This window comes from Calidithermus chliarophilus DSM 9957, from assembly GCF_000430045.1.
Taxonomy (GTDB): domain Bacteria; phylum Deinococcota; class Deinococci; order Deinococcales; family Thermaceae; genus Calidithermus; species Calidithermus chliarophilus.
Genome location: NZ_KE387023.1, coordinates 2,465,276 through 2,505,972 on the forward strand (window position 1 = coordinate 2,465,276; position 40,697 = coordinate 2,505,972).

Annotated in this window: 40 protein-coding genes; 17 read left to right on the forward strand and 23 right to left on the reverse strand. The window is 68.6% G+C overall.

Going from position 1 to position 40,697, the window contains the following annotated elements; all coding sequences use genetic code 11:
• Window positions 1–392: 392 nt before the first annotated feature.
• The 6 genes from MEICH_RS0111960 to MEICH_RS0111985 form a co-directional block, all read right to left on the reverse strand.
• The gene (locus MEICH_RS0111960; protein ID WP_157202756.1) at window positions 393–887 is read right to left on the reverse strand and encodes a hypothetical protein; all 495 of its coding nucleotides are present in this window, start codon (window positions 885–887) and stop codon (window positions 393–395) included.
• A gap of 35 nt (window positions 888–922) precedes the next feature.
• Window positions 923–1,588, reverse strand: coding sequence for an HD domain-containing protein (locus tag MEICH_RS0111965; protein ID WP_027892810.1), 666 nt, complete (start codon window positions 1,586–1,588; stop codon window positions 923–925).
• Between the two features lie 170 nt (window positions 1,589–1,758).
• Window positions 1,759–4,422: a valine--tRNA ligase gene (locus MEICH_RS0111970; protein ID WP_027892811.1), complete on the reverse strand. Its 2,664-nt coding sequence runs from the start codon at window positions 4,420–4,422 to the stop codon at window positions 1,759–1,761.
• The gene (locus MEICH_RS28740; RefSeq protein WP_051304122.1) at window positions 4,419–5,267 is read right to left on the reverse strand and encodes an NUDIX domain-containing protein; all 849 of its coding nucleotides are present in this window, start codon (window positions 5,265–5,267) and stop codon (window positions 4,419–4,421) included. Before MEICH_RS28740 ends, MEICH_RS0111970 begins: the two co-directional genes overlap by 4 nt.
• Window positions 5,268–5,924: 657 nt before the next feature.
• Window positions 5,925–8,942 carry an ATP-binding protein gene (locus MEICH_RS0111980; protein WP_027892813.1) on the reverse strand — a complete coding sequence of 1,006 codons (3,018 nt, stop codon included), beginning with the start codon at window positions 8,940–8,942 and terminating at the stop codon, window positions 5,925–5,927.
• A gap of 283 nt (window positions 8,943–9,225) precedes the next feature.
• On the reverse strand, window positions 9,226–9,642 hold the full coding sequence (locus MEICH_RS0111985; protein ID WP_027892814.1) for an ester cyclase: 417 nt from the start codon (window positions 9,640–9,642) through the stop codon (window positions 9,226–9,228).
• A 341-nt stretch (window positions 9,643–9,983) separates the two neighbouring features.
• Here MEICH_RS0111985 and MEICH_RS0111990 point away from each other — a divergent pair, with 341 nt between their 5' ends.
• The 7 genes from MEICH_RS0111990 (at window position 9,984) to MEICH_RS28050 (ending at window position 15,799) form a co-directional block, all read left to right on the forward strand.
• A complete protein-coding gene (locus tag MEICH_RS0111990; protein ID WP_027892815.1) occupies window positions 9,984–11,033 on the forward strand; it encodes an Mrp/NBP35 family ATP-binding protein in 1,050 nt (349 codons plus the stop codon).
• 36 nt (window positions 11,034–11,069) lie between these two features.
• Entirely contained in the window at window positions 11,070–11,669 is a 600-nt protein-coding gene (locus MEICH_RS0111995) for a helix-turn-helix transcriptional regulator (protein WP_027892816.1), read from the forward strand.
• A 71-nt stretch (window positions 11,670–11,740) separates the two neighbouring features.
• Entirely contained in the window at window positions 11,741–12,673 is a 933-nt protein-coding gene (locus tag MEICH_RS27185; RefSeq protein ID WP_169730663.1) for an META domain-containing protein, read from the forward strand.
• A gap of 261 nt (window positions 12,674–12,934) precedes the next feature.
• On the forward strand, window positions 12,935–13,708 hold the full coding sequence (hisF, locus tag MEICH_RS0112005; protein ID WP_027892817.1) for an imidazole glycerol phosphate synthase subunit HisF: 774 nt from the start codon (window positions 12,935–12,937) through the stop codon (window positions 13,706–13,708).
• A complete protein-coding gene (gene hisIE, locus MEICH_RS0112010) occupies window positions 13,705–14,367 on the forward strand; it encodes a bifunctional phosphoribosyl-AMP cyclohydrolase/phosphoribosyl-ATP diphosphatase HisIE (protein WP_027892818.1) in 663 nt (220 codons plus the stop codon). Before hisF ends, hisIE begins: the two co-directional genes overlap by 4 nt.
• A 125-nt stretch (window positions 14,368–14,492) precedes the next feature.
• Window positions 14,493–15,461: a class II fructose-bisphosphatase gene (gene glpX / locus MEICH_RS0112015; protein ID WP_027892819.1), complete on the forward strand. Its 969-nt coding sequence runs from the start codon at window positions 14,493–14,495 to the stop codon at window positions 15,459–15,461.
• A 92-nt stretch (window positions 15,462–15,553) separates the two neighbouring features.
• Window positions 15,554–15,799 carry a CPCC family cysteine-rich protein gene (locus MEICH_RS28050; protein ID WP_084542285.1) on the forward strand — a complete coding sequence of 82 codons (246 nt, stop codon included), beginning with the start codon at window positions 15,554–15,556 and terminating at the stop codon, window positions 15,797–15,799.
• Between the two features lie 82 nt (window positions 15,800–15,881).
• On the opposite strand, the gene MEICH_RS0112020 is transcribed toward MEICH_RS28050, so the two are convergent.
• The 3 genes from MEICH_RS0112020 to MEICH_RS0112030 form a co-directional block, all read right to left on the reverse strand.
• Window positions 15,882–16,322 carry a hypothetical protein gene (locus MEICH_RS0112020; RefSeq protein WP_027892820.1) on the reverse strand — a complete coding sequence of 147 codons (441 nt, stop codon included), beginning with the start codon at window positions 16,320–16,322 and terminating at the stop codon, window positions 15,882–15,884.
• 61 nt (window positions 16,323–16,383) lie between these two features.
• Window positions 16,384–16,728 carry a DUF3234 domain-containing protein gene (locus MEICH_RS0112025; RefSeq protein WP_027892821.1) on the reverse strand — a complete coding sequence of 115 codons (345 nt, stop codon included), beginning with the start codon at window positions 16,726–16,728 and terminating at the stop codon, window positions 16,384–16,386.
• Window positions 16,729–16,734: 6 nt separating this feature from the next.
• Complete coding sequence (locus tag MEICH_RS0112030) at window positions 16,735–17,733, reverse strand: aspartate-semialdehyde dehydrogenase (protein ID WP_027892822.1); 999 nt, start codon at window positions 17,731–17,733, stop codon at window positions 16,735–16,737.
• 330 nt (window positions 17,734–18,063) lie between these two features.
• On the opposite strand from MEICH_RS0112030, the gene MEICH_RS27190 reads away from it, so the two are divergent.
• Together MEICH_RS27190 and MEICH_RS24860 are read left to right on the forward strand one after the other, a co-directional pair.
• A complete protein-coding gene (locus MEICH_RS27190) occupies window positions 18,064–20,388 on the forward strand; it encodes a PA14 domain-containing protein (RefSeq protein WP_084542286.1) in 2,325 nt (774 codons plus the stop codon).
• A gap of 392 nt (window positions 20,389–20,780) precedes the next feature.
• Entirely contained in the window at window positions 20,781–22,544 is a 1,764-nt protein-coding gene (locus MEICH_RS24860) for a galactose oxidase early set domain-containing protein (RefSeq protein ID WP_084542287.1), read from the forward strand.
• A 61-nt stretch (window positions 22,545–22,605) separates the two neighbouring features.
• On the opposite strand, the gene MEICH_RS0112045 is transcribed toward MEICH_RS24860, so the two are convergent.
• The 4 genes from MEICH_RS0112045 to ruvA form a co-directional block, all read right to left on the reverse strand.
• Window positions 22,606–22,875, reverse strand: coding sequence for an NADH-quinone oxidoreductase subunit NuoE family protein (locus MEICH_RS0112045; protein WP_027892823.1), 270 nt, complete (start codon window positions 22,873–22,875; stop codon window positions 22,606–22,608).
• A 2-nt stretch (window positions 22,876–22,877) separates the two neighbouring features.
• A complete protein-coding gene (locus MEICH_RS0112050) occupies window positions 22,878–23,561 on the reverse strand; it encodes a hypothetical protein (RefSeq protein ID WP_027892824.1) in 684 nt (227 codons plus the stop codon).
• Between the two features lie 318 nt (window positions 23,562–23,879).
• On the reverse strand, window positions 23,880–25,403 hold the full coding sequence (locus MEICH_RS0112055; protein ID WP_027892825.1) for a glycine--tRNA ligase: 1,524 nt from the start codon (window positions 25,401–25,403) through the stop codon (window positions 23,880–23,882).
• 426 nt (window positions 25,404–25,829) lie between these two features.
• Window positions 25,830–26,411, reverse strand: coding sequence for a Holliday junction branch migration protein RuvA (gene ruvA, locus MEICH_RS0112060; RefSeq protein WP_027892826.1), 582 nt, complete (start codon window positions 26,409–26,411; stop codon window positions 25,830–25,832).
• A 75-nt stretch (window positions 26,412–26,486) separates the two neighbouring features.
• Here ruvA and MEICH_RS0112065 point away from each other — a divergent pair, with 75 nt between their 5' ends.
• Window positions 26,487–27,284, forward strand: a complete 798-nt coding sequence (locus tag MEICH_RS0112065; RefSeq protein WP_027892827.1) for a hypothetical protein — start codon at window positions 26,487–26,489, stop codon at window positions 27,282–27,284.
• On the opposite strand, the gene MEICH_RS0112070 is transcribed toward MEICH_RS0112065, so the two are convergent.
• The 3 genes from MEICH_RS0112070 to MEICH_RS0112080 are packed head-to-tail and all read right to left on the reverse strand — an operon-like array spanning window position 27,271 to window position 28,894.
• Window positions 27,271–28,041: an enoyl-CoA hydratase-related protein gene (locus tag MEICH_RS0112070; protein WP_084542288.1), complete on the reverse strand. Its 771-nt coding sequence runs from the start codon at window positions 28,039–28,041 to the stop codon at window positions 27,271–27,273. The two genes, MEICH_RS0112065 and MEICH_RS0112070, sit on opposite strands and share 14 nt — an antisense overlap.
• Before the next feature lie 19 nt (window positions 28,042–28,060).
• Window positions 28,061–28,543 carry a DinB family protein gene (locus MEICH_RS0112075; RefSeq protein ID WP_027892829.1) on the reverse strand — a complete coding sequence of 161 codons (483 nt, stop codon included), beginning with the start codon at window positions 28,541–28,543 and terminating at the stop codon, window positions 28,061–28,063.
• 18 nt (window positions 28,544–28,561) lie between these two features.
• Entirely contained in the window at window positions 28,562–28,894 is a 333-nt protein-coding gene (locus MEICH_RS0112080; protein WP_027892830.1) for a cupin domain-containing protein, read from the reverse strand.
• Window positions 28,895–29,098: 204 nt separating this feature from the next.
• Here MEICH_RS0112080 and MEICH_RS0112085 point away from each other — a divergent pair, with 204 nt between their 5' ends.
• Both MEICH_RS0112085 and MEICH_RS0112090 read left to right on the forward strand, forming a co-directional pair.
• Window positions 29,099–30,325 carry an aspartate kinase gene (locus MEICH_RS0112085; RefSeq protein WP_027892831.1) on the forward strand — a complete coding sequence of 409 codons (1,227 nt, stop codon included), beginning with the start codon at window positions 29,099–29,101 and terminating at the stop codon, window positions 30,323–30,325.
• A 70-nt stretch (window positions 30,326–30,395) separates the two neighbouring features.
• On the forward strand, window positions 30,396–30,875 hold the full coding sequence (locus MEICH_RS0112090) for a phosphoribosyltransferase (RefSeq protein WP_027892832.1): 480 nt from the start codon (window positions 30,396–30,398) through the stop codon (window positions 30,873–30,875).
• 220 nt (window positions 30,876–31,095) lie between these two features.
• Here the strand turns inward: MEICH_RS0112090 and MEICH_RS0112095 are convergent, their stop codons facing one another.
• Window positions 31,096–32,160, reverse strand: a complete 1,065-nt coding sequence (locus tag MEICH_RS0112095) for an alpha/beta hydrolase (RefSeq protein ID WP_027892833.1) — start codon at window positions 32,158–32,160, stop codon at window positions 31,096–31,098.
• Window positions 32,161–32,210: 50 nt separating this feature from the next.
• On the opposite strand from MEICH_RS0112095, the gene MEICH_RS0112100 reads away from it, so the two are divergent.
• A complete protein-coding gene (locus MEICH_RS0112100) occupies window positions 32,211–32,567 on the forward strand; it encodes a GNAT family N-acetyltransferase (protein ID WP_338025488.1) in 357 nt (118 codons plus the stop codon).
• A 61-nt stretch (window positions 32,568–32,628) separates the two neighbouring features.
• Complete coding sequence (locus tag MEICH_RS0112105; RefSeq protein ID WP_027892835.1) at window positions 32,629–33,990, forward strand: cation:proton antiporter domain-containing protein; 1,362 nt, start codon at window positions 32,629–32,631, stop codon at window positions 33,988–33,990.
• Window positions 33,991–34,042: 52 nt separating this feature from the next.
• Here the strand turns inward: MEICH_RS0112105 and MEICH_RS0112110 are convergent, their stop codons facing one another.
• From MEICH_RS0112110 to MEICH_RS0112120, 3 genes are all read right to left on the reverse strand, one after another.
• Window positions 34,043–34,312 (reverse strand): hypothetical protein, encoded by a 270-nt coding sequence (locus MEICH_RS0112110; protein WP_027892836.1) that lies wholly within the window; start codon window positions 34,310–34,312, stop codon window positions 34,043–34,045.
• A gap of 109 nt (window positions 34,313–34,421) precedes the next feature.
• Window positions 34,422–34,691, reverse strand: coding sequence for a hypothetical protein (locus MEICH_RS0112115; RefSeq protein ID WP_027892837.1), 270 nt, complete (start codon window positions 34,689–34,691; stop codon window positions 34,422–34,424).
• Window positions 34,681–34,944 (reverse strand): septum formation initiator family protein, encoded by a 264-nt coding sequence (locus MEICH_RS0112120; RefSeq protein ID WP_027892838.1) that lies wholly within the window; start codon window positions 34,942–34,944, stop codon window positions 34,681–34,683. The genes MEICH_RS0112115 and MEICH_RS0112120 overlap by 11 nt, the downstream gene beginning before the upstream one ends.
• 238 nt (window positions 34,945–35,182) lie before the next feature.
• Here MEICH_RS0112120 and MEICH_RS0112125 point away from each other — a divergent pair, with 238 nt between their 5' ends.
• A complete protein-coding gene (locus tag MEICH_RS0112125; RefSeq protein WP_027892839.1) occupies window positions 35,183–35,623 on the forward strand; it encodes a Fur family transcriptional regulator in 441 nt (146 codons plus the stop codon).
• Between the two features lie 412 nt (window positions 35,624–36,035).
• Here MEICH_RS0112125 and MEICH_RS0112130 read toward each other — a convergent pair whose 3' ends face one another.
• A complete protein-coding gene (locus MEICH_RS0112130) occupies window positions 36,036–37,502 on the reverse strand; it encodes a leucyl aminopeptidase (RefSeq protein ID WP_027892840.1) in 1,467 nt (488 codons plus the stop codon).
• A 231-nt stretch (window positions 37,503–37,733) separates the two neighbouring features.
• Here MEICH_RS0112130 and MEICH_RS0112135 point away from each other — a divergent pair, with 231 nt between their 5' ends.
• Together MEICH_RS0112135 and mnmA are read left to right on the forward strand one after the other, a co-directional pair.
• Window positions 37,734–38,573 carry a DUF1385 domain-containing protein gene (locus MEICH_RS0112135; RefSeq protein ID WP_245587677.1) on the forward strand — a complete coding sequence of 280 codons (840 nt, stop codon included), beginning with the start codon at window positions 37,734–37,736 and terminating at the stop codon, window positions 38,571–38,573.
• A gap of 246 nt (window positions 38,574–38,819) precedes the next feature.
• Complete coding sequence (gene mnmA, locus MEICH_RS0112140) at window positions 38,820–39,920, forward strand: tRNA 2-thiouridine(34) synthase MnmA (RefSeq protein WP_027892842.1); 1,101 nt, start codon at window positions 38,820–38,822, stop codon at window positions 39,918–39,920.
• 30 nt (window positions 39,921–39,950) lie between these two features.
• Here mnmA and MEICH_RS0112145 read toward each other — a convergent pair whose 3' ends face one another.
• A complete protein-coding gene (locus MEICH_RS0112145; RefSeq protein WP_027892843.1) occupies window positions 39,951–40,346 on the reverse strand; it encodes a hypothetical protein in 396 nt (131 codons plus the stop codon).
• Window positions 40,347–40,507: 161 nt separating this feature from the next.
• Window positions 40,508–40,697 (reverse strand): hypothetical protein (locus MEICH_RS29365; RefSeq protein ID WP_036218535.1); only part of this gene is annotated, 190 nt, incomplete at its 5' end.

Genomic DNA, 40,697 nt, shown 5'->3' on the forward strand with positions numbered 1-40,697 from the left:
CCCTGGCCTACCGCGCCTCCACCCTCCTCTACGCCATGAAGGACCAGCCCACGCCCCCGCCCGACCTGTTCAGCCCGTCTCGAGACGCAGCAGGAAAAAGGCCCTGATCGTGTTTCCCACAAACACCCCCCGCGACCGGGGGGTGTTTTACCCCACCTGGCCGGGCTGGCTGGGCGGGGTATTCGTGGGAACCGCTTTGTAAAGGGCCTCTCCGGATGCTCCCCGCGCGTCTTATACCGGATTCAAAAAGATAATCATCCGATCCGAAGAGCCCCGGAGGCTATCTTTTTGAATCCTAGAGCACACCCCTCCCTGACGGTCGGCGAAGCAAGCGTATCCCTTCGGTCGGGTTAGTTCGCCGCCATCCGGCGCCGAACTAACCGAATCTGGTATTACGGCTGGCCGTACGGGAAGATGGGGTCGCAGTTGGTGTCGGTGCTGGGGGCCATGGTGTTCATGGCCTTCACGAAGCCCTTGGTCTGGTCGAAGTTGTAGGCCCGCACCCACACCTGCTTCTCGGTGGGCGTGACCACGATGGCGGGCCGGTTCTGGCCGTTGAGCTCGATCTTGTTGTCCCCGTTGGTGTCGAGGGCGATGAAGCCCACGACCTTCGAGCCCTTGGAGAAGAGGTCGAAGGTCTCGAGCTCGCCCACCTTGTTGTTGGCGTCGGTGCTGGGGTCGCTCACGCCGGGCTCGCTCACCCAGACCTCGAGCTTAGAGATCAGGCCGCTGGCCTCGAACTGGAAGTCGAGGATGGTGTCGCGGTCGGTGCAGAAGGTGGCCTGGGTCTCGAGCTTGGTAATGGTCGGCGGTACGGCCCGCACTTCGACGATGCCGCAACCGCTAATGAGGGCCGCGAGGGCAGGAATAGCTAAGAGTCTTTTCATGGAATTCACCTTATCGGGCGCTCATGAACGCGCGGTTAGTACCGGCTAAGTTGCGCAGGCTGCAATTGTTCGAGCCAGCCGATCTCGTGGCGCAGGTTGGCGCGGGCCACCTCCTCGAGGCCGGCGAAAGCCGGGGTGACGTAGATCTGCGGCCTCGAGAGGAAGGCGTGGAGCACCCGCAAGCGCCCCTCCCGGTACACCTCGGGCGGCACCCAGGCGTACTCCTGGCGGATGGCCCGGCTGTAGCGCCGGTACACCGCCTCCTCGGCCCCCAGGATGCTCAGGTCGGCGTCGAGCAGCAACCGGGTGGTGGGGTCGTCGCTGCGGTGGTGCTTGGTGGCGAGCACCATGCCGCTCACCCGGCGGGCGAGTTCCCGGCCCATGGGCTCGAGCGCCCGCGCCGCCAGTGCGGCGCTCTCCTCCTCGTTGGTGTTGCGCGTGGTGTCGTACACAGCGTCGTGGAACCACACGGCGAGCTCGAGGGCGGCCTTTTCCCGCACGGGGTGGGGCTCGAGCGCCGCGAAGAGGGCCTCGAGGTGGAAGAGGTTGTGGTAGCTGCGGTGCGGCTCCCCGTAGCGCCGCAGGAGGTCGTCGAGCACGCCGAACTGGACCTCTTCCGGGGCCTGCAGGCTCCGCATGAGGGCGTTCCAGCGCTGGATCAGGCGTTTACGCCCGCCGGTGCCGAGGGTGAAGAGGGCCACGGGTGCATGGTACGGCAAGGTGGGGGAGGGGGGGTAGCCTATGGCCGGACGCTGATAATGCCGATAGCCGATAGCTGATAGCCGATAGCCAAACGCAAGACGCTAAACGCAAGACGCCCCTCCCTCCGGCCGGAGGGAGGGGAAGGGGTGGATGGGAAGGCTGACGGCTGTTAACCCAGCCGCTCCAAGTTGGCCCGGATGCGCTCGAGCTGGGCCTGGTTCTCGGCCAGGCGTTCGCGCTCGGCTTCGACCACCTCGGGCTTGGCCCGCTCCACGAAGCCGGGGTTGGCGAGCTTGGCCTGGGCCTGGGCCACCAGCTTTTCCAGCTCGGCCAGGCGCTTCTTCTGGCGCTCGAGGAAGCTGCTGAGGTCGCCCTCGGGCTGCAGGTAGACGGTGGTGGTGGGGGTGGCCTGGGCGATGGCCTTGGCGGGGGTGCCCAGCGTGGCGTCGGCCTTGCCCAGGAAGCGGAAGAGGGCCAGGTTCTCCATCACCAGCGCGGCGCCGGGGCCGTCGAGCTGCACCGCGATCTCCTGCTGGGGCGCGATGCCCAGCTCCGAGCGCAGGTTGCGCGTGGCGGTGATGGTCTCCTGCAACGCCTCGAAGGCGCGTTCGGCCCCCAAGTCGCGCTCGCCCGCGGTGGGCCAGTCCTGCAGGGCGAGCTGCTTGGGGTCGCCGGTGAGGGCTTCGTAGAGCTCGGAGGTGATGAAGGGCATGATGGGGTGAAGCAGCTTGAGCAGCGCGGCGAGGGTGGTCTCGAGGGTCTTCATCGTCGCCTGGTTGCCCTCGCGCAGCGCGGGCTTAGCGGCCTCGAGATACCAGTCGCAGAACTCGCTCCACACCAGGTCGTAGATCAGGCGGGCCGCACGGCCCAGGTCGTAGGCTTCGTAGGCCTCGGTGATCTCTGCGATGCCCCGGTTTAGCCTCGAGGTCATCCAGCGGTCGGCGAGGGTCAGGTCTTCGCGTTTTGCCTCTTGCGTTTGGCGTATCGCGTCCTTGTTCATCAGGACGAAGCGGGTCGCGTTGTAGAGCTTGTTGGCGAAGTTGCGCCCCTGCTCGTAGCGCCGCTCGTCGTGGCGGATGTCCTGCCCGCCGGTGGCGAGGTAGTCCCAGGCGAAGCGGCAGGCGTCGGCGCCGTACTTGTCGATGAGCTCGAGGGGGTCGATGCCGTTGCCCTTGCTCTTCGACATCTTCTGGCCCTTGGCGTCGAGGTAGAGGCCGTGCAGCACGATGGTGTGGAAGGGGGCCCGGCCGGTGAACTGGTAGCCCGACATCTGCATGCGCGCCACCCAGAAGAAGATGATGTCGTAGCCCGTCACCAGCACGTCGGTGGGGTAGTACTTCTCGAGGTCCGCGGTCCGGTCGGGCCAGCCCAGGGTGCTGAAGGGCCACAAGGCCGAGGAGAACCAGGTGTCGAACACGTCCTCGTCGCGGCGCAGCTTTAGGTGGGCTAAAGCAGGGTCCTTGTCGCAGTCGAGGTCGGGGTTGGAGGGGTCGGGCACGTAGATGTTGCCCTCCTCGTCGTACCAGGCGGGGATCTGGTGGCCCCACCACAACTGCCGCCCCACCGCCCAGTCGCGGATGTTCTCCAGCCAGTCGCGGTTCACCTTCTCCCAGCGCTCGGGCACGAGGCGCATCTCGCCCTTGTCGAGGCCGGCCAGCACCTTCTGGGCCACCGGCTTCATCCGCACGAACCACTGCGTCAGCAGCATCGGCTCGATGGGCTCCTTGGTGCGCTCGGAGAGGGGGAGCTGCACGGTGTGGGTCTCCACGCCCTTGAGGTAGCCCTCGGCCTCCAGGCGCTCGGCCACCTTGAGCCGCGCCGCGAAGCGGTCGAGGCCGCGGAACTCCTCGGGCACCAGCTCGCCCGCCAGCTTCGCGTTCAGGTCGATGACGCTGGGCATCTCGAGGCCGTGCCGCTCGCCGATCTCGAAGTCGGCGGGGTCGTGGGCCGGGGTGATCTTGAGCGCGCCGGTGCCGAACTCGCGCTCCACCGCCTCGTCGGCGATGATCGGGATGAAGCGGTCGGTGAGGGGGATGCGCACGCGCTTGCCGATCAGGCCCCGGTAGCGCTCGTCCTCGGGGTGCACGGCCACCGCCACGTCGGCGAAGATGGTCTCGGGGCGCTGGGTGGCGATCCGGATTCCGCCTAGGTTAGCGGCATCGCCGCTATGGCCTACGGCCACCCCCTGCTCGCCGTCTTCGAAGGGGTACTCGAGCACGTAGAGCTGGCTCTGGCGCTCCTCGCGGTCCACCTCGAGGTCACTGAGCACCGTCTGGGCCACCGGGTCCCAGTTCACGATGCGCTTGCCGCGGTAGGCCAGGCCCTGGTGGTAGTACTCCACGAAGCTGCGCCGCACCGCGCGGGAGAGGCCTTCGTCCATGGTGAAGCGCTCGCGGCTCCAGTCGCAGCTCGCCCCGATGCGGCGGAGCTGGTAGAGGATGGTGCCGCCGTTCTTCTCCTTGAAGTCCCACACCCTCTCCAAAAACTTCTCCCGGCCCAGGTCGTGGCGGCTCTTGCCCTCCTTGGCGAGCTCGCGCTCGACGAGCACCTGTGTGGTGATGCCCGCGTGGTCGGTGCCGGGGAGGTAGAGCGCCTCGTAGCCCTGCATGCGCTTGAAGCGGACGAGGGTGTCGATGATGGTGTTGTCGAGCGCGTGCCCCAGGTGCAGGTTGCCGGTCACGTTGGGCGGGGGGATCACGATGGTGAAGGGCCCTTTGCCCTTGCCCGCGTTGAGCTCGGGCCCCAGCGGGTTCCTGGCCCACTCCTCGGCCCAGCGGGGCTCCACGGTCTGGGGGTCGTACGCCTTAGGCAATTCCTTGGTGGCTTGACTCATAGTCGCTCCTTCAGTCGGGGCAGCAATTCGCCGAGTTCTTCGGCCAGCTCGAGATCTCCGATGGGCACGAAGCGGTGGCGGTAGACCATGCCGCTGTCCTCCTCGCCGTTGAGGACGCGGTGGTCCCAGGCGTCGGGGGTGTGGGGCGGGGCCTCGAGCCAGAAGAAGTGCTGGCGCTCCACGCGCCGGGCGCGGGTGTGCTCGAGGGCGGGCCGGTACTCGCGCGTCCCCAGGTAGACCGGGCCCTGCAGCCTCAGGCCCGACTCCTCCCACACCTCCCGCACGGCGGCCTCGGCGGGGTCCTCGTCCGGCTCGACGCCCCCAGCGACCACCTGCCAGCCGGGCTCCAGGCCGGGGTCGTCGTGCTCGAAGACCAGCAACTCGCGCTTCCCCCGGGTGACGTAGCACACCACGCGCTCGCGCACCAGCCGGGCGCGGAGCTCGGGCAGGAGGAGGTCTAAGTCCCAGGGGAGGGCGAGGCCCTCGAGCGGCACGAAACGGTGGTGGTACGTGAAGCCCCGATCCAGCTCCCCGTGGCTCACCACGTGCGACCAGGCGTCGGGGGTGGCGGTGGGGGCGGCCAGCCAGACGTAGTGGAAAAGGTCGTCGTACGCCTGCCCCCGGAACACGTAGGGACGGCACACCGAGCCCAGCAGGACCGGGTGGCGCAGCTCGAGGCCCGTCTCCTCCCACGCTTCGCGCACCGCCGCGGCCAGCGGGTCCTCACCGGGCTCGAGCGTGCCCCTGGGCACCTGGGGCATCGGGACGTCGGGCTCCGCCTCCAGGTGGTCGAACACCAGGATTTCGCGGCCTCGAGTTATGTACACCACCACTTTCTCCGCCATCCCACGCCTCCTTTCTCCACAACAAAAACGCCCGCGCAGGCTCTGCTGCACGGACGAGGAAAACCCCGTGGTACCACCGCGCTTCCGATGGAGGCCGAGGGCTTAGGGTCGAGGGTCAAGGGCCTTTCAATTGTTCGGCTCTAGACGCTGGACTCCGGGCTCTAGACGCTCCAAAGGCACTCGGACGTGCTGTGACGGGCACTCCCGGCAGGCTCTACTGGGCCATGGGCTGTTCTTCCTGCTGGCTCGCGGGCGACGTTCGGTTTCCTCTCTCCAGACCGCCTTCCAGCCTATGAGCGGTCCTCTCTGGGGAGCGGGGGGAAACCTACTCCTCCCGGTCGGCGCCTGGCTCGAGTATACACAAGAGCGCTTGGGGGGTTGTCGAGGGTCGATAGCCGATGGCCGAGCGCGGGGCGCGGGTCGTACGTCCTACGCCGTACGCCAAACGCCAAACGCAAAACGCAAAACGCAAAACGCCAAACGCAAAACGCAAAACGCTAAACGCAAGACGCAAGACGCAAAACGCAAAACGCCAAACGCAAGACGCAAGACGCAAAACGCAAAACGCGAGACCCTGGACGCCTTAGCCCTCGGCCCTGGGCCCTCGACAAGCCACGAGTCACACGCCACGGGTCTTGGCCTTCTGGTGAACGGTCTTCACAGCGCCCTCAACGCCTCGAGCGCCACCTCCTCCAGGCTGCGGCCCGGGGGGTCGGGGTGCTGGCTTCCCTCGCGGCGGGTTTCCTCGCGTACCCAGGCGTCGGTGCTGGGGTGGTGGGCGATCAGGCTGCGGACTTCGGCGGCTAGGGGGGGCTCGAGGTCGCGGGTCATCCCGGCCAGGGCGCGCAGGGCCAGGGGGGCGGCTTCCAGGCGGAGGGCCTGCTCGAGGGCCAGGCGGTAGTGGGCGCGGCTCTCGGCGGTCTCGCCCAGGGCGGAGTAGGTGCGGGCGAGGTGGTTGTAGGCCAGGGCTTCGCCCCAGGGGTGGTGGCCGAGCTGGAAGCGCTCGAGGGCCTGCCGCTGCAGGCGCAGGGCTTGCTCGGCCTTGCCGTCGCGCATCGCCAGGCGGCCCAGGCCCACCAGCGCCCGGCCGATGCTCACCGGGTCGCCGGTCTGGTAGGCGGCCTCGAGGCTGGCCTGAAGCCGCTCGCGGCACTCCTCGTTCTGGCGTTCGATGCCCGCCACGGCGCCGAGCCAGAGCTGGGCGGCGGCCTCGCTGAAGCGGTCGCCGAGCTGCTGGCTGAGGGAGAGGGCCTGGCGCAGCAGTTCGCGGGCCACGCCGTACTGGCCCTGGGCGATCCAGGCCTGGCCCAGCCCGGTGAGGGCCAGGCTGGTGCCGCGCAGGTCGCCGAGGGCGCGGTAGTGCTCGAGCGCCTCCTGGAAACGCGGGCGGGCGGCCTCCTGCTGCCCGAAGCTCAGGGCGACGAGCCCCAGGTTGTACAGGCAGTTGGCAGCGCCCCAGCGGTGGCCCGCCTCCCGCCGCAGGGCCAGGCTCTGCTCGAACAGCTCCTGCGCGGCGCGGGCGTGGCCTTCGCTGAGCTCGACGAGCCCCAGGTTGTTCAGGCAGAAGGCCCGCTCCTGGGGGGCGTCGGCCAGGGATAGGGCGCGCTCGAGGCTCCGCCGGGCCTCGCCCAGGGCGCTCAGGCGGTAGAGCAGGCGCCCTTTGCGGGCGAGCACCCGGGCCTGGAGCCCCGGCGTGGGCAGGCTCTGCGCCTCAGCGAACCACTCGACGCCCTCGCGGAAGCTCCCGCGCAACTCGTGCAGCAGGAAAACTGCGTCGCTCATCGGCTCGAGGAGGGCCGGTTCGTGGGCCACGGCCCACTGCCACGCGGCGTGCAGGTTGTCGCCTGCCGCGCTCAGGCGGCGCAGGGCCGCGTGCTGGTCGCCGCCCGTCAGCGACCGGGCTTCCCGGTGCAGCAGGGCCGCGAAGTGCCGGGCGTGGGCGGCCCGGGTTCCGGCGGGCACGCGGGGGCTGAGGTGCTGGCGCACCACCTCGAGGATGCGGAAGCCCGCTTCCTGGCGCTGCAGCAGCGCGCGGTCGGTGAGGGCGGCCAGCAGGGTGGGGGAGGCCTGGGCCACCTGCCGGGCGGTCTCGAGGTCGAAGCCGCCCCGGAACACCGCCAGCCGCTCCAGCGCGGCCCGCTCCTCGGGCCGCAGGGCCTCGAGGGTGGAGTCCAGCACGGCCTTCAGGCTGGCGTGGCGCCCCCGGGGCTCGCTCAGGGAGCCGTCGAGCAGGTCGAGGTCGTGCTCGAGGTGCGCGGCGATGGCCTCGCAGCCCATCAGCCGCACCCAGGTCGCGGCGAGCTCGAGGGCCAGCGGCATCCCCGAGAGCTGGCGGCAGATCCGCCCGATGGCCTGCCACTCGGCGGGCGCCGGGGCGAAGCCGGGCTTCACCCGCTCGGCCATGGCGCGGAAGAGCTCGGCGGCGGGGCTGCTGCGCACGGCCCAGCTCTCCCCGGCCACCGCCAGCCCGTGCACCTCGTAGACCCACTCGCTGTGCAGCCGCAGGCGCTCGCGCGAGGTGAGGAGCAGCTTTAACGGCGCCTCGCGCAGCAGGGTCTCGAGCTCGCCCGGTTCCTCCAGCGCTTCGGCCTCGTCGAGCACCAGCCAAGGGCGGGTCTCGCGCATGCGGTGCAGCAGCGCTTGCAGGGCATTACCCCGGCCCAGCAAGGGCAGCCCCAGCGCCTCGGCCAGGCTCGAGACCAGCTTGCCTCCGCCCAGGCTCACCCAGTGCAGGGCCTGTCCCTGCTGCTGAAGGCGCTCGGCCACGGCCAGCGCCAGCCGGGTCTTGCCGATGCCGCCGGGCCCGACGAGGTTGAGCAAGCGGCAGTCGGGCCGCTGCAGGAGCAGCAGCACCTCCTCGATCTCCTGCTGCCGCCCGACCAGCGGGGTGGGCGGGGCCGGGAGCGCGGGGGCGGGGCTGGAGCGCGCCGGCTCGAGCAGGGCCTTGGCCTCGGCGGAGGGCTCGAGGCCCAGCTCCTCCCGCAGCGCCTTCTCCAGGCTCTGGTACAGCCGCAGCGCCCCGGCGCGGTCGCCCTGGAGCTCGAGCAGCCGCATGGCCTGGAGGTAGGGCCCCTCGGCCAGGGGGTCGGCGACGATGGCCTGGCGGCAGTACGCCAGCGCCTCCCCGACCTGCCCGGCCTCGGCCCGCCGGGCGGCGAGGGCGGCGAGGGCCTCGAGGTAGCGCTGCTGGAGCCGCTCACGGCCCTGCGCCTGCCACTCCTCGAACCCGAAGGCCCCCTTGAGCTGCAGGCCCTGCAGGAAGGGGCCCCGGTACAGCCCTACGGCGCGCTCGAGCTCGCCCGCCTCCAGCGCCGCCTCGAAGGCCCACAAGTCCACCCACAGGTGCTCGCGGGAGAGCGCGAGGGTCTGGGGGTCGAGCTTCCGCAGCGCCTCGCCCAGGGTCTGGCTGAGCCTCGAGACCTCCTGCCGCAGCGAGGCGCGGGCCTGCTCCTCGGCGTTGTCGGGCCACAGCAGCCCGGCCAGCTCGGCCCGTGCGCTCCCGCCTGGCTGCGCGGCGACGTAGGCCAGCAGCGCCAGCGACTTCCGGGTCGCCAGGTAGACGCGCTCGCCGCCCCGCTCGAGGCCCACCGGCCCCAGCAGGTAAAGGCTGGGCCTGCTTTGCCCTGGGGCTTCGGCCCGCTCGGCCAACGGGGGCACCGGTTGGGGGGCGATCATGGGGAGACTATGCACCCCCCGGGTGCTCACCCGCCAGGCCAAAAACTGCTCATACCCGATTCGGTTAGTTCGTCACCGTTCGGTGACGCCGCCCCGCCTTGGCGGGGCGGCCGACCGAAGTTATCCGCGTGGCGGAGGGCGGTAGCGCCCCTTGGAAGGGATACGCTTGCTTCGCCGACCGTCAGGGAGGGGTGTGCTCTAGGATTCAAAAAGATAGCCTCTGAAGGTCTTTGGTTTGGGTGATTATCTTTTTGAATCCGGTATCACGGCGGTCGTGCGCTGCCTAGCCCCCGGAGCCGCTCAACCGGCGCAGCAGGGCGCGGGCGTCGGCGGCGCCCCAGTGCTCGACGATCCGGCCGTGCCGCAGCCGCAGCAGCTCGAGGCTCTCCAGCCGCACCTCCTCCCCGGTAGGGGCCACCCCCAGGAAGTCGCCGCGGTGGGTGCCGCGCCACCGGCTCCGCACGGCGACGCACTCCCCTTCGGCCACGCAGTCCTCGACGGTCACCTCGAGGTCGGGAAACCCCGCATGGAGCAGCGCGTACAGCCGCTTGGCCCCCTCACGCCCCGCCGGCAGCCCCAGGACCTCCGCGACGTGGTCGAGGCAGTCGGGCGCCAACAACTCATCCACGGCGCCCAGGTCCCCCCGGTTGATCACCGCGTCCATGAACCGCCGAACGATGCTCTTGTTGACCTCCGACACACTCCGACCTCCCTGGAGGGCAGTGTGCCAGGGGGGGTGTGAAAAGAGCGTCAAAGGGGGTAGGAGGTGTGCAGCCCGTGGTTTGTCGAGGGCCGAGGGCCGAGGGCCAAGGCGTCTTGCATTTTGCGTTTCGCGTTTGGCTTTTTGCGTACGACGTACGACGTAGGACGTACGACCCGCATCCGACGTACGACCCGCTATCGGCTATCGGCGTTCGGCCATCAACCACCGGCCCTCCCCACCGCAAACCCCGTGAGGCAAACCACTCCGCACCCCGACAGATACGGCCAATGTGACCTTTCCCGCCTTCGGATATCGCGCTGCTCACTATCCTTAGAAGGATGAGTGGCGTGAACGAAGCCTCGGTGCTCGAGGCGCTCAAGACGGTGAACGATCCCGAGCTGCACAAGGACCTCGTGAGCCTCGGGATGGTGGAGAAAGTCGTGGTCGAGGGGGAGAAGGTGGGGGTGAAGATCAACCTCACCACCCCGGCCTGCCCGCTCAAGGGCCAGATCGAAGCCGACGTGCGGGCCGCCTTGGCCCGCATCGGCGTGAGGGAGCTCGAGGTGCACTTCGGCGCTACCGTGCGCGCCCCGCAGAACCTGCCGCTGCCGGGCATCAAGCACGTGGTGGCGGTGGCCTCGGGCAAGGGCGGGGTGGGCAAGAGCACCGTGGCGGCCAACCTGGCGGTGGCGCTGGCCCAGGAGGGCGCTTCGGTGGGCTTGCTCGACGCCGACATCTACGGCCCCTCCCAGGCCCAGATGTTCGGCACCCAGGCCGAGAAGCTGCGGGTGGACGAGCAAAAGCGCATCGTGCCGCTCGAGCGCTACGGCATCAAGCTCGTCACCATCGCCAACATCGTGCCCGCCGGGCAGGCCATGGTCTGGCGCGGCCCCATCCTGCACGGCACCCTCAAGCAGTTCCTGCACGAGGTGGCCTGGGGCGACCTCGACTACCTCATCGTGGACATGCCCCCCGGCACCGGCGACGTGCAGCTCTCGCTGGCCCAGCTCACCAAGGTCTCGGGCGGCGTGATCGTGACCACCCCCCAGGACGTGGCCCGCATCGACGCCGAGCGCGCGGTGGACATGTTCAAGCGGGTGCAGGTGCCGCTGCTGGGCATCGTGGAGAACATGTCCTACTTCGATCAGGGCGGCCAGCGCGTGCACATCTTCGGCCAGGGCGGCGGGCGGCGGATGGCCGAGGCCTACAAGACCGCCTTCCTGGGCGAGGTCCCCATCGCCGTCGCCGTGCGCGAGGCGGGCGACGCCGGGGTTCCGGTGGTGCTCTCCGCGCCCAACAGCCCCGAGGCCCAGGCCCTGCGCCAGACGGCCCGCGCCCTGGCCGCGCAGCTCTCGGTGCAGAGCTACATGCTCCTGCCGATGGCGTGACGGGCCTATGGGAGCGGCTTTAGGAGGGGAGGAGCGATGGTAGGTTTGGGGGATACCAAGCTGAAAATCCTCGAGCACCTGCGGCAGTCGCCGGCTACCGCGGCCGAACTCTCCGAACTCATGGGCATCAGCAAGGTGGCCGTGCACCGCCACCTCGAGGACCTGAGCCGCGAAGGGCTGGTCAGGGGCCGGGAGGAGAAGTGCGCGGGCCGGGGCCGCCCCCGCCAGGTGTTCACCGCCGTCGACGAGCAGACCCCCTACGTCAAGCTCTGCAGCGACCTGCTCGAGCACATCAACGACCTCTTCGGGCGCGGCGCGGTGCTGCAGGTGCTCTCCCTGCGCAACGCCAAGCTGCTGGCCCAGGTGGGCCCGCTGCTGGAGGGCCTGCCGCTGGAGCAGAAGCTCTGCCGCCTCGCCGAGTACCTCACCGAGCAGGGCTACCAGGCGACGTGCTACCGGCAGGACGGGCGCTGGTACCTGGAGCAGCAACGCTGCCCCAAGCTCGCCCTCTCCACCGAGCACTACGACCTCTGCCAGACCGAGCAGGAGTTCTACCAGCAGTTGCTGGGCCTCCCCGTCGTGCGCGAGGAGCGCATCGCCGCGGGCGGGCGGTGCTGCCGTTACCGCATCGGCTGAGGCCCGGGGTGAGGGTTTCTCATCCCCCTGCCACGATTCCCCGCGGCATCTCGGCCACAATGAGCCGGACCATGAGAGCGCTCGTGCCGCTACTGTTGGCTTTTTCCGCCCTGGCCATGGCCCAGACCGACCGCCTCGAGGGGAGCACCTGGGAACTCCGCCGCATCGGCCCGCGGGAGGTGGGCGCGGGCGATAAGCCCACCCTGCAACTGGCGGGGGGCCGTTTCGGCGGCTTCGCCGGGTGCAACCGCTACGGCGGGAGCTACCGCCTCGAGGGCGGCCGCCTGGCCTTCGGCCCCGTGACCAGCACCAAGATGGCCTGCGCCCCGGAGCGGATGGAGCTCGAGCGCGCCTTCACCGAGTCGCTCGCCCGGGTGCAGCGCTACTACCTCGCCCCGGACGGCCAGACCCTGGTGCTGTGGGGCGGCGGGGCCAGCCTGCGCTTCGCCCGGGCGGGGGAGGCTCGAGCGGGCACCAGCCCGCCGCCCGGCAAGGTGCTGAGCGTCGAGCCCGAAGCCCAGCCCTGCCCCGGCGAGGCCCAGCGCCGCTGCCTGGCCCTCGAGGACCTCACCCCCGGCGGCTGGGGCCGCTTCGCCCTACCCGAGATCGCCGGCTTCGCCTTCGAGCCCGGCTACCGCTACACCCTGCAGGTCGCGGTCGAGGGCGGCTCCACCCCCCAGACCGCCCGGCTGCGCCTGCTCGAGGTCGTCAGCCAGAAGTGGCTGGGCCCCGTGCCCGAGGGGATCGTGCTCGAGATCGCCCCCACCCTGGAAAACTGCCCCGGCACCGCCTCCCGCAAGTGCCTGATGATCCGCGACGTCCGGGGCGAAGCCAAGAGCCCGTGGCGCCCTTTCTCCGGCACCATCGAGGGGTTCAAGTTCGAGGAAGGCTACCTCTACCGCATCGTGGTGTCCTTCGAACGCCAGCCCGACCCTCGAGCCGGCGCCACGTCGCTGCGTTACCGCATGCTGCGGCTGCTGGAGAAGATGCCGGTGGTGCGGTGAGGGGTGTTGATAGCCGATAGCCGATAGCCGAACGCCAAACGCCTAACGCCGGTCGTACGTCCTACGTCGTACGTCGTACGCAAGACGCCAAACGCAAGACGCGGGGCGCCTCGTTCCCCCCTTAGCAAGGGGGGCTGGGGGGGGATAAACCCTCCCCGCGCCCGGGGAGGGACGGGGTGGGGTAACCACAAGCCACACGCTAAGTGCTTACCGCTGACGGCTGAAAGCTGAAGGCTCTCCGCTTCCCCGTATACTTCGCTCATGCTGACCAAGCGCATCATCCCCTGCCTGGATGTTCACGCCGGGCGGGTGGTCAAGGGGATCAACTTCGTGAACCTGCGGGACGCGGGCGACCCGGTGGAGTCGGCCAAGGCGTACGACCGGGCGGGGGCCGACGAGCTGGTGTTCCTCGACATCACCGCCACGCACGAGGAGCGGGCCATCATGCTCGACGTCGCGGCGCAGGTGGCGGAGCAGGTGTTCATCCCCTTCACGGTGGGCGGGGGCATCAAGAGCCTCGAGGACGCCCGCAGGCTGCTGCTGGCCGGGGCCGACAAGGTCTCGGTCAACTCCTCGGCGGTCAAGCACCCCGAACTGCTGCGCGAACTCTCCGACCACTTCGGCAACCAGGCGGTGGTGCTCGCCATTGACGCCCGCAAGCGGGCGGGCGCGCCCGGCTGGGAGGTCTACGTGGCCGGGGGCCGCACCCCCACGGGCCTCGACGCCGTGGAGTGGGCGGTGCGCGGCGCGGAGTTGGGGGCGGGGGAGATCCTGCTGACCAGCATGGACAAGGACGGCACCAAGGACGGCTACGACCTCGAGCTCACCCGTGCCGTCGCGCAGGCGGTGGGCGTCCCGGTGATCGCCTCGGGCGGGGCCGGGCGGATGGAGCACTTCGCGGACGTGCTCACCGCGGGCCAGGCCGACGCGGCGCTGGCCGCCAGCGTGTTCCACTTCGGGGAGATCGGGGTGCAGGGGCTCAAGCGCTACCTCCAGGGCCGGGGCGTGCCCGTGCGGCTCGAGGTGCTGGCATGAACCTGGGCGACGTGCAATTCGACGAGCGCGGCCTGGTCCCGGTGGTCGTGCAGGACGCCCACACCGGCCAGGTGCTCACCCTGGCCTACGCCAACCGCGAGGCTCTGACCCAGACCCTGCTCACCGGCTACTCCACCTTCTGGAGCCGCAGCCGCGACGAGCTATGGGTCAAGGGCGCGACCTCGGGCAACCGGCAGAAGGTGCTCGAGGTCGTCCTCGACTGCGACCAGGACGCGGTGCTCTACCGCGTCGAGCCCCATGGCCCGGCCTGCCACACCGGCGCGCAGAGCTGCTTCCACAACCCGGTGCCGGGCGCTCAGGCCGAAGAACCGGGCGAGCGGGTCCCGCCGCTGGGGGAGGTGCTCGAGACCGTCTACCGCACCATCCAGCAGCGCCTGCGCGACCTCCCCGAGGGCTCCTACGTCGCCAAGATGCACCAGGCCGGCCTCGACCGTATCCTCAAAAAGATCGGGGAAGAGGCCGGGGAGGTCATCATCGCCGCGAAGAACGCCGACGCCGGGGAGCTGAGCTGGGAGGCCTCCGACCTGATGTTCCACCTCCTGTTCACCCTGGCCGAGCTCGGCCTCTCGCCCGACGACCTCGCCCGCGTGCTCTGGGAGCGCCACGCCAAACGGGCGGCTAACGTGCCGCCGGCGTGAGCGCGGGGAAAAGCTCGCGGCCCGTGGTGGAAGCCTCCATCCCCACCCGCCACCTGCTGCGTTGGAAACGCTACCGCGCCCGCCCCGTCGCCCGGCTTTGGTAGGCTCTGGGCATGGGCATTGACATGGACATCGAACGCCTGATGGTGCTCGAGGTCGCCCGCGTCACCGAGCAGGCCGCGCTCGCCGCGAGCCGCCTGGCCGGGATGGGCGACAAGGAAGCGGTGGACGGGGCCGGGACCGAGGCCATGCGCCAGGTGCTGAGCGAGTTACCCATCTCCGGCACGGTGGTCATCGGGGAAGGGGAGATGGACGAGGCCCCCATGCTCTACATCGGGGAGAAGCTGGGCAAGGGCGGCCCCGAGGTGGACATCGCCGTAGACCCGGTCGAGGGCACCAACATCACCGCCAAGGGCCTCCCCAACGCCATCACCGTCATCGCCATCAGCGAGAAGGGCGGCCTGCTCCACGCCCCCGACATGTACATGGAAAAGCTGGTGGTGGGGCCGCCCGCTGCGGGCAAGGTCAACCTCGACTACCCCGTGGAGGCCAACCTCCGCATCGTGGCCGACTCGTTGCAGCGCAAGGTCGAGGACCTGGTGGTCGTGGTGCTCGACCGCCCGCGCCACGAGAAGCTCATCCGCGAGATCCGCCAGGCCGGGGCCCGGGTCAAGCTCATCACCGACGGGGACGTGGTGGCCGCCGTGGCGGTGGCCGTGCGCGGCACCGGGGTCCACGCCATGATGGGCAGCGGCGGCGCCCCCGAGGGCGTGCTGGCCGCCGCCGCGCTCAAGTGCATGGGCGGGGAGATCCAGGGCCGCTTCCTGCCCTCCAACGACGCCGAGCTCGAGCGCCTGAAGAGCATGGGCGGCGACCCCAAGAAGATCTACCGCACCAACGACCTCGCCCCCGGCCGCCAGATGGTCTTCGCCGCCACCGGCATCACCCACGGCGAGCTGCTCGAGGGCGTGCGCTACTTCGGCGGCGGCGCCCGCACCCACTCCATCGTGATGGGCTACGCCACCCGGGTCGTGCGCTTCATCGACAGCATCCACCTGCTCGAGAGCGGGGCGAGGGTGAACATCCGGGTCTGACCTGTGACATGGTTCTGTGTGGTGGAAGGACCGGTAAATAGCCTGGTGGAAGGAGTTTTCGGTGCCGCCAGCGGCTCACGACGGAGGGGGTTATGTTCGCTTGCCCGTGCTGTGGTTACCTAACCCTCAACAGCGCCCCTCCAGGAACGTTCGAAATCTGCCCAGTATGTTACTGGGAGGATGACGCCGTGCAGTTCGACGATCCTGACTACGCCGGTGGTGCGAATGCCGTGAGCCTTAACGAGGCGCGAGCGAATTTCAAGAACTTCGGTGCGATCTCGCGGGAGTTCACCACAAGAACCAGACGACCGAAGCCCGAGGAGTTCCCGCTCGTTTAAGGCCTCGAGGGTCGTCGAGCTTGGCGCTGCGAAAAGCTGAACCCTCCGGTGAGAACCGGAGGGTTTCTTTGGTCCGACCCGCTCAGAAGCCGACATTCACGCCGAAGGAGCCGCTGATGCCGAAGCCCGTGCTGCTGCCGAAGAACACCATGGGGTGAGCCTCGACGAAGAAGGCGATGCCCGGCAGGCCTAGGTTGAGCCAGGTGCCCAGCACGCCGCGCAGGCCGAGGTTGCCGCTGCCCAGCGCCGAGAGGGTGTTGCCGTTGCCGAAGAACACGCCGGCCCCGGCGTAGAGGTCGGTGAGGGGGATCTTGGCGAGCAGGTCGGCCCCGCCGCCGAACACCAGGGCCCCGCCCGTGCCCACCGGGCCGCCGGAGGCGTAGATGCGGCCGTCGAGCAGGAAGGGCACCAGGCCCAGCCGGACGCCCGCGCTCAGGCCGAAGGGGCCGCCCACGCTAGCCTGGAGGCTCTGGGCGAAGGCCGGGGTTAGCAGAAGGACCAACAGCACGAGAAGTTTTTTCACGTGTTACCTCCTGTGTCAGAGTATATCGGCCGCCGCGGGCCCGGACCTGCGGTTTTGGCCTTCAGGCATCTTCAACCTTTCCCCTGATGTGCCGCTGAATCTCACCCAGCGCGGCGTTCCGCTCGAGCACCACCGCCTGGGGCTGCCCGGGCTGATAGCCCACCACCACGTGCGTCACGCCGAGCAGGCCCAGCGCGGTCAGGAAAGCCTCCTTCAGGAGGAAGCCCTCGAGCCGCCCCACCCGCATGCCCTGTGCGGCCGGGCTGAGGCGGAGGAAGGCCTCGGCCTCCTCCTGCGAGAGCCAGACGGGCACCAGCTTGCGGCCCAGCGCCTCCATCACCAGGTGCTCCCCAGGCGCGGCGGGGTCCTCGAGGACGTGCCAGGGGGTCTGTAGAACGGGTTCCATGGGGCTTTAACCGGCGACGGGCTCGAGCAGCAGCTCCGCGATCTGCACCGCGTTGAGCGCGGCCCCCTTGAGCAACTGGTCGCCGGCGACGAAGAAGTCGAGGCCGTTGTCGAAGACCAGGCTCTTGCGCAGGCGCCCGACCTCGACGTCGAACTTGCCGGTGGCGGAGAGCGGCAGGGGGTAGCGCTTGTTGGCCGGGTCGTCCACCAGCTCCACGCCGGGGGCCTTAGCCAGCACCTCGCGGGCGGCCTCCGGGGTCACGGGCCGCTCGAACTCCACGGTCACGGCCTCGCTGTGCACGCGCAGGGTGGGCACGCGCACGGCCGTGCACGAGACCTTCACGTCGTAGTCGCCCATGATCTTCTGCGTCTCCCACAGCACCTTCATCTCTTCCTTGGTGTAGCCGTTGTCCTGGAAGCTGTCGATGTGGGGGATGACGTTGAAGGGCAGGGGGTGGACGAAGGTCTGGTTGACGACCGGGCGCTCCTCGAGCCAGGCCCGGGTGCCCTCGAGCAGTTCCTCCATCCCGCTAGCCCCCGCGCCCGAGCTCGACTGGTAGGTGCTCACGATCACCCGCTTGGCCTTGAAGGCCTTGTGCAGCGGGTAGAGCCCCATCAGCAAGATGGCGGTGGTGCAGTTGGGGTTGGCGATGAGGTTCTTGTGCCCCCGCACGGCGTGGGCGTTGACCTCGGGAACGACGAGCGGCACCCAGTCCTCGTAGCGCCAGGCCGAGGAGTTGTCGATGACGATGCTCTGCTTGGCCCAGACCGGCGCGTACTGCTTGGAGAGGCTGCCGCCCGCACTCGCGAGCACCACGTCCACGGGCAGCGGGCCTTCGGGCAGGGCCTCGACGACGTACTCCTTGCCCCGGAAGGCGACCCGCTTCCCCGCCGAGCGGGCCGAGGCATACAGCCGCAGCTCCGTCAGCGGGAAATTCCGCCGCTCGAGCACCCGCAGCAACTCCTGTCCGACCGCTCCCGTTGCTCCTACGATCCCGATCTTCACCCTGACCTCCTGGAAGCTAAATAAAAATCCTGCCTTGGCAGGCAGGGGGCAAGCGACGACTCGAGGAGTCGCCGCCTAGGTAGTGGTGGTGCGAGCCAGGCTCACGCGAGCACCCTAGCATCCCCCGGCCCCGGCGGTCAAGGGGTGGACCGCCCGGGCCGTTGCGCTTGCGTTGCGCCGCGTCCCTATGCTCCGGATTAAGGGAAAAGCCGTGGCCCGTGCGGCGGCTTGCCCTATTTGAACGCAGCGCCGATAATGGTTGGTTAATCAAGGACTCATTCAGCGGGAAGTCTGCAAGGCATTGAGCAAGGCCTCGAGGGAGGGTGTGGCATGAGGGGGAGCGGTCGGATTGTGGCGGTCGGATTGTTGTTGGTGGTGCTGGGGGCGTGCTCGAGCAACCTCGAGCCCAGGTCCCAGATCGACGAGCCGGGCTTCAAGGAGACGGCCGAAGGGTACGAGTTCGCCGACGACGCCCGGGGGGCTCCGGCGCAGCCCGCGGCCACCCTGCCCAGCAACGGGCTGGTCGGGGAGTACTTCGACAACAAGGACTTCACCGGGCCGGTGGTGCGGCGTGTGGACCCCGAGATCAACTTCACCTGGAACTCCCTCGCGCCGCTGCCCTCGATGGGCGCCGACACCTTCTCGGTGCGCTGGACCGGCGAGGTCGAGCCCCGCTATAGCGAGCAGTACACCTTCTACACCGTCTCCGACGACGGGGTGCGGCTGTGGGTCAACGGCCAGCTCCTCATCAACAACTGGGCCAATCACGGCGCCAAGGAGGACGCCGGCACCATCACGCTGCAGGCCGGCAAGCGCTACACCATCAAGATGGAGTTCTACGACAACACCGGCAAGGCCGTGGTCAAGCTGCGCTGGTCGAGCGCGCGGCAGGCCAAGGAGGTCATCCCCAGTTCGCAGTTGTTCCCCACCGGCCCGCTGATCCCCCTGCCCGCCGACCCCTCCGGCCTGACCGCCACCGCGACGAGCGGCCAGCGCGTGGACCTGCGCTGGGGCGCCTCCGCCAACGCCAGCCAGTACGAGCTCGAGCGCAAGGCGGGCGATGGCAGTTTCGCCCCGCTCGCCCGGCTCAGCGGAACGAGCTACGCCGACGTCAGCGTCAGCGGCAACACCACCTACACCTACCGCGTGCGGGCCACCAACGAGATCGGCGAGAGCTCCTGGGTGGTTTCCAACACCGTGACGACGCCGCCGACGGGCAGCTCGAGGGCCCACCTCGAGGGCAAGTTCGGGCCGGTCCAGCCCTGGCCGCTGGTCGCCGCGCACGCCGCGCTGCTGCCCGACGGCAAGGTGATCTCCTGGTACAGCTACGACGCCGTCGGCGACTACCGCGACATCAAGGACCCCCAGGCCTACTTCCACAACTCCACCCTGGTCGGCCTGTGGGACCCCGCCACCAACACCCACGAGCGGGTGGACAACCCCACCACCGACCTCTTCTGCGCCGGGTGGGTGCTCCTGAGCGACGGGCGCTTCTTCGTGGCGGGTGGCAACGAGGGCTCGCCCAACGGTAGCCCCGACACCAACGTGTTCTACTCCCAGACCAAGGCCTGGAGCCCGGGCCCGGTCATGAGCGGCGGGCGCTGGTACCCCACCACCACCCTGCTGCCCAACAAGGAGGCCCTCATCATCGGCGGGACCGACCAGAGCGGCGCGGATAACGGCCTGGCCGAGGTCTACCAGACCAACGGGACCCTGCGCGCGCTCACCGGCGCCCGCACCGAGACCTGGGACTTCACCCACTGGTACCCCTGGATGCACGTCGCCCCCAACGGCCTGGTGTTCTACTCCGGGGCTTCCCCGCGCATGGGCTACCTCAACCCGGCGGGCACGGGGAGCTGGACCTTGCAGTTCTCCAGGGGCGACCCCACGCGCACCTACGGCACCTCGGTGATGTACCAGCCCGGCAAGATCCTCGTCGCGGGCGGGGGCGGCACCAACGCCACCACCAAGCTCATCGACCTGCTCACCCTCAACGCCTACGGCGAGCCCACCGTGACCGTGGGGCCCCCCATGGCCTACGGCCGCACCCACCTCAACGCCACCCTCCTGGCCGACGGGCGGGTCTTCGTCAACGGCGGCAACGACGGCACCAACTTCGACGACTCGAGCTCGGTCTACCGCAGCGAGATCTGGAACCCCAAGGCCAACGCCTGGACGTTGGGCGCGACCGCCCAGGTGCCGCGCAACTACCACTCCACGGCGCTGCTGCTGCCCGACGGCACCGTCTGGACCGCGGGCGGGGGCGGCTGCGGTTCCGACTGCACGGTCAACCGCTTCAACTACGAGATCTACTACCCCCCCTACCTCTTCAAGAAGGACGGCTCGGGCAACTACGCGCCCCGCCCCTCCCTGGCCTCGGTGCCCACCGCGCTGGCCTACGGGCAGGGCTTCAGCCTGGGCACCCCGCAGGCGGCCTCCATCCAGAAGGTGACCCTCGTCGCGCTCGGCGCCGCCACCCACGCCTTCAACATGAACCAGCGCTTCCTCGAGCTCCCCATCACGGCCCGGGGCGCCAGCACGCTCCAGGCCACCGCGCCCGCCAGCCCCAACCTGGCCCCGCCCGGCTTCTACCTCCTCTTCATCCTCGACGCCGACGGCGTGCCCTCGGTGGCGAAGGTCGTCAACCTTCAGTAACCGCCTGAACCGCTCCAACCCCTGAGCTCGCTCAGGGGTTGAGCCTTTCCTGAACCCAGCCCCGGGAAGCGCGGTGGCGTAATACCAGATTCGGTCAGTTCGTCCCCGAATGGGGACAAACTGACCCGACCGAAGTTATCCGCGTAGCGGAGGGCGATACCGCCCCTTGGAAGGGATACGCTTTCTTCGCCGGCCGTCAGGGAGGGGTGTGCTCTAGGATTCAAAAAGATAGCCTCTGAAGGTCTTTGGTTTGGGTGATTATCTTTTTGAATCCGGTATAAGATTGTCTGTAAGCTTTCGAGGGTCGCCGCAGGGTAGGCTGTTCAGGTGCGGCTCAGCTTTTTCGGGCAGGATTTACCCTCGATGCCGCTTCACCTGAGCTTGGGAGGACAATGAATCCGGGGAAAATGATCCTGCTGGGGCTCGCTGTCGTGCTGGCCGCCTGTGCCGGGCCCGACCCCGCGCCCGCCAAGCCCGCCGTCCTCGAGGCCATAACCCTCTCCGAGCGCCAGGTTCGCCTGAGCTGGCCGGCCGCGGCCCACGCCCGCGCCTACGAGATCGAGCGCAGCACGGCGGGGGGCGCGTACGAACCGCTCGCGCAGGGCGCCGCCACCGCCTACGTAGACTCCACCGTGGCCGCCGACCAGCGCTACAGCTACCGGGTGCGCGCGCTCAACTGGGGCGGCGCGAGCGGCTGGGCCGAGTCGGGGGCGGTGATCACCCCGCCCAAGCCCACGCCGAGGGCCCACCTCGAGGGCGTGTTCGGCACGGCGCGGAGCTGGCCCCTGGTGGCGACGCACGCCGTGCTCCTGCCCGACGGCACGCTGATGTCGTGGTACAGCCAGGACGCCATCGGCAACCACCGCGACAACACCGACCCGATCTACCACACCGGCACCCGGGTGGACCTGTGGAACCCCCGCACGCTCGAGCACCGCCCTGCCAACAACAGCACCACCGACCTGCTGTGCGTAGGGCACGTGGTGCTCAGCGACGGGCGGCTCTTCGCGGCGGGCGGCAACCTGGGGGGCACCAACGGCAGCGACCACACCAACTACTACGACCCCGCCCGCGGCGCCTGGGCCCGCGGCCCCGACATGGCCGCCGGGCGCTGGTACCCCACCCTCACCCTCCTGCCCAACGAGGAGGTCCTCATCACCGGCGGCAGCGACGCCCAGGGCAAGGACAACCCCGCCCCCGAGGTGCTCCAGCGCGACGGCACGCTGCGCCTGTTGAGCAACGCCCGCACCGACACCTGGGACCTCAACCACTGGTACCCCTGGATGTTCGTCACCCCGACGGGGCGGGTGTTCCACGCGGGCTCGAGCAACCGCCTGCGCTTCCTCGAGCCCGCCGGCCAGGGGGCCTGGGGCGAGGGCTACCCCCGCGACGGCAAGAACCGCTGGTACGGCAGCGCCGTCATGTACCAGGCGGGCAAGATCCTGGTGATCGGCGGGGGAGGGCCGGACGCCACCACCACCCTCCTGGACGTCAGCGCGGACGGCGAACCCGGGGTGCGCCCCGGCCCCTCGATGCGCTTCGGCCGCACCCACTTCGACGCCACCCTCCTGGCCGACGGGCGGGTCTTCGTCAACGGCGGCAACGACGGCGAGAAGTTCAGCGACGAGGCCACCGTTTACGACAGCGAGATCTGGGACCCCCAGAGCAACGCCTGGGCGCCGGGGGCCAGGGCCAGCGTGCCGCGCAACTACCACTCCACGGCGCTGCTGCTGCCCGACGGCACCGTCTGGACCGCAGGCGGGGGAGGCTGCGGCGAGGGCTGCGGCGTCAACCACCCCAACTACGAGATCTACTACCCGCCCTACCTCTTCGAGCCCGACGGCTCCGGCCGCTATGCCCGCCGCCCCAGCCTCACGGGCGCGCCCCGCACCCTGGGCTACGGCCAGCGCTTCACCCTCCAGTCCCCCGACGCCCCCTCGATCGCCTCGGTCAGCCTCGTCGCCCTGGGGGCCGCCACCCACGGCTTCAACATGAACCAGCGCTTCATGAAGCTGACCCTCGAGGGCAAGGGGAGCGCTACCCTCGAGGTCCGGGCCCCCGCCAGCCCCAACCTGGCCCCGCCCGGCTTCTACCTCCTCTTCATCCTCGACGGGCGGGGCGTGCCCTCGGTGGGGGAGATCGCGCGGCTCGAGTAGCCCCGGTGGCCCGTGGGGAGAGGGCGGGCACGAGACCCGCCCCTACGGCCCCATCTCCGCTTCAGACCTTCGCGCGGGTCAGGCGCTCGAGCCGCTGTGCCAGCGCCGCGAAGTCGGCGGGGTCGTCGAGCACGACCACGTCGCCCTCCACCGCCACCGAGAAGCCCTGGTCGCAGTGCGAGAGGCAGGCGACGAACTCCACCTCGAGGCCCCTCCCCGCCCCGCCGAAGTAGCCGATGCCGAAGCGCTCCTCCAGCAGCTTCACCCAGGCGTTGAAGCTCTCCTCCGAGCCGGTTCTGGCGTGGCAGCCGGTGCAGATCTCCAGGCGCATCGTCAGGGCTTGCTGAAGAGGTCGGGGCTGAGGGCCGGGTTGATCTGGTAGTCCTTGTACACGAGGTCGGCGTAGGGGAAGCCCTCGCGGAACTCGGTGGCCTTCACGGGCACGGTGATTCCGCCCACCACCTCGGTCTTGTCGAAGGTGATGGTGCTCTGCTTAGGCGTGAAGTAGCCGGCGACGGTGCCGTCGTCGAAGAACATGAAGCCCTGGCTCACGCCCTTGGTCTTGGTGAGCACCTGGTGGTAGCGCTTGCCCTTGTACGTCACGTTCATCACGTAGCTGGCCTCGTCGCGCTCCTTGCCGAAGCGCAGCCCCGGCCACTCGTTGAAGAGGATGTCCCACATGAAGTTGCCCGGCTGGGTGCTGTAAATGCCCTCCTGCACCTGCTCGCCGCGCTTGGTGAACGAGCGCTCCTTGCTGTTGACCCGCACCGCCCCGTCGATCTCGAGCCGGCTGCGCAGGTTGACGAAGTCGAGGTAGACCTTGATGACGTTGGTCTTGTCGGTGAAGGGAGGCTTGTACTCGAGCGTGTAGCTCAGCGTCTTGAGGTTTCTGAGCGCGTCGCCGCCGTTGGCCTTGAGGCCGAGCTCGAGCCAGTAGGCGGGGTCTTTGTTCACGTTGTCCTGCGCCAGGCCCAGCAGGGCCACGAGCGCCAGAGCGAGCGGGAGGAGCTGTTTCATCTCGAGGATTCTCCCACAACCGCCACGGGTGCGGGTGAGCGGAAAGCGGTAAGCGACAAGCTATAAGCCGTCAGCGAAAGGCCCGCGGCTTGTGGTAACCCCACCCCTTCCCTCCCCGCGCGCGGGGAGGGTTTATCCCCCCTAGCCCCCCTTGCTAAGGGGGGAACAAGGCGTCTTGCGTACGACGTAGGACGTACGACCCAGGAGTACGACCCGCGTCCGGCGTTCGGCTATCGACCATCGACTATCGACGTCTTCCAGCGTTCAGCTATCGGCTATCAGCTATCGGCGTTCGACGTACGACCCGCGCCCGGCCCTTCAGCGCAGCCGCTCGAGCAGGTACTGCGCCAGGTCCTTGACGTGGACCCGCTCCTGCATCATGGTGTCGCGGTCGCGCACGGTCACGGTGTCCTGCAGGGTGGTGCTGCCGTCCTGGCTCTTGCCGATGGTGTCGTAGTCCACCGTGACGCAGAAGGGGGTGCCCACCTCGTCGTGGCGGCGGTAGGCCTTGCCGATGTTGCCGGTGTCCTCGTAGAGCACCCGCCCCATGCCCAGCGCCTGCAGCCGGGCCTTGAGCTCCCTGGCGTAGGAGGTGATCTCCTCCTTGTTCTTCGCCAGGGGGATCACCGCGACCTTGATGGGGGCCAGGTGCGGCTTGAGCTTGAGCACGATGCGCTCCTCGCCGCCCTCGAGCTGCTCGCGGGTGTAGGCCTCGCTGAGCACGGCCAGCACGCCGCGGTCCACCCCGGCCGAGGGTTCGATCACGTAGGGCACGAACCAGGACTTGGTCTCGGGGTCCTGCACGGCCAGCTTGGCGGTGGAGTCGGGGTTGTCCATGACCTTGGCCTGGATGTTCAACTCGCCCTGGGCCTTGGTGTGCGAGCCCAGGTCGTAGTCGGAGCGGTTGGCGATGCCCTCGATCTCCTCGAAGCCCAGGGTGGGGAAGTTGTACATCAGGTCGAAGGTGCGCTTGGAGTAGTGGGCCAAGTCTTCCTTGGGCACGTCGAGCACCTGGATCTGCGAGCGCGGGATGCCCTGGGCCTCCCACCACTGCAGCCTCGCCTCGAGCCACTTCTCGTGCCACTCCTCGTCGGTGCCGGGCTTGACGAAGAACTCGATCTCCATCTGCTCGAACTCGCGCACCCGGAAGATGAAGTTGCGCGGGGTGATCTCGTTGCGGAAGGCCTTGCCGATCTGGGCCACGCCGAAGGGCAGGCGGCGGGCGGTGGAGTCGAGGACGTTCTTGAAGTTGACGAAGATGCCCTGCGCGGTCTCGGGCCGCAGGTAGCCGTAGGAATCCTCGTCGGCAATGGGCCCGATGGTGGTCTTGAACATCATGTTGAACGGGCGCGGCGGCGTCCAGTCGCCGGGGGCCCCGTCGGCGGGGTCGATCACCTTGGCCGCCTTCATGGCCTCGGCGGCCTTCTCGGGGTCGGCCATCAGCGCGGCCACCAGCGCGCTCATGTTGGAGGCGTCGGGCAGCCCCAGGGCCTGGGCCACGGCTTCGGCCACGCCGGGCTTCTGGTCCTTGAGCAGGTGGTCGAGACGGTAGCGCTTCTTGGAGACGCGGTTATCGACGAGCGGGTCGGAGAAGGTGGCCTCGTGGCCGGAGTAGCGCAGCACCAGCCGGTGGGTGAGGATGCTGGCGTCGAGGCCTTCCATGTCGTCGCGTTCGTAGACGTTGGCCTTCCACCACGCCGCCTTGAGGTTGTTCTTGAGCTCGACCCCCAGCGGGCCGTAGTCGTAGGTGCCCTGCAGGCCCCCGTAGATGTCGGAGCCGGGGAAGATGAAGCCACGGCGCTTGCACAGGGAAACCAGTTCGTCCATCGTTTCAGCAGGCATAGAAGCTCCTTTCGGTCGCGCTAGACGCCCGACGCAAGACGAGGCCTGCTTCGGGGGCTCGGCCCGACCACCGGGGAACAAAAAAACGCCCCCGGCATAATGCCTGGGGACGAATAGTTGGGTCACTACTCGCGGTTCCACCCCAGTTCTCGAGGGAACCCCCTCGAGCCCTCTGAGTCGTTGCGTCGACTGCCTCCGCCGCCCTTCCCGTGGCCCCTGCCGCTGGGCTTTCACCGTCCCCAACTCGCTGTGGGCGGGTGTCCACGGTACTCCTGCGGACAACGCCCCCTCATGATGCAGCACCGGGCGCCGGGTCGTCAATTTGGCGTCGGTAGCCGGGTGCGGGTCGTGCGTTTTAGGTCGTACGGCGTACGTCGTACGCCAAACGCAATACGCAAGACGCCTCGGCCCTCGACCCTCGACCTCCTACCGCAGTGCCTTGAGCGCCAGCTTGATGATCTCCTGGGTGTTGGCCTCGGGGTTTTTCTGCACGATGTCGGCTACGACGCCGCGTACCTGGCTCTCGCGGAAGCCCAGCGTGACGAGGGCGAGTTCGGCTTCTTCCACGCCGCGGTTCTGACGGATGGGGCCGCCCTCGCCCATCAGGTGGGCGGGGACCTTGCCGCGCAGGTCGAGGGCGATGCGCTCGGCCAGCTTCTTGCCCACGCCCTGGGCGCCGGTGAGGAGGCGCAGGTCGCCCTCGGCGAGGGCTCGAGCCAGCAGGGAGGGGGTGAGGCTGGAGAGCATGTTGAGCGCCACCTTTGGGCCCACGCCCGAGACGCCCAGCAGCAGTTCGAAGAGCTCGAGCGAGCGCTCGTCGGCGAAGCCGTAGAGGGAGAGGTCGTCCTCGCGCACCACCAGCTTGGTGTGCAGCACGGCCTCCTGGCCCTCGGTGAGCTCGGCCAGGGTGGAGAAGGGGCAGCCCGCCTCGAGGCCGACGCCCCCCACCAGCAGCACGGCGGTGTTGGAGGTTTTGCGCAGGACGGTGCCTTTGAGGTAGCGGATCACGGCGAATAGTTTACCCGGTCGTGAGCTGCCACCTTGCACTCAGCAAAAGCGCCTGCGGCGGAGGTATTCTCGAGCATGTTGGAACCAGCACAGCTTGCGTGGGTCGAGCGGCTGTTCGGCGGCCCTGGCACAGAGGTCCGGCTCCTCGACCGGCTGCCCCAAGGCCTTCCCGCGGTGGTGCCGTTGCCACAGGGTCACCTCTTTGGCGGCTACGTGCAGGCCGGGACCGGGTTGCAGTTGGTCTTCGACGTGCCGCGGTCCCCGAGCGAATTTCACGCGGAGTACCTGGCCCTGCTGGAGATCAACGGTTGGGAAGCTGCCCTGTTGCCCCGCGGCGGCTTCGTCGGCCTCGCCGGCGGCTTACCCTCACTCTGGGTCCACGCAGCCGAGAGCCTGCAGCTCCAACTGCAGGTGGGGCCGACCGGGCAGGGGAGCGACGTGCGCCTGAGCCTGAGTTCCGTGGACGCCGAGCACGTCGAGCGGATGCTGCAGGGGGCGAATCACCCGAACCTCTTGCGCTCACTGCTCCCCACCTTGGTGGCGCCCGCCGGGGTCCGGATGTCCACTCGAGGCGGCGGGGGAGGAGGCGACTTCGCCAGTAGCCAAGCCGAGCTGACCGGCGCGGTGATCCCCGGGGCGGTGCTCGAGCACTTCAACGCGCAGCTCCGCGAGGCGGGCTGGAGGCTTCTCCACAGCGAGGGCGAGGCCCCGCTGGCGTACTCCTTGTGGGAACTGCCCAAAGTCCCCTGGCGGGGCACGCTCACCCTCCAGGCGATGGCCGAGGCCGCCTATTTAGCCGACCTCTGCGCCTACCGGCCGCGGAAGGCGCGGCCGGTAGCGGTGTTCGGCTGGAGCGTCCTCAACGACCTTTGAACTTGGGCGCGCGCTTCTCGTAGAAGGCCGTCACGCCCTCCTTGTGGTCCTCGGTCAGGCCGGCCAGGTCCTGCAGTTCGGCCTCCACGTCGAGCATCTCCTCCAGGCTCGAGGTCGCGCTCTTGCGCAGGGCCTGCTTGATGAGGCCGAAGGTGCGGGTGGGGCCCTGGGCGAGCTCGAGCGCGAGCTTATGCACCTCTTCATCGAAGCTCTCGACGCTGACGACCCGGTTGACGAGGCCGAGCTCGAGGGCCTGCTCCGCGTTCAGGCGGGGGGAGAGGGCCATGAGCTCGAAGGCTTTGGCCTGCCCCACGATGCGGGGGAGGTGGTAGCTCATCCCGGCGTCGGGGATGAGGGCGATGCGGCTGAAGCCGGTGGTGAGCACGGCGTCGGAGGCGGCGATGCGCAGGTCGCAGGCCAGGGCCAGCGAGAGCCCGGCCCCGGCGGCGGCCCCGTGGACGGCGGCGATCACGGGCTTGTCGAGGGTGGCGATGCCCGCGATGGCCCCGGCGTAGTTCTTGAGGTGGGCCTTGTAGGAGATGGTCTTGCCCTCGAATTCGCGCAGGTCCTGGCCCGAGCAGAAGCCGCGCCCGGCGCCTCGGACGACCACCACGCGCACCTCGGGGTTCTCGGCGGCGTCGCGCATGGCCTGGGCGAGGCCCTGGAGCATCGCAGTGTTGAAGGCGTTGATGGCCTCGGGCCGGTTGAGGGTGAGGGTCAGGACTCCTTGGTCGAGTTCGGATAACAGCACGCTCATAGCGACTCCTTGCGGAAATTTAGCGGTCTTTGCCCATCAGCCGCCGCAGCAGGCGGACCTGACCGGCGTGATAGACGTCGTGGTTGGCCGCGCCGAAGGCGTGTTCGGCGAGGGTCCAGCGCCCGGACTTCTCGTCGAGCCGTCGCGGCTCGAGCCGCTCGACGGCGGCGCACAGCTCGAGGTGGCAGGCGTGGAGGAGCTCGAGGTCGGCCTTCCAGGCCTCGGCCGTGGGCTCGGCGGGGACGGCGGGGAAGTTGGCGGGCTTGCGGGGGAACTTTCCCCGCTCGAGCTCGCCGGTGAGGTGGCGCGTGGCCATGAACTTCCAGTAGGCGCAGTGCAGCGCGTACTCCCAGGCGCAGTGCCGCCCTTCGGCGGGGCGCCAGAGGGCTTCCTCCGGCGTGAGGCCCCGCAGCGAGCTGCGCAGGTTGGGCCCGTGCCAGGTGGGCCGGTCGTAGGCCTGCTCGAGTAGGGTCAGGAGCATCGAGATGCGCGGGTCGGCCATGCGAGCCCCTTCGAGTTGCTACTTCATGCGGTCTTCGCTGAAGCGCTGGCCCTCCCAAACGTCGATGAACGCGGTCCCGGCGGCCAGCCGGGCGCTGTGGGGCACCCCGGCGGGGATGTGGTAGTAGTCGCCCTTGGTGAACACCCTGCGCTCGCCGCCGATGACGAACTCCACGCGGCCCTCGAGCACCACCCCCCACTGCCCGTCGTGGGCGTGCTCGGGCACCTCGGTGTCCTCGTGCACCTGGCCGAAGCCGATCTGGCCGTTGTGCCCGGAGATCACGGGCATGTCCATCCCCGGCCAGAGGGTGACCTGCTTGAACGCCTTGAACCATTCGGGGAAAACGCTCATGTTCGCTCCTTTGCACGGAGTATAAGCGTCTGCGGGACAACTTGGGATCAGACCCTCCCATAAACTCACGCCACAGCCGCCCAAAGCCCGCCGGCGGGGTCTGCCGGGGAGCCTGCGGAGGGCGCAAAATTGGCGACGGGTACGGTATGGGCCCCCGAACCCGCTTGGTTTTGGTGTACCAAACATGATAGGATTCACCGGATTATGGCGTTGGTCGTACAGAAATACGGCGGTACCAGCGTGGGCGACCTCGACCGCATCCACAAGGTCGCGCAGCGCATCCAGCACTACCGGGAGAAGGGCCACCGCCTGGCGGTGGTGGTCTCGGCCATGGGCCGCATGACCGACGAGCTCATCGCCCTGGCCAAGCGGGTCAACGTCCGGCCGCCGCAGCGCGAGCTCGACATGCTCACCACCATCGGGGAGCAGCAGTCGGTGGCGCTGCTGTCGATGCAGCTCAACGCGATGGGCATCCCGGCCCGGGGCTTCACCCAGGGCCAGGTGGGCATCACCACCGACGGCCGCTACGGCGACGCCCGCATCCTCAAGGTCGAGCCCCGCCTGATCCAGGAGGCCCTCGAGCGCGGCGAGGTGGCGGTGATCGCGGGCTTCATGGGCGTGACCCCCGACGGCGAGCTCACCACGCTGGGGCGCGGCGGCTCCGACACCACCGCCGTCGCCATCGCGGCGGCCTTGGGCGCCCACGAGTGCGAGATCTTCACCGACACCGAGGGCGTCTACACCACCGACCCCCACCTCATCCCCGAGGCCCAGAAGCTCGCCAAGATCGGCTACGACCAGATGCTCGAGATGGCCGCGCTGGGGGCGCGGGTGCTGCACCCCCGCTCGGTCTACTACGGCAAGCGCTACGGCGTGCGCATCCACGTGCGCAGCAGCTTTTCCTACAACCCAGGAACCATCGTTACGGAGGACGGAATGGAACTCGAACGCCCGGTCACCGGGGTCGCCCTCGACGACGAGATCGCCCAGATCGGCCTGGTCGGCATCCCCGACCGTCCCGGCATCGCCAGCCGGGTCTTCGAAGCCTTAGCCCGCGCCGGGGTCGCCGTGGACATGATCATCCAGGGCGTGCCCGGCCACGACGCCTCGCGCCAGCAGATGGCCTTCACGGTCAACCACGACTTCGCCGACGACGCCATGGACGCCCTCGAGCCCGTCCTCGCCGAGATCGGCGGGGAGGCCCGCCTGCGCCGCGACGTCGCCAAAATCTCCATCGTCGGCGTGGCCCTGGCCTCCACCCCCGGCATCCCCGCCCGCATGTTCAACGCGATCTCGAGCGTGGGCGCCAACATCGAGATGATCGCCACCAGCGAGGTCAAGATCTCGGTGATCATCCCTGCCCAGTTCGCCGAGGCCGCCGTGCGGGCCGTCCACACCGCCTTCGAGCTCGACAAGCCCGTCAGCGCCTGAAGCCCGGCGCCGCTCATGAGGGCAGGCCCAGAGCCTGCCCTTTGCCCTGCTGTGTTAGGTTATGGGGCATATGGAGAAGCACTACCTGACCTGGAGCGACATCAGCAGCCTGGTCTCCAAGCTGCTCGCACGGCTCAACCGCGACGACTACGACGCCATCCTCTGCGTGACCCGCGGCGGCATGGTCCCCGCTTGCCTCATCAGCGAGGCCCTCGACCTGCGCAACGTGCTCACCGCAGCCGTGATGTTCTACACCGACGTGGGCGAAACCCTAGACCAGCCCGTCTTCCTGCAGTTCCCCAGCGACGCGCTGCTGGTGGGCAAGCGCATCCTGGTGGTGGACGACGTGTGGGACTCGGGCAAGACCGCCGTGGCCGTGCGCGAGCGCGTGCGCCAGGCCGGGGGCAAGCCCACCCTCTGCACCCTGCACTACAAGCCCACCCACAGCCACTTCCCCGGCGACGGCCCCGACATCTGCGCCCAGGAGACCGACGGGTGGATCGTGTACCCGTGGGACCCGACGCAGGTATGGTCTTCGGCGTCGGCGTGAAGGGGATAGCTCATAGCGGATAGCTGATAGCCCATAGCCGATAGCCGGACGCCGGGCGCGGGTCGTACGTCGTACGTCCTACGCCGTACGCAAGACGCAATACGCAATACGCAAAACGCAAGACGCCTCGGCCCTCGGCCCCCCTTGCTAAGGGGGGTGAAGAAAGGGCGTTTCGCGTTTAGCGTTTGGCTATCGGCTATCAGCTATCGGCTATCGGCTATCAAGCCCCCTCCAGGTGCGCGTGGAACAGCGGGTCCACCACCTCGGGCTTCTCCATGTGCGGGGAGTGCCCTGTATCCGCGATGACCTCCTCGCGGAAGTAGCCGCCGCCAGCGGCGTAGCGCTCGAGCACCCACCGGGTCTGGCCCACCATGGGCTGGGGCGGGTGTACCTCGTCGCCCGGCCAGCCGGGGACCACGCCGAGCTTGCCCAGGGTGCCCATGTTGAAGAGGCTGAAGTCGCCCACGATCTGGTCCTCGGCGCCACGCACCCAGAGGACGGGGGGCTTGGGGTCGGCGGCGAGCATCCGCTCCACCGTATCCCCGACGTACTTGGGCGAGATGGCGTTGGCGGGCCCGAGCTTGCCGGGGGCCACGCCCGGCCAGTGGGGGGAGGGCTCGAGGTCGCCGGGGTACTTGTCGGGCCCGACCCGCTCGGAGAGCAGGCCCGAGAGCAATTCCTCCTCGCGGGGGTGGCGGAAGGGCGGCTTCCAGTAGAAGCTGTTCATGACGGTGCGGGGGGAGGCCTGGTGCTCGGTGCCGCGGTACTTTTCCCCCATCAGCCGGGCGAACTCGGGGTTGACGATGCCCCCGCCCGAGCCGGCGAAGTCGGGGGCGCAGGGGGTGCCCTGGAGGTCCTTGGTGCCCCCGAAGCCGAAGGGGGAGCCGGGGCAGAACACCGTCACGCTCAGCAGGCGCTCGGGCGCGGCGGCCATCATGGCCCAGATCACGCTGCCGCCCAGGCTGTGCCCGGCGACGTGGAACTTCGCGATGCCCAGCGTGTCCATGAGGCTCAGGAGGTCGTCCACCCAGTCCATGCAGCCGCGGGTGGCGTCGATGAGCCTGTCCTCGGTGTCGCCGTAGCCGCGCAGGTCGGGGGCGATGGCCCGGTAGCCCCGCGGCAGGGCCAGCATGGTCTCCTCCCAGTAGGTCGAGGAGGAGGCGTTGCCGTGGATCAAAAGCACCGGGGTGCCGTCGGCGGGGCCGCTCAGCAGGACGTGCTGCCGGAGCCGGGAGGTCTGGACCGTGCGGGATTCGATGCCCTCGAGCGTAGGAATAGAACCCATGGTGCTCTCCTTCGTCGTTTGAGTTGACTTCGCCCAATCCTACCGGAGCCTTGTTACAGAGTTGTTACTGGCTGGGATGGGACAATGGCCCAATGGACACCGCCGCCCTCGAGCTCAGCGACAACCCCGCCCAAAGCCGCTACGAAGCCCGGGTGGGGGGAAAGGTGGTGGGCTTCGCCGAGTACCGCCCGCTCAACGGCGCCGTCATGTTCACCCACACCGAGGTGGACGAGTCGGTGGAGGGCCAGGGCATCGGCAGCAAGCTCATCCGCTACGCCCTCGACGACGTGCGCTCGAGGGGGCTCTACGCCATCCCCATGTGCCCCTTCGTCTCGGCCTTCATCCGGCGGCACCCGGAGTACATCGGGCTCGTCAACCCGCCCCACCGGCGGATCTTCGGGTTGTAGGGCCGGGCCCCGGCACCCCCAGGGGGGCCTCAGCTTGGGCCGGTAGCCTGGGCCGGTGACGATGGCCTTCATCGACTGGGTTGCCCTCATCGGCTTAGTCCTTCTCGTGGTCGCACTGGCTGCGGCCTACCTCAGGCCCCTGCCCATCTCGAGCGGCGTCATCTTCCTGCTCATCGGGGTGGGCATCGGTCCGCTGGGGCTAGGGCTGCTCGACCTCAACACCATCGCCACCTCCAACTGGCTCGAGCGCCTCACCGAGGTGGTGGTGATCGTCTCGCTCTTCGTGGGCGGGCTCAAGCTGCGCCTGCCCCTGCGCCACAGGGCCTGGGCCGCGGCTTACCGCCTGGCGGGCCCGGTGATGCTGCTGTGCATCGCGGGCGTGGCGCTGGCGGGGCACTACCTGCTGGGCCTGACCCCGGCGGCGGCGCTGCTGCTGGGGGCGGTGCTGGCCCCTACCGACCCCGTGCTGGCCTCCGAGGTCGCGGTGGAGGACGCCAGCGACCGCGACCGCCTGCGCTACGGGCTCTCCGGCGAGGCCGGGCTCAACGACGGCACCGCCTTCCCCTTCGTGGTCTTCGCGTTGCTGCTCATCGAGCACCAGGGGCAGTTGGGCGGCTGGGTGGGGGAGTGGGCGCTCGAGCGGCTGCTGTGGGCGGTCCCGGCCGGGCTGCTGCTGGGCGGGCTGATGGGCTGGGGCGTGGGCCGCTTCGCCTTCTACCTGCGCAGCCGCAACGCCAGCGCCAGCTCCGGCGACTTCCTGGCCCTGGCCCTCATCGCCCTGGCCTACGCGGGGGCCGAGTTCATCCACGCCTGGGGCTTTTTGGCGGTGTTCGCGGCCGGGGTGGGGTTGCGCCAGGCGGAGGTGCAGACCGTGCGGCGCAACCCGCCCGACGCCGTGCCGCCCGCGCCCGCGGCGGTGGACCTCGAGCGCCAGCCCGCCGAGCAGTTGGTGCGCCACCCCATGACCGAGGAGATGATCCGCCAGCCCGCCGTGGCCTCAGGGGCAGTGGTCCACGAGGTGCTGACCTTCGGGCAGACCTTGGAGCGCCTCCTCGCCACCTTCACCATCATCCTCGTCGGGGTGCTGGCGAGCGTGGACTGGGACTGGCGGGGGCTGGTACTGGCCGGGTTGTTGTTCTTCCTGATCCGCCCGCTCGCCGTCTGGGTCGGCCTGCTGGGCACGCCCACCACCGCCCGCCAGCGCTTGCTGATGGGCTGGTTCGGCATCCGCGGCATCGGCACGCTGTACTACCTGGGCTACGCCATCGGGGAGGGCGTGGGCCGCAGCCGCGCCGTGGACGTGACGGGCCTGGCGGTCACCGTGGTGGCCGCCAGCATCGTGCTCCACGGCGTCTCCTCGACCCCCTTGCTCAACTGGTACCACCGGAGCCTCGAGGCCAGCCCCGAGCCGCAGCCGGATTGACCGCTTCCCAAACGGTCACCCGTCGGCATCGGCGGGTGACCTGCCCTTTCGCTCACGCCCTGGGGCGTTCCTGGTTGAAGACCGGCAGGCGGGGGGCTGCGCTGAGGGTGGCCGTCGCCAGCGGTTCCGGCAGCAGCAAGTTACGCAGCGAAACGCCGCGGTGGTTGGCCTTGGGGCGCCAGCTCGAGCCGCGCTGCTCGAGGCTGGGCGTGGGGGCCAGGTTGGAAGGGCTCGGCATGAGCGCGGTGGCCGAGAGCCCCAGGGCCAGAACCCCCAGGCACATCAGCTTGCGCGCGCGGTGTCGAGCGACTTCCCCTACCATGGCCCAAGCCTACCGCGCCCGGCGTTATCTGAGCGTTATAAAATCACAACCCTTCCGTTAACGCCTGTAGCGCGGCGTTCTCACGAAGGGCGGGGGCTCGCTGCGTTTTTCAGGCCCGCATCATCGGGCCGGGGGGCGCGTCGGGGTCTTCCCAGGCCATTTCCACGAGCTCGATCAGGGTTTCGACGGGGACGCCATAATCCCGCGAGATCTTGGCGATCTCCCGCCCGATCTGCTGAAGCTGGGGGACGTAGGCGGGTTCGCCCAGCTCCTGGGCGATGGAGATCAGCCAGTCGACGAGCTCGTGGGCCTGCTGGTCGGTCAGGCCCTCCGAAAGCGCCTCGTCTTCCAGGAATCGCTCGGCAAGGCTATCGAGCATTAAGGACCTCGTCCTTCTTGACATAACCCATGCGGCGCACCATGGCTTCGCGGTATTCGCGGGTCTGCGCGGCGGCGATGTCGGCCTGTAGAGCGGCGGCGCGGTCCTTGAGGCTGGCGATCTGGGTCTGGGTCAGCGCGCGCTCGTGGCGCAGGTCGATGAATCGCTTGGCCTCGAGGCCGACCAGACCCAACAAATGCAAAGAACCCAGGGCGAAAATGAGGTGAAGAACTCGGTAGACGGGTCGCTCCACGGTGTTTTCAGTATATCGCGGGCTGGGGGTGTTTCACGGCCGGGGTACGCTACGGACCCGTCTGCAGGACTGTAAAACTATGCTCCTCGTCCAACTGCCCCTTCCGCAAACCGCTCCAAACCCGCCTTCTGACCCGATTCCGAGTTCGAGCCGTCGAGGGCGCTAAAACGCTCTCGAACATACATTTTGCGGCAAACTGGATTATACTCAGATTGGCACCCAAAGGGAGGGACGACAAATGGCGAGGACTAAAGAACGAGATACTTTCCGCAGTCGGTTGAAGACGGTGGGGCTGCGCCACACCATGCCGCGTGAGCGTATCCTGTCCTTCTTGGACAAGAAAAACGCCCACCCCACCCCTGAAGAGCTGTACCAGAGCCTGAAGAAGAAGGGGTACGCGATCGGCCTGTCCACCGTGTACCTCAACCTCCAGGTGCTGCGCGACGCGGGCTTGCTGTGGGAGTTCAAGGATCAACAGGGCAACACCCGCTATGACGGTTTCACCGAGAAGCACCACCACCTGTTCTGTGTGCAGTGCGGCACCATCGAAGACCTGCTCGCCAAGGACCTGCCCGAGTTCGACCCCGAGCCGGTGAAGAAGGCGGTCGAGTCGCGCACGGGCTGGTTCGTGGAAGACGCACGCCTCGAGCTGCGCGGCGTGTGCCCCAACTGCCAGTAAGAACACGGTGCCCGGTGGGGCCGCAGCATTCTGCGGCCCTGCTGTTTTTTTATTCAGGTTCCCGTTCCCCGCATCCCCGCAGGGGCCCTCATACCGGATTCAAAAAGATAATCATCCAACCCAGAACCCTGGAGGCTATCTTTTTGAATCCTAGAGCACTCCCTTCGGTCGGGTTAGTTCGTCACCGTTCGGTGACGAACTAACCGAATCTGGTATCAGAGCGTTTCCCACGAATACCCGCATAGCCGGGGTAAAACACCCGCTTGAGTCCCGGCATCGCCGGGGGCCTACGGCCCTGCACCGGGATCGGCGGGTGTTTGTGGGAAACGTGACCAGGAATGCCCGGTCCACCTCGTTGAGGCCTAGCCGCTCCGCCCGCTCTGCCGGGGGTCAACACCTCACCGCTCGAGCCTCATTCCTCGCCCAGCGGGTTAGGGCTGAGCAGTTCGACGAGGGTCCGTACCCCGAAGCCCACGCCCCCGGCCGGCCCCAGCGCGTGGGGGCGCTCGGTGTAGGCGGGCCCGGCGATGTCGAGGTGCACCAGCGGCTTCTCGGTGAACTCCGCGAGGAACAGCCCCGCCACGATGGCCCCGCCGTAGCGGCTGCGCCCGTGCACGTTCTTGAGGTCGGCGGTGGTGGAGGCGATCATCTCGCGGTACTCCTCCTCCAGCGGCATGGGCCAGACCTTCTCCCCGGCCCGCTCGGCCGCCTCCTGCACCTCGCGGCCCAGCCGCGCGTCGGTGCTGAACATCCCCGCGACCTTGTCGCCCAGGGCGATCACGCAGGCCCCGGTGAGGGTGGAGAGCTCGACGATGGCCTCCGCGCCCTCGCGGTCGGCGTGGGTGATGGCGTCGGCCAGGGTGAGGCGGCCCTCGGCGTCGGTGTTGAGCACCTCGACGGTCTTGCCCGAGAGGCTCTTGAGCACGTCGCTCACGCGGAAAGCCCCGCCCGAGATCATGTTCTCGGCGGCGGCCACATAGGCGCGCACCTCGACGCCGGGCTGGAGGCGGGCGACGGCCCGCATGGTGCCCAGCACTGCGGCGGCCCCGGCCATGTCGCACTTCATCGTCAGCATCGACTCGTTGGGCTTGAGCGAGTAGCCGCCGGTGTCGAAGGTCATGCCCTTGCCGACGAGGGCGACGACCCTCGAGGGCTTGCCCTGGGGCCGGTAGACCATCTGGATGAAGCGCGGGGGGTTGAGCGAGCCCTGGGCCACACCGTAGAAGGCCCCCATCCCCGCCTGCTGGATCTGGCGCTCGTCCCAGACCTCGACCTCGAGGCCCGCCTCGCGCCCGAGCTCCTTGGCCCGCTCGCCCAGCTCGGCCGGGGTGAGCACGTTGGGCGGCTCGTTGATGAGGTCGCGGGCGTAATTGACCGCCTCGGCCACGATCTCGGCGCGGTCTACGGCGGGCCCGGAGGAGCGCGCCAGCCAAAGGCGGAGTTTCTTCACTTCCGGATCGGATTTATACTTCTTGAACTCATACGCGCCCAGCAACGCCCCCTCGGCCAGGGCGTAGCTCGCCTGCTTCTTGCCGAACTTCTCGGCCAGGAAGGTTTCGGCCACGGCCTCCTTGAAGCCCAGCCGCGTGACCTCGTGCACCAGCCGCGCCCCCGCTTTGCGCACGGTCTCGAGGCTTACCCCGCGTTTGCGGCCGAGCCCGAACAACAAGACGAATTGCTCCCCCACCGGCAGCAACAGGGTTTCGCCGAAATCGCCCTTGTACTTTAGTTCATCAAGCACTCGGCTGAGTTGCCCCCCGCTCTTCTGATCCAGCTTGCGGGCCTCCTCGGTGAGCTCACCACCCCAGTACCCGGCGATTGCTAAAGGGGCAGGAATCTCGTCCACATACCTGCGGGCGGATTTAACTGTAATTTCCATACCTGGCGAGCATACCACGGCGATTTTGAGAGAAAGCTGAGAATTTCCTGTCCTTTTCCTCAACTTCGGCCGCGTATAATCGAACGGATGAGGACTCAACCGCGTTTCGCGCTCCCCAGACCTGCCCTGCACGGGTCAGTCGTGAGCTTTTGGACCCGTTTCGCCGCCGCTTTCCAGGCGCAGGCCAACCCCAAGAACGCCCTGGGGGGGAGCGCGGCGCTCGAGGGCGTGATGATGAAGTCCCCCGACGCCTGGGCGCTGGCGGTGCGTCTGCCCAACGGCCAGATCCACACCGAGCGCCACGAGGAGGTCGCGCTGTCGAAGAAGTACGCCTGGGCCCGCCTGCCCCTCTTGCGCGGGGTCGTGGCCCTCTTCGACGCGATGTCGGTGTCCTACCGTTCGCTCTCGCGCAGCGCCCAGCTCGCCGGGGAGGAGGAGGAACAGCTCTCCAAGGGCGCGCTCTACACCACCATGGCGGTCTCGGCCGCCATCGGCATCCTCTTCTTCATCGTGCTCCCGGGCCTGCTGTCGGGCTTCCTCATCGACGCGGCCAAGTACCCGGTGTGGTACAACGCCCTCGCCGGGGTCTTCAAGGCCTGCATCCTGGTGGGTTATCTGCTCTTTATCGGCCGCCTGCCCGACATCCAGCGCTTTTTCATGTACCACGGCGCCGAGCACAAGGCCATCGCGGCCTACGAGCAGAACCTGCCCCTCACCGTCGAGAACGTGCGGGCCCAGCCCGCCTACCACCCCCGCTGCGGCACCACCTTCATCGCCTTCGTGATCCTCGCGAGCATCGTGGTCTACAGCGTGTTGCCCGGTCAGGAGAACCTGGCCTGGCGGTTGGGGGCCCGCGTGCTGTTCCTGCCCATCGTGGCCGGCTTGGCCTTCGAGCTGCTGCGCTTCACCGCCAACCACAACGACCCCTTCTCCCGCCTGCTGCGGGGCTTTGGCTTCCGCTTCCAGATGCTCACCGTGAAAGAGCCCACCGACGACATGATCGAGGTGGCGATCGAGAGCACCAAGGCGGCTATCGGGGAGAAGAAGCCGGAGGCGGTGCCGGTGGCGTGAGGTGGTCGATAGCCGATAGCTCGACGCGCGTCGTACGTCCTACGTCGTACACGAGACGCGAGACGCAAAACGCAAAACGCGAGACGCAAAACGCGAGAGGCTTTGGCCCTCGACTCTCGACAAACCACGAGCCACACGCCACAAGCCATACGCTTTTCGCTTTTGGCTATCGACTATCGACCATCAGCTACCGACGTATTGGAAGTGTGCCCCACTTCCTAAAGCCATCGGGTACACTTAATCCTTGTGAGTAAGGGGCGCGTGCTCGTGGCGATGTCCGGGGGGGTAGACTCCTCGGTCTCGGCGGCGTTGCTCAAGGAGCAGGGCTACGAGGTGGTCGGGGCTATGATGCGCTTCTGGCCCGACAACAAGAAGGACGACTGCTTCGAGACCTGCTGCTCGCCCGACGCGGCCTACGAGGCCCGCCGGGTGGCCGACATCGTGGGCGTGCCCTTCTACCTCCTCGATTACCGCGAGGAGTTCCAGCAGAAGATCATCGACCCTTTCATCGCGGGCTACCAGGCGGGGGAGACGCCCAACCCCTGCGTCAACTGCAACACCCGCGTCAAGTTCGACTCGCTGTTGAAGAAGGCCCGCATGCTGGGCTGCGACTACGTGGCGACCGGGCACTACGTCATCCGCGAGGGCAATGCCCTGCTGCGGGGCGACCCGCGCAAGGACCAGACCTACTTCCTGTGGGGCACGCCCAAGGAGGCCATCCCGCACATGCTCTTCCCGGTGGGGCACATGGAGAAGCCCCAGGTGCGGGCGCTGGCCGAGCGTTTCGGGCTGCCCACCGCCAAGAAGCCCGAGAGCCAGAACATCTGCTTCGTGCAGGGCGACCTCAAGGACTTCCTGGCCGGGCACCTCACCGCGCGTCCGGGGCCCCTGGTGGACCTCGAGACCGGCCAGGTGATCGGGGAGCACCACGGGGCGCAGTTCTACACGGTGGGCCAGAAGAAGGGGCTGGGGCTCTTCAAGACCCACCTCGAGCGCTACGTGGTGCGGGTCAACACCGCCACCAACGAGGTGATCGTGGGGCCGCGCGAGGCCTGCTTGTGGGGGGGCCTCGAGGCGAGAGAGGTCAACCTGCTCGTGGGGCCCGGCGAGCTGCCCGAGGCCCTGGAGGTGCAGGTGCGCTACCGCACCAAGCCCGTGCCGGGCACGGTCGAGCTGCTCGAGGGCGGGCGCATGCGGGTGCGGCTCGCCGAGCCCCAGTTCGCCGTGACGCCGGGGCAGAGCATGGTGCTCTACCGGGGAAACCGCCTGCTGGGCGGCGGGTTCATCGCCCGGCCCCTGCACAACCAGCTCGAGGCCCGCCAGGCCGGCGTCCTGGCGGCGGGCTGACGCGATACGCCGTACAGCCGCCGGCGGCCCTCAAAGCACGATCTGGAAACGGATTTGCAACGTGGGGGCCTGGCCACCTCCCAGGTACACCTCCACCCGGTAGACCCCTGGCGACCAGCCCTGTGGGGGCCGGCTCAGCTTGTAGGTCACGCGGTTGATCAGGCCGCCTACCTCGAGCCTCGCCCGCTCGAGCTCGCGCTCCGGCGGGACTGCCTGGGCCTTCTCGGCCAGAAAAGCGCAGGTGAGCGGGGTGTCTGGGGGGACTCCCTCGAGCTCCAGCCGCAACCAGAGCTTCTCGAGGCTCGCGGGGAACGCCCTGGCGTCTGAGCCCCCCCTGCTGGCCGAGAGCACCGCCCGGCTGACCCGGCCAGGCCCTTCCCCCTGGGCCAGAGAACCCAGCACCCACAGCGCCAGAAGTCTCTTCATCGCAGACCGCCACGAACATACCTTGGAGGCACTTATACCGGATTCAAAAAGATAATCATCCAAACCAAAGACCCCCAGAGGCTATCTTTTTGAATCCTAGAGCACTCCCTTCGGTCGGGTTAGTTCGCCGCCATCCGGCGCCGAACTAACCGAATCTGGTATTACTCCGAGACGATCCAGTGGAAGTGGGTGGTGTGTCCCCCCAGGGGCCGGATTACGTCGCGTGCCTGCCGGCCGTCGTTGAGGGTCACGTTCCTGATGGCCTCCCAGAAGGCGTTGCCGTTGGCCTGCTGGTACGTGACGTAGACGGTGAGGATGCGTGAGCCGTAGGTGGCGTCGTTGAGGTGACCG

Coding starts and splice junctions, on each gene's coding strand:
- MEICH_RS0111960 (WP_157202756.1), bottom strand. CDS start 887: ATGAAAAGACTCTTAGCTATTCCTGCCCTCGCGGCCCTCATTAGCGGT.
- MEICH_RS0111970 (WP_027892811.1), bottom strand. CDS start 4,422: ATGAGTCAAGCCACCAAGGAATTGCCTAAGGCGTACGACCCCCAGACC.
- MEICH_RS28740 (WP_051304122.1), bottom strand. CDS start 5,267: ATGGCGGAGAAAGTGGTGGTGTACATAACTCGAGGCCGCGAAATCCTG.
- MEICH_RS0111980 (WP_027892813.1), bottom strand. CDS start 8,942: ATGATCGCCCCCCAACCGGTGCCCCCGTTGGCCGAGCGGGCCGAAGCC.
- MEICH_RS0111990 (WP_027892815.1), top strand. CDS start 9,984: ATGAGTGGCGTGAACGAAGCCTCGGTGCTCGAGGCGCTCAAGACGGTG.
- MEICH_RS0111995 (WP_027892816.1), top strand. CDS start 11,070: ATGGTAGGTTTGGGGGATACCAAGCTGAAAATCCTCGAGCACCTGCGG.
- MEICH_RS27185 (WP_169730663.1), top strand. CDS start 11,741: ATGAGAGCGCTCGTGCCGCTACTGTTGGCTTTTTCCGCCCTGGCCATG.
- hisF (WP_027892817.1), top strand. CDS start 12,935: ATGCTGACCAAGCGCATCATCCCCTGCCTGGATGTTCACGCCGGGCGG.
- hisIE (WP_027892818.1), top strand. CDS start 13,705: ATGAACCTGGGCGACGTGCAATTCGACGAGCGCGGCCTGGTCCCGGTG.
- glpX (WP_027892819.1), top strand. CDS start 14,493: ATGGACATCGAACGCCTGATGGTGCTCGAGGTCGCCCGCGTCACCGAG.
- MEICH_RS28050 (WP_084542285.1), top strand. CDS start 15,554: ATGTTCGCTTGCCCGTGCTGTGGTTACCTAACCCTCAACAGCGCCCCT.
- MEICH_RS0112025 (WP_027892821.1), bottom strand. CDS start 16,728: ATGGAACCCGTTCTACAGACCCCCTGGCACGTCCTCGAGGACCCCGCC.
- MEICH_RS27190 (WP_084542286.1), top strand. CDS start 18,064: ATGAGGGGGAGCGGTCGGATTGTGGCGGTCGGATTGTTGTTGGTGGTG.
- MEICH_RS24860 (WP_084542287.1), top strand. CDS start 20,781: ATGAATCCGGGGAAAATGATCCTGCTGGGGCTCGCTGTCGTGCTGGCC.
- MEICH_RS0112045 (WP_027892823.1), bottom strand. CDS start 22,875: ATGCGCCTGGAGATCTGCACCGGCTGCCACGCCAGAACCGGCTCGGAG.
- MEICH_RS0112050 (WP_027892824.1), bottom strand. CDS start 23,561: ATGAAACAGCTCCTCCCGCTCGCTCTGGCGCTCGTGGCCCTGCTGGGC.
- MEICH_RS0112055 (WP_027892825.1), bottom strand. CDS start 25,403: ATGCCTGCTGAAACGATGGACGAACTGGTTTCCCTGTGCAAGCGCCGT.
- MEICH_RS0112065 (WP_027892827.1), top strand. CDS start 26,487: ATGTTGGAACCAGCACAGCTTGCGTGGGTCGAGCGGCTGTTCGGCGGC.
- MEICH_RS0112070 (WP_084542288.1), bottom strand. CDS start 28,041: ATGAGCGTGCTGTTATCCGAACTCGACCAAGGAGTCCTGACCCTCACC.
- MEICH_RS0112075 (WP_027892829.1), bottom strand. CDS start 28,543: ATGGCCGACCCGCGCATCTCGATGCTCCTGACCCTACTCGAGCAGGCC.
- MEICH_RS0112080 (WP_027892830.1), bottom strand. CDS start 28,894: ATGAGCGTTTTCCCCGAATGGTTCAAGGCGTTCAAGCAGGTCACCCTC.
- MEICH_RS0112085 (WP_027892831.1), top strand. CDS start 29,099: ATGGCGTTGGTCGTACAGAAATACGGCGGTACCAGCGTGGGCGACCTC.
- MEICH_RS0112090 (WP_027892832.1), top strand. CDS start 30,396: ATGGAGAAGCACTACCTGACCTGGAGCGACATCAGCAGCCTGGTCTCC.
- MEICH_RS0112095 (WP_027892833.1), bottom strand. CDS start 32,160: ATGGGTTCTATTCCTACGCTCGAGGGCATCGAATCCCGCACGGTCCAG.
- MEICH_RS0112105 (WP_027892835.1), top strand. CDS start 32,629: ATGGCCTTCATCGACTGGGTTGCCCTCATCGGCTTAGTCCTTCTCGTG.
- MEICH_RS0112110 (WP_027892836.1), bottom strand. CDS start 34,312: ATGGTAGGGGAAGTCGCTCGACACCGCGCGCGCAAGCTGATGTGCCTG.
- MEICH_RS0112115 (WP_027892837.1), bottom strand. CDS start 34,691: ATGCTCGATAGCCTTGCCGAGCGATTCCTGGAAGACGAGGCGCTTTCG.
- MEICH_RS0112125 (WP_027892839.1), top strand. CDS start 35,183: ATGGCGAGGACTAAAGAACGAGATACTTTCCGCAGTCGGTTGAAGACG.
- MEICH_RS0112130 (WP_027892840.1), bottom strand. CDS start 37,502: ATGGAAATTACAGTTAAATCCGCCCGCAGGTATGTGGACGAGATTCCT.
- MEICH_RS0112135 (WP_245587677.1), top strand. CDS start 37,734: ATGATGAAGTCCCCCGACGCCTGGGCGCTGGCGGTGCGTCTGCCCAAC.
- MEICH_RS0112145 (WP_027892843.1), bottom strand. CDS start 40,346: ATGAAGAGACTTCTGGCGCTGTGGGTGCTGGGTTCTCTGGCCCAGGGG.